The sequence below is a fragment of the Kitasatospora sp. NPDC089913 genome (assembly GCF_044748625.1).
Taxonomy (GTDB): Bacteria; Actinomycetota; Actinomycetes; order Streptomycetales; family Streptomycetaceae; genus Kitasatospora.
In genome coordinates, this window is sequence record NZ_JBIVGI010000022.1 from 112,236 (window position 1) to 167,663 (window position 55,428).

Here is a 55,428-nt window from a genome sequence, read left to right on the forward strand (position 1 = left end):
CTCCGCCATGCTGGCCACCGCCCAGCTCGGCATCACCGTCTCCTCGCTGGTGCTCGGCATGGTCGCCGAACCGGCGATCGCCCACCTGCTGGAGCCGCCGTTCCACAGCCTGGGCGTGCCGGAGGGCCTGATCCACCCGGTCGCCTTCGTCATCGCGCTGGGAACGGCGACCTATCTGCACATGCTGCTCGGCGAGATGATCCCGAAGAACCTCGCGCTCGCCGCGCCCGAGCGGGCCGCCCTGCTGCTGGTGCCGCCGCTGGTGGCCACCTGCCGGGCGGTGCGACCGGTCGTCTTCTCGATCAACGGCTTCGCCAACCGGATCCTGCGCCTGCTCAGGGTCGAGCCCAAGGACGAGGTGGCCTCGGTGTTCACCGAGGACGAGCTCGCCCGGATGGTCAAGGACTCCTCGGACGCGGAACTGCTCAGCGCCCGGGACACCGAGCTGCTGCGCGACGCCCTGGAGCTGGGCTCCCGGCCCGTCTCCGAGGTCGTCACGCCGCGCGAGCGGATCGTCTTCGCCGGCCCCGGCACCACCCCGGCGCAACTGGAGCAGCTCGCCGCTCGCACCGGCTTCTCGCGCTTCCCGGTGCTCGGCCCGGACCAGCGGGTGGACGGCTACCTGCACATCAAGGACGCCCTCGAGCACGACGGCACCCGCGACCGGCCGTTCCCGCCCGGCACGCTCCGTCCGATCGCCCGCGTCCCGGCGGCGATGCCCCTCGACGACGTCCTGACCGCGATGCGCCGCTCCGGCACCCACCTCGCGGCGGCGGTCACGGCCGACGGGACCCCGCTCGGCCTGGTCACCATGGAGGACGTCCTCAAGGAACTGGTCGGTCCGGCCCCGGCCGCCGGAGCGCGCTGACGCTCCGCCCCTGAGGCCCGTGCCGCCCCCGCACCGCGCGGGCGGCACGGGCCCCGGTCTGCCCGGCCCGGACCGGGAGACCTCGGCCCGGCGACCGCGGTCACTGCTCCGGGATCCGGCCGCACATCGCGTTGCCGGGGTCGGACGGGTCGGCGCTGATCCAGAACTGCTCCCACAGGAGGGCGAACTCCGGTCGGCTGAGGTAGCCGTCGCCGTCCAGGTCCAGCAGGTCGAAGACGTCGTCGGTCGGCACCGTCCGGCCGTGCCAGATGTCGACGAGCCGGCCGTGTTCGGCGCGGGAGATCCGGCCGTCGCCGTTCTCGTCCACCGCGTCGAAGACGGTGTCGGCGGTCGCGGTGACCACGTCCCGCAGGGCGGGGAGCCGGTCGACGAGGGTCAGGAACTCCTCCATGTCGACCTTGCCGTCGTGGTCGGCGTCCGCGACCGTGAGCAGGTGGTCCCACCAGCCCAGCATGAGCGCGTCGACCCGCGCACCCAGCGCCGGGTCCCGCCGGACGGCCGGCAGCCGCCCCCAGCGCTCCGCCAGGGCCACGAAGTCGTGCTGCCGGAGGCAGCCGTCCCCGTCGGTGTCGAACGCGGCGAAGACATTGCGGAGCTTGCGCCGCTGGAACTCGTCGGCCATGGACGGGCCTCCCTGTGCCGAGCCGTCGCGCCACCACCTGTGGCGACAGGCTGGCGACTGTAGACGCGCGGCGCACGGCCCCGTCGGGCTTCGGCGGAAGAGCCGGGGATTCCCGGCACAACCGCCCCGGGACGGCCCCCACTGTGCTAAGGGGTGGGGTGGGCACGGGAAATTCGGTTGCCCCCGGCCGCCGTCCCGATCATCATCTCCCGCATGGACTTTTGCTGACCGCCACGTAGTACGTACCTGTCGCGCGATCGACCTCGGAGCCTGACGATCCGGCCCCGGGGCGATGGGGCGCGCCCCTCGTGAGCATCCGTCGCAGAGCGGGAGCCGCCGAGTGAGTTCGGCACGCCCTCCTGCTGAGTCCTGAAAGCACCCAACACTCATGAATACCGACCGCAAGGCCCTGTGGGCCGTGCGTCAGTCCGCCCTGCCCGCAGTCGTCCGGCCCTGTCCGGACTGCCCCGGCACGCGGCACCGCGCCTCGGGGAAGATCCGCGTCAACGCGAGCGGCAAGATGCTCGACGTGTGGCTGCTGCTGAGCTGCGCCACGTGCGACCGGACCTCGAAGGTGCCCGTCCACGAGCGTGCCCACGTCTCGTCGCTGGAGCCGGACCGGCTGGTGGCGTACGAGATCAACGACCCTTCAGTGGTGCGGGAGTTGGTGACCAGCGCGTCGCTCGCGGCGAAGAACCGGTACCGGCTCGACTGGACCGGGACGTGGCGGCTGGAGACCCGCATGCCGCTGTACGCGCTGGACGACCCGAACCCGCTCCCGGTGCGGGTGCGCTTCGAACTGCCCGCACCGGTCCGGGTGGAGCGGCTGCTCCAGCTCGGCCTCGGCCTGAGCCGGGCCGAGGTGCGCCGGCTGGTCGCGGACGGGCGGATCCGCCTGCCGTTCGCGCCGGACGCCAAGGCGCACCAGGACTTCGAACTCACCATCCACGGACCGGGTTCCGTCGATGCGGCCAAACACGCGAAGTCCCCCGGCACGCCCGACGCCGGACGCACCGGACCGACCCCGACCGGCCCGACCCCGAGCGGGCCGGCGCCGGCGCCGGGCCCGGGGGCCCCGCGCCGGGCGACGGCGGTCGGCCGACCGGTCGTTCCGGTACGGAGCCGGACGACACGGGCGGCCGGGGTGAGGGTTCCGAAGCAGGCGTAGCCCTCACGGACCGAGGCCGGCGGGCCCGTCCCGGAGGAGGGACGGGCCCGCCGGCCTCCGCCGTGCCGCAGCCGTCGCGTCGAGTCGAGTCGCGTCGCGTCAGTGGCGTCGGTCGTCCCGGTCGGTCGTCCCGGTCGCGTCAGCGGCGGGTCACCCTGATCACGCCGGTCTCGGTACCCTGGTAGAGCGTTCCGTCCGGTCCGGTGGTGCCGGTCATCTGCAGCGGGTTGTAGAGCAGCCCGAGACCGATCCAGGAGCTGGAGAGCTGGGCGCCGGTCCCGGGATCGACGGTGGCGTAGGAGTAGGAGGCGAAGGTCTGCGCCCCCACCGTGCCGGTCGGGCCGCTGACCGTGAAGGTGCAGATCTTCCCGTCACCCAGTGAGAGCCGCGGCAGCGCGGCCGACTTGACCTTGCTGTTCCACACCGGGTGGCAGCCGTTGCCGTCGGCATCGAGGTCGACGCGGGTCATTCCGCCGTCGAACCCGGCCGAGGCCGGAACACTGGCGGGCGCCCCGGCCGGGAGGGCGGGGTACGGGTAGCCGTAGGTGTTGGTGACGAAGACGCTGCGGCCGGAGGCGATGACGGCGTCCTCGGTCCCGCTCGCGGGGAACTGGGTGAGCACGGGCGTGCTGCAGACCGGAGTCGGGCCGCCGGCGACCCGGTAGACGAGCAGGTTCTCGTGCGGCGCGGCATTGTCGGTGACGGTGACGTACTCGGTGCCGGTCCCGGGGCCGAAGAAGCTGGGCGTCGCGCCCGTCCCCCAGCTCAGCTGGCCGGGCTTGCGGCCGGGGCCCCGGTCGTAGGGGGCGCGCCACTCGACGGTCGGGGTGCCGTCGGCGGACTCGGTCAGCAGGTAGAGCGCGTGGTCGGTGGCGACGGCGGTGTGGCCGGGGACGGTGGAGATGCTGTTCTGCACGCCCTCACCGGTGCTGAGGGTCCGGACCGCGCCGGTGGTGGTGTCGACCGTGCCGACGGTTCCGCCGCCGGTGGCGAACCACACCCGGCCGTCCCAGCCGGGGCTGAGACCGACGATGTTGTCCCCGGCCGGGACGGCCGCCCCGAGCGGGGTCCGCTCGTCCACCGTCAGCTCCCATCCGCCGGCGGTGGGGTGATGGCCTATCCGCAGCAGGTCGTTGCCGCCGTCCACGAGGACCAGGGCGTCCGCGTGGTCGAGGTAGGCGTAGACCCCGCCGAACAGGCTGCCCTTGGGCAGTGCCAGGGAGGCGAGGTCGGCGCCGCTCCCGGGGTCGAGCAGGTGCACGGTCGGGGTCTGCCCGAAGATCGTGGTGCAGAGGACCACCGGGCGTCGGTCGCTGCCGATCACCACAGTCGGGCAGGCCGAGGCGAGCGCCGTGCGGCTCCAGTCGACGGCGCCGCTGCCGGGCCCTGGGTAGGGCGTGGTGTCGCTGGAAGCGCTGTCGCCGTGCATCGTCGCGGTGCCGTTCGCGGCGGTGGCGGGGTTCGGCGGCGGCAGCGGCCCGAAGGTGCCGCCGGCTCCCTGGGCGGCGGTGGTGGGCGTGCAGAGCACAGCCGCGGCGGCGAGGGTCAGTGCGGTACGGACGGCGCGTCGGGTGCGCGGGCACATGGAGGAATCCCGTTCCTGGGGTCGAGGGGGAAAGGGGGAACCGTGGCCGTGCCGTCCCGCTCGTGCGCGGCACGCGGACGCACCGCACGCGTACTCAGGTACGTGCGCGGGGGTGCGGGTATGTGCGTGCGTGCGGACAGGAACGGGGCCGATCGGCTCGGGTTCCGGGGCGGCCGGTCTCGTGCGGCGGCCGAGGCGTCGGCGAAGTACGGGCCGCGTCAGGCGACGTGGCGACAGCTCGTGGTGGTGGCACGACCATGGTCGACATGGCGACGGCTCACGAGCAGGGTCATGCCAGGGACTCTAACCGAGGCCGCGACCGGGGACGAGTACCCGGCCACTGTGCGAGACGGCTCCCCGCGTTCCGGACTGCAGGTTCGGGTTCGGCTTCCGGTTTCCGGAGCAATCCGCCCGCCCGGCAGCCGCGAATGACGACGGAGTGCTTTCCCACTGGACCCAGGAGGTCTTCATGCGCAGCTGCCGACCCGGCGGCAGGCCCCGGCAGTCGATCGCGGCCAGGGGTGCCGCCGGTCGCGGGGGGACGGGCCGGTGAACGCCGTCGTGTACCTCTCGGGCCCTCGGTACCGGGGCCCGGACCTGAAGGAACTGGTCGCCAGGACGGCGCTCGGCGACCAGGAGGCGTTCTCCCGGCTGTACGACGCGGTGGCCGCACCGATGCTGGGTCTGGTCCGGCGGGTGCTGAGGGATCCGGCGCAGTCGGAGGAGGTCGCCCAGGAGGTGATGTTCGAGCTGTGGCGCACCGCCGCCAGGTACGAACCGCAACGCGGCGAGGTGATGGCGTGGGTGCTGACGATGGCCCACCGGCGGGCGGTGGACCGGGTGCGGACGGCGCAGGCGGCCGCCGACCGGGAGCAGAAGGTGGCCGCCCGCTCGCACACACCCGCGTTCGACGAGGTCGCCGAGCAGGTCGAGGGCCGGCTCGAGCGCGAGCAGGTCCGCCGGTGCCTGGATTCGCTGACCCGGCTCCAGCGCGAATCGGTCACCCTGGCGTACTACCGGGGGTACACCTACCCCGAGGTCGCCGAGATGCTGGGCGCCCCGCTCGGCACCGTCAAGACCCGGATGCGGGACGGTCTGATCCGCCTGCGCGACTGCCTGGGGGTCGGTTCATGAACGCGGCACCCGACCTGCACGCCCTCACCGGCGCGTACGCCGTGCACGCCCTGCCCGAGGAGGAGCGGGCCGCGTTCGAGCGGCACCTCGCCCGGTGCCCGGCCTGTGCGCTGGAGGTCGCCGAGTTCGAGGTGACGGCGGCCCGGCTCGGGGCCGCCGAGTCGGTGGAGCCGCCTCCCGCGCTCAAAGCACGGGTGCTGGCCGGCCTCGGGGAGATCCGCCAGCTCCCGCCGCGGACCGCGCCCGCCGCCCGGCTCCGGCGCGCGTCGCGGCCGGGGCCACGCCTCTCCCGCACCGCGGTGGCCGCGTGCCTGGCCCTGGCGGCGGCGCTCGGCGCCCTCGCCGTGCAGCAGCACGACCGGGCCGACCGGGCCGAGGCGCGGGCGCGCGTCCGGGGGGAGCAGCAGGCGGCCGTCAACGGCCTCCTGACCGCCCCGGACGCGCGCACCTCCACCGCGGTCTCCGGCCCGGCCGTCGGCACGGTGGTGTGGTCGGCCGGTCGGGAGCAGGCGGCGTTCCTCGTCACCGGCATGCCCGTGCTGCCGCCGGGGCGGACCTACCAGCTCTGGTTCAGCGACGGCGGCACGATGCGTCCGGCCGGCCTGCTGCCCGCGGGCGACGGGCAGGTGCTGCTCACCGGCCGCGTCGGCGGCGCCGTCGGGGTCGGGGTGACCGAGGAGCCCTCCGGCGGCTCGGCCCGTCCCACCGGCGCGCCCCTGATGCTGCTGCCGCTGGCCTGACCGGCCGGTTTACGCCGGCGGGGCGCGGCGGCGAGGTCCGCCGGCGGCCGGTCCTCGTTCGCCGTCGGCCCGTCCCTCCTCCGCCGTCCACGACCCGGTGGGCGGTACCGCCCACGACGCGCGGACGGGGACGTCATAGTCTGCGGCCATGACCGACACACAGTCCCTGACGCCCCGGGAAGCCCTCGAGACGCTGCTGGCCGGGAACCACCGGTTCGTCACCGGGATACCCGAGCACCCGAACCAGGACGCCGCCCGGCGGACCGAGACCGCGCCCGCCCAGGCACCGTTCGCGGTGCTGTTCGGCTGCTCCGACTCCCGACTCGCCGCCGAGATCATCTTCGACCAGGGGCTCGGTGACATGTTCGTGGTGCGCACCGCGGGCCACGTCACGGGGCCGGAGGTGCTCGGCAGCATCGAGTACGGCGTCAGTGTGCTCGGCGCCCCCCTGGTGGTGGTGCTGGGCCACGACTCCTGCGGGGCCGTCGCCGCCACCCGGGCCGCCGTGGCGGCCGGCACCACGGCGCCCGGCTACGTGCGGGACGTCGTCGAACGGGTGACCCCGAGCGTGCTGGCCGCCAACGCCGCCGGGCACACCGAGGACGCGGACTTCATCGCGGAGCACGTCCGGCACACCGTCGACCTGCTGCTGGAGCGTTCCCGCTCCCTCTCCGAGGCGGTCGCCGCGGGCACCACCGCCGTGGTCGGGCTGTCCTACCGCCTGGCCGACGGCACCGCCCACCTGGTCGCGGGCCGCGACGCGGCGGGCGTCGACGTGGCGGCCGGCGACCTCGGCTGAGGCCCGCCGCCCGCCCGGTCCCTGGCGGGTCGTGGCGGTCCGGTGCCCCTCGTCGCGGTCCCGTGCGCGTCGTCGCGGTCCCGTGCGCGTCGTCGCGGCTCGTCGCGGGGCGTCGCGGTCCCGCGAGACCCGTCGCTGCCCGCCGCGCCCCGCCGCGGCCGGGGGCGGGCGGAGGTGCGGGCCCGGGCGCGAGGGACTCGACATCCCGCGCCCGGGCCCGCACCGGTCTTCGGGCCGCTCCGCTCAGACGGTGAGCAGGCCGGGACCGGCGGCCCGGTCGACGGGCAGGAAGTCGTCGGGGACGGGGTACTGCCCCAGCACGTAGTTCAGGATCGCGGCGTGCATCGCCTCGACGGGGGCGATGGTGGCGGCGGTGGCGATCCCGCCGGGGCTGGTGACGTTGTAGGTCGCGAACAGGTAGGTCTGGGCGGCCTGGTCCTCCAGCGACAGGGCGAGCTTCGCGACGGTGGCGACGTCGGTGGCCGCGCCCAGGGCCTGGAGGGTGGCCGGCTGGTTGGACAGCGGCACATCGGTGATGGCGGGCTTCCCGGCACCGGTCAGGACGGAGTTCCAGACCTTGGCGTGGTCGGCGTGCTGGCCCATCGCGGTGGTGATGAAGCTCGCGACCGCCGGGGGGACGGTGCCGAGTCGGCCGGCCTTCGCGGCGTCCAGGGCGGCCTGGTAGGCCCCCACGGCCTGGTTCTCCAGCGCGGTGGCCAGCGCGACGACCTTGAGGTCGCCGGTGTACTGCCCGGAGGGCGGGCCGGACGGCGAGCCGGGTGCCGCGCCGGACGGCGAGCTCGGGGCCGCCGCCGGCGAGCTGCCGGACCCGCTGCTGGAGCAGGCGGCCAGGGTCAGCGCGGCGGCCGCGCCACCGGCGCCGAGCAGGAACCGGCGCCGGCCCGGGTCGCGCGGCCCGCCGGCCGCGCGCGCCCGGACCTCCTCCGCCAGGTCCAGGGCCCCGGCCCGCATGGCCGGCAGCGTCTCCTGGTGCGCCTCGTGCATCTCGCGGGTCAGGCCCGCGAGTTCGCCCTCGCTGATGGGGAGTGCCCAGCCGCCCTCGGTGGTCGTCACTTCACGGCCCCTTCGCTGATCGGGGAAGCGTTGTCGGTGTGGTGGAAGGCGTCGGGGAAGCCGACGCTGCCGGCCGCCGCGGGCAGCTTGGACGGGTCCACCGGGATGGTGACCAGGTCGGCGGCGTTGCCCGCCAGCAGCGCCTGCACCGCCAGCAGGGTGGCCCGGTGCTGGGCCTCCACCGGGGCCACCGAGGCGAAGAGCTTGCGCAGGTCGGCGTTGCTCACCTGGGACACGTTCTTGGTGTAGGTCTGCGCCGCCACGTCCTCCAGGGTGATGGCCAGCTTCACCACGTCCGCCGGGCCCTTGATGCCCGGCAGAGCCTGGTCCACCACGGCCTTGTACTTGGGGTCCGGGCCGTTCTGGGCCTGGCCGCCCGCCTGGGTGGCGGCGGCGTTGAACGCCTGGGCGTGCGCCTCGTGCTGCTGGGTGGTCTTCGCGATGAACGCGGCCACCGTCCTGTTGCCGTCCTTGACGAACGGCAGTCCGGCGGCGGTCCGGTAGACGCTCACCGCCAGGTTCTCGATCGAGGCGGCGGTCTGCAGCGCCATGATGTCGTCGGCCATGGACCCCGACGGCGAGGGGCCGGCGGCGAAGGCCCTGCGCCCGCCGAGGAGCGCGACCGTCCCGACCGCGGCGGCGAGCGTCCCGCCGCGCTCCCACCACCTGCGCCGAACCGGCTCGACCGCCTGCCCGAAGTCGGCCAGCGCGCTCCGCGTGATCCGCGAGGCGTCACTGTTCAGGTCCTGCGACTGCTCGGTGAGTTCCACCAGCAGCCGGGTGTCGATGTGCTCTGGAGACATCGTGCTCCTGTCCCGGCCGGGAGCCCGCCGCTCGCGGGCTCGTACGTGGGGCCTTCGGCCTCGTCGACGGCCCGGCTTGCCCCCCGCCCCGGCGTTCATCCGAACGGGTGACGGGGCCGGAATCACGGGGCCGGACTCGCGAGTCCGGGCGGCAGGGTGCGGTCGGCGGTGTTCTGCGGTCTCCTGGAGACGAGGCGCCTCCGGGTCGCCGGGGGCGCGCGCGACGAGAGCGGGTGTTCGCCATGGCCGAGGTCCTGTCGATGCGGTGGACCGGGGTCACACCCGAGCAGTACGACGCCACCCGGGTGGCGGTGGGCTGGGAGGAGCGCGCCCCGGAGGGCGCCCTGATGCACGTGGCCTGGTTCGAGCCGGACGCGCTGCGCGTGGTCGACGTGTGGACGTCACGCGCCGCCTTCGAGCGGTTCTTCGCCGAACGGCTCGCGGCCGCGGTCGCCGAGGCGGGCATCACCGGCGAACCGGAGATGGACTTCCGCCCGCTCCACCGGCGCTACATCGCCCCGGGCGTGACCGGCGCCGCCTGACCGCGACCGCCGCGGGCCGGGTCGTCGCCGCGCGCTCAGTACCGCTGGGCCTGGGCGACCCTGGGCACCAGTGCCTTGTCACGGTCGATCGAGCTGAAGGCCGTGGCCGTGGCCGTCGCTCCCGGGGCGACGTCCTTGATCCCCAGGATCGTGGTGTCCACCACCTGGTCGCCGTCCAGGAACTCCACCTTGATCGCGTAGGAGGCCTTCGAGGACGTACTGTTCACCACCGTCACCAGCGCGGCGTTGAGGCCCGCGGTCTGCGCCTTGGGCAGACCGGTCAGCGTGATGTCCGACAGGGCGTTGCCGGCACCCGCCGTCCCGGACAGCACCGACTGCGCCTCGGCCCGGCCGGCGGCCAGCTGTGCCGAGACGGACGCTTCGAACGAGGCGGCCGCCGCCGACCGCGAGGCCTCGGCCTGGGAGGCCGCGGCGGACGCCGCGGACGCGGCCGCCGAGGCCGATTCCAGCAGCGAGGACTTGGCGGAGGCCACCGAGGAGGGCAGTTCTCCGGAGAACGAGCCGGCGTCCGGGGAGAACGGGCGCGAGGACGCGGTCGAGGGGGCGGTGGACGACGACGAGGAGCACCCGGCGGCGACCAGCACCGAACCGGCGAGCGCGATCGCGGCGAGGCCGGCCCGGCGGTTCGGCCCGCCGCCGGACGCCCGCTCCCGCACCTGGAGGAAACGCTGCATGGGAGATCCGCCTCAGCCTCACGGTCGGACCGCCACCGGCCCGATCCTGCACCCCATCAGCCTCGGCCGGGCGGCCCGCGACCGCCAGCCGGCTTGGTACGCGCAGGTGGCCGGGCCCCGGCCGGGCCGGGGTGCGGCGGGCGCGGCCACCGCGCCACCGCGGCCGCCGCACCCCGGGCTGCGGGGCGGCCACGGGGCGCGGGGCGGCTGCCGGGCGCGGGGCGGGGCGGCGCGGGTCTCGCCGCCCCGGGCAGCAGCCGTCCGAGCGGACGATCGCGACTACTCCGCGTACGGCTGGTCGGCGCCCGGGGCGCTGTAGCCGAGGCTCCAGATGTAGCCGTCCAGGTCGGCGAAGCTGCCGCCGTACCCGCCCCACGGCAGGGCGCCGGCGGGCTTGAGTATCGTCGCGCCGGCCTCCGCCGCCTCCGCGATGATCTCGTCCACCCGCGCCTCGCTGCGGACGACGTAGGTCAGGACCACGCCGCTGAAGCCACTGCCCCCGGCGTCCGTGCCCACCTGGTCGGCCAGACCCTTGCGGTCGTAGAAGCCGACCGGCGAGGCGCCGTCCGACTCGAAGAACACCGAGACACCGAAGTCGTTCTTGATCTTCCAGCCGAGGCCCTCGGTGTAGAACCGCTTGGCGCGGTCCAGGTCCTGGACGCCGAGGAGGATCGAGCTGACGTGCGCTTTCATGCCATGCTCCTTGCTTTCCGGAAGTGGGCGTGCCGAAGGGCCGGGCCGGAACCCGGGCTTCCGTTCGGCGCGCGATCGGCACTCTAGACGTATACGAGCCGCACAACCAGGCCAAGGTCCCTCAACCCGAGCGTGCTTGATCGTCGGTCAGCACTCAAGCGGGGCAGGACCGGAGAAATGTGACAGCCGGTCCGAACTGGTCGACAGACCCTCCGCCGATGGGTGGTGACGGACAGTCATTCCACGGCCGGCGCCTTGGCCAGGGCACGGTCGGCCGCGGCCTGGAGGCTGTCGAGGTCCTCGGCGATCTCCGCGCCGGCCACGGCGTCCGGCAGCTCGTCCTCCATGTACCGCAGGGGGCGGTAGGACAGTCCCAGGAGGGCCCAGACGATCAGCAGCGCCCCGCAGGTGACGAGGAGCAGGCCGGTGCCGCGGCCGGGCCCGGTCCCGAGGACCCGGCCCACGCTGCCCGCCAGTGCCCCTCCCCGGTTCAGCAGCCCGGAGAAGCTCTCCGCGAGGGGCGGAGCGGACAGGAAGGCCAGCGGGGTCATGGCGACGGCGAGCATCTGGTTGGTGGCGAGCACCCGGCCCTGGAGGTCCGGGCCGACCTTGAGCTGGATGATCGCCAGCCAGTGCGCGTTGAGAACGCTCATCGACGCCCACCAGACGAGTGCGCCCACGGCCGCCAGGGTCACCGACGGCCGCAGGCCGACCAGGACGACGCCCAGCCCGACGCCGCCCACGAACCCCACCATGCCGGTCGCCCGCCGCGCGGTGCCGCCCCAGAGCGCCACCACCAGGCTGCCCGCCACGGCACCCGCGCCGCCGACCGCGGTGACCACGCCCACCGCGGTGGTGCCGCTGAAGGAGAGCACGCTCGGGACCGTCAGCGTCACCGCGAGCGTGCCCAGGTAGTTCTCCACCATGAAGAACCCGATCATGACCAGCAGCGGACGGCGCCGGGCCAGGAACCGCCAGCCGCCCACGACGGTCCGGGCGAAGGACTCCTCCTGCCGACGGAAGAGCCGGTCCGGGAAGCGCACCCGCAGCAGCGCGGCCAGGCCGACCAGGAACGACGCCACGTCGACGGCCACCACCCAGGGCAGGCCGACCAGTCCGATCAGCGCGCCACCGGCCAGCGGGGCGATCAGCGTCCCCAGGCCGGCACCGAGGTTGGCCAGCCCGTTGGCCTGCACCAGGTACGGCTTGGGCACCAGCTGGGCGACGGCCGCCAGATAGGCCGGCCGCCGGAACGCGGTCACCAGCGACATGACGCCCACGATCAGACCGACCTGGGAGAGCCCCAGGCTGCCGCTCCACAGTGCGACCACCAGGGACACCGTGGCGGCCGCGGAGACGGCGTCGCAGGCGAGCATCACCCGGCGCCGGTCGATCCGGTCCGCCACCGCGCCGCCCAGCGGCCCCGCGACGATCGCCGGCAGCATGGCGAGCATGCTGATCAACGCGTAGTCGAGGACCCGCCCGCTGCGCTGGTAGGCCCAGACGCCGAGGGCGAACGAGGTCAGCGCGCTGCCGATCAGGGAGACCGTCTGTCCCGCGGCGACGAGGTAGAAGTCCCTGAGGTCGCGCCGTGCCCTCCCGCCGACGACCGTGACGTCCGCGACCGGCTCCGGCAGCAGGCCGTCGGCCCAGGCACCGAGCCGGTCGCCGACCAGCGCGGCGAGCTGAGCGGCCTGGTGCTTGAGGAAGTAGTGGCCCGCACGGGGGAGGGTCACCAGCTCCACCCGGTCGGCGAACGCTCCCCACTCCGCGAACCGCTCCTGGTAGAGCTCCGTGGACCGGTCGCGTTCACCGATCAGGCAGAGCACCGGGGCCCGCAGCCGACGGGCGTCCGGCCGGGTCAGTTCGCCGGTGAACCAGCCCTGTGCCTGGTCCACGTCGTGGCGCAGCGCCCGGAGCATGGTCCGCTGTGCCGCGTCGGCCGCCTCGCCGGTGCCGTTGCCGGTCCCCGCGCCGCTGCCGGTCCCGTCGCCGTCGCCGGTCCCCGCGCCGTCGTCGTCGATGCCGCCGAGGGTGCGCAGGAAGTCCCGGTAGGCCCGGTCCGACGTCCAGCGGGTGGCCGGGAACCTGGCACGCAGCCAGGTCGAGAGCCGGCCCGGCAGCCGCGCGCCGGGGAAGCTGCCGCCGACCAGCAGGCCGGTCACCGGGACGCCCCCGGCCTCCAGGCGCAGCGCGAGTTCGGTGGCCGCGGCCGAGCCGACGCAGTGGCCGTACACCACCACCGGGCCGGGGCCGGTTCCAGGAGCCGGTCCGGCCGGCCCGGCCCGCTCGGCCAGTTCGGCGACGACCCGGTCGACCAGCTCGGCCAGCGGGAGCAGCGGCTCGTCCGGGCGGGCCGGATCGTGTCCCGGCAGTTCCACCGCCAGCACGGCCGCACCGGGCATCGCCGTCGCCAGTTCCGCGGCGAGCGGGCCGTAGGCGGCCGCCGAACCTCCGCCGTAGGGGAGGCAGACCACGGTGACGGTCGGCGTCCGGCCGGGCGGCGGACCCGCCAGGCGGTGCAGCAGGCGGCGCTCGCCGTCGGCCCCGCCCGCCTCGGTCGCGTCGAGGAACGCGGCCAGCTCACGGACGGTCGGCCGGGTGAACAGGTCGATCACCCGGAGCGTCGGATCGATGGCCCGGACCGCGCGCACCGCCCGGAAGGAGTCGCCGCCGAGGGCGAAGAAGTCGTCGTCGATCCCGATGCCCACATCGGGACCGGCACCGGCATCGGTGCCGGTGCCGGTGCCCGTGGCGGTGCCCGTGGCGGTGCCGGTGCCGTCGGCCGGGCCCGGTCCGAGGACCAGTGCCCAGGCCCTGGCGACGCGCAGCTCGGTGGGCGTGCTCGGGGCGATGCGCGCGGTGCCCGGCGTCTGCTCCGGTGCGGGCAGGGCCGACCGGTCCACCTTCCCGTTGGGGTTGAGCGGCAGCGCGGGGAGCACGACGACCGCCGAGGGCACCATGTAGTCGGGCAGCCGCCCGCGCAGGGCCGTCCGCACTCGGGCCACGTCCACGGCGGCCCCGGGAACCGCGGGAGTGACCCAGGCGGCGAGCCGTCCGGCGTGGGCCTCGCCCACCGGCAGCACCACCGCCTCGGCGAGCTCCGGCAGCTCCCGCAGTGCCGTGGCCACCTCGCCCGGCTCCACCCGGAAGCCGCGGATCTTGACCTGGTCGTCGACCCGCCCGAGGAACTCGAACAGTCCGGCCCCGGTGAGCCGGACCCGGTCCCCGGAGCGGTAGCACCGTGCTCCGCCGGTCACCGGGTCGGGGACGAAACGCTCGTCGGTCAGATCGGGGCGGCCGAAGTAGCCGCGCGCCACGCTCGGCCCGCCGATCCACAGCTCGCCGGGCACCCCGGCCGGGAGCGGCCTGCCGTCGGGGTCGACCACCCAGCAGTCCACGCCGGCCAGCGGCCGGCCGATCGGCACCGTCCCCGAACGCCGCTCCGGCGGCGTCTCCTCCACGGCGCAGCCGAGCACCGACACGGTGGTCTCGGTGGGGCCGTAATGCACCTGCACGGCCAGCTCGGGCCGCGCGGTCCGGACCCTGGCCACCAGGTCCCACGAGCAGGCCTCGCCCGCGAGGACGAGCAGCTTGCGCGGCAGCACCCGGCCGAGGTCCCCGTGGGCGGCGAGCAGTTCCAGGTGGCTCGGCACCATTTTGACCGCGTCGACGGGGTGCGTCTCCAGGTACTCCCCGTAGGCCTCCGGGTCGGTCGCCACCTCACGGTCCACCAGGTGCACCGTGCCACCGGTGGCCAGTGCCCCGAACAGGTTGGTCAGGCCGAGGTCCGCCGCGTGGGTCGACACCAGGGCGAACGAGCCTCCCGCGACGTCGTGGTCGGCCAGTCGCTCCGACACCGCGTGCAGATAGTGGGTGATCTGCCGGTGCTCGACCGTGACGCCCTTGGGGCGGCCGGTCGAGCCCGAGGTGAAGATCAGATAGGCCGGCGCGGCCGGGTCGACGGGCACGCCGGGTGCTCCGTCGGACGGTTCCGCCGCCCCCTCCGGTGCGGACGGATCGTCGATCACGAGCAGTTCCGGGGCGGTGCCGGCCGGGTCCGGGCCGCCGCGCCCCGGGAGGCGCTCGGCGAACTCCCGTTCCGCGAGGACGACTCGCGCGCCGGCCGTGGTCAGGATGTCGGCCAGGCGGTCGTCCGGGTACGCCGGGTCGAGCGGCAGGTAGATCGCGCCGGCCTTGAGGACGGCGAGCAGGGCGACCACGAGTGGTGTCCGTCGGTCGGCCAGCACGGCGACCGGGGCCGGCTCCGGCGATCCGTCCCCGGCCGTGGGCAGTCGGTCCGCGAGCAGCTGGTGCGCGAGCAGCCGGCGCGCGAGCCGGTTCGCCCGCCGGTCCAGCTGCCCGTAGGTCAGTTCACCGTCGGGGCCCACGACCGCCGTCGCGTCGGGCCGTTCGGCCGCCCAGCGCTCGACCAGGCTGTGCAGCGGCCGGGTGAGGTCGAACTCCCGGCGAGGCCCGGACAGCAGCGGTCCGTCCACCGGTTCCAGCGGCACTTCGCGCACGGGGCGGTCGAGATCGGACAGCACGCCGTCCAGCAGCGCCGCGTACCACTCGGTGATCCGCCGCGCGGTGTGCCGCTCGAAGAGGTCGGTCCGGTAGATCAGCGACCCCTCGTAGGTGTCGCCCGTATCGTGGGCCTCTACTGCGGTGCGGGCCTCGCCTGCGGTGCGGGCGTCATGTGCGGCCCGGGCGTCGCCCCGGCCGCTCGGCGTGGTGGCCGTGAACGCCAGGTTCAGGTCGAACTTGGCCGATGTCGCCGGCGGCGCGAACACCCTCGCGGCCAGGCCCGGGAAGCGCGGCGCCGCCGAGGGGGTGTCGATGACGTTGAGAAGGACCTGGAAGATCGGCGTGGTGGAGAGGTCGCGGACCGGGCGCAGCCGGTCGACGATCCGCTCGAACGGGACCTCGGTGCGGGCGAAGGCCTCCAGCGCCACGTCGCGCACGCGCTTCAGCAGCTCCCGGCCGCTCGGCCCGCCCGACAGATCGGTCCGCACGGTGAGTGTGTTGACGAAGAGGCCGATCGTGCGCTCGGTGTCGGGATGCCGTCGCCCCGCCTCGGGCACACCGACCGGTACGTCGTCGACGCCCGACAGCCGGGCCAGCAGCTCCTGCCAGACCGCGAGCAGCACCATGAACGGCGTGCAGCCTGCCTCGGCGGCCCGCCCGCGCACCTTGGCGGTCAGGGCGGGAGGCAGGACCACCGGCAGCTCCGCGCCCGCCCGGTCCGCGACGGGCGGGCGGGGCCGGTCGGTGGGCAGGTCGAGGACCGGCTCCAGGCCGGACAGCGCGCGGACCCACCAGCTCAGGTCGGCCTCGGCGCGGTCCCCTTCCTCCGGCCGCCGGGAGAGCCAGTGCGCGTAGTCCGCGTACTGGACCGACGGCGGCGCGGGAGGCTCTGCCGAACCGGTCCGGGCCGCGTAGAGCGCCGCCAGTTCCGTCACCGCCACCGTTCTCGACCAGGCGTCGAAGGCGATGTGATGGACCATCAGCGCCAGCACGTGCTCCTCGGTGCCGAGTCGGAGCAAGGTCGCCCGCAGGGGCGGTTCCACGGCCAGGTCGAACGGTCTGCGCAGGTCCTCGCGCAGGAGGCGGTCGAGCGACTCCCGCCCGCCCGGCCCGGTGAGATCGGTCTCGGTCAGTGGCACCGTGTCCGCCGGGACGGCCACGGTCGCCGGTTCGCCGTCGGCCTCGACGATCAGGCTCCGCAGGACCAGGTGCCGTTCGGCGAGGTCCCGCACCGCGCCCAGGAGCGCGGCGCGGTCCAGCGGTCCGCGCAGGTGCAGCGCGACCGGGATCTGGTAGGCGGTGCTCTCCGGATCCAGCTGGGTGAGGAACCACAGCCGTGCCTGTGCGGCCGACAGCGGGGCCGGGGCGTCCCCGTCCGGCCGGGCGGGTATCGCCGGGGTGCCGGCGGCGGCGGTGCGGCGGGCCGCGGCCAGCCGGGCACGCAGGGCGTCGGCGAGCCGGGGGTCCCGCCGGCCGGCGGACAGCTCGGTCATGCGGCACCGCCGGCGGGGCGGGAAGCGGGGGTGACGGGAGTGACGGGGGCGGCGAGGTCTGGCGAACCGGCGGGGCCTCGCGAATCGGCGGGGCCGGGCGCCGCGACGAGGTCGGCCAGCAGCAGCGCCTCCAGCCCGGCCGCGAAGTCGGCCAGGACCGGGTGCTCGAACAGCAGCCGCACCGGCACCGCGAGGTCCAGCGCCGCCATCAGCCGGCCCGCGACCCGGGTGGCCGCCAGCGAGTGCCCGCCGAGCGCGAAGAAGTCGTCGTGGGCACCGACTCCGGCGACACCGAGCACCGTCTCCCACACCTCGGCCGCCAGCAGTTCGGCATCGGTCCGCGGGGCGATCCGGTCGCGCGCGGAGTCGTCGGCGGAGTCACCGGCCGAGTCGTGGCCGGATCCGCGGGCGGGCGCGGGGAGGGCGCCCCGGTTCACCTTGCCCGAGGCCGTCAGGGGCAGGGCGTCCAGCACGACCCAGCGCCGGGGCACCATGTGGTCCGGCAGGCGGGTGTGCAGGCGCTCCTCGACCTCGGACGTGCTGACGGCGCTCGCGGCCGGTCCCACCGCGAGATAGCCGACCAGGTGGGCGTCCGCTCCGCCGCCGCGGAGCACGACGGCGGCGTCCGCCACCGCCGGTTCGGTGCGCAGGGCGGTCTCGATCTCGCCGAGTTCGATCCGGTGGCCGCGCAGCTTCACCTGCTGGTCCCGGCGGCCCCGGAAGTCGAGGGTGCGTTCCCCCGCGGACCCCCGTGGTCGCCAGCGGGCCAGGTCACCGGTCCGGTAGCGCCGCCCGGCGGGTGCGACCGGATCCGTGGCGGACGGTTCCGCGACGAACCGACCCGCGACGAACCGGTCCGTGACGAACGCCGCCGCGGTCGCGTCCGGCCGGTTGCGGTAGCCCCTGGCGACGCCCGCACCACCGATCCACAGCTCCCCGGTCACGCCCGGCGGCACCAACCGGCCCATGGCGTCCAGCACATAGGCCGTCTCCCCGGGCAGCGGGCGGCCGATCGGCACCGCCTCCCCCACCGGCGTCACCACCCGAGCCGCGGTCGAGTAGACCGTACTCTCGGTGGGCCCGTACGCGTTCCACAACTCCCCTGTCCGGGATATGAGTTCGTCGGCCAGGTCGGGGTCCATCGGCTCGCCGATGCTGACCACGCGCACCCCCGGCGCCGACCATCCGGCGGCGACCAGCATCCGGAGCGTCGTCGGTGTGGCGGTCATCAGGGTCACCCCGGACCGCTCGACGAACCGTGCGACGGCGTAGCCGTCCACCGCGGCCTCGCGGTCCAGTACCGCCAGCCGGAGCCCGCAGGCCAGCGCGACCCAGAGCTCGAACCCGAACACGTCGAAGGCCGGGGACGTGAGCCCCAGCATCACGTCGTCGGACCGGACCCCCGGCGTGATCCGCATCGCGGCCACGAAGGCCGCCAGGTTCGCGTGGGTGACCTCCACCCCCTTGGGCAGGCCGGTCGAACCGGAGGTGTACAGCACATAGGCCAGCCCCTCGGGGGGCGGCTCGGGCAACGCCCCGGGCCGTGCCTCGGGCAGTGCCACCGGCCCCGCGGGTGGACTTTGCAAAGTCCCCGAACACTTTGCAAAGTGCGCAGCGCACTTTGCAAAGTGCACCCACACGGGCCCGGGGCTGCCCGGGACGCCCAGATCGAGGAGACCTGCGCCGACCGCCTCGGCCAGTTCACCGGCGAGCGCAAGGGTGTCCCCGGCGGCGACGACGACGGTCGCCCCGGAGTCCGCGAGTTGGGCGCGCAGCCGTTCGACGGGCTGGTCCGGCTCCAGGGGGAGGTAGGCCGCACCGGCCCGCAGGACGCCGAGCAGGGCCGCGGGGAGGTAGCGGTCGCGGGGAAGGCAGACCCCGACGGTGAACGACCCCGCCGGTTCCGCCCCGGGCTCGAACGCCGTTGCCGTTGTTTCGGTCGCCGTTGCCGCCGTCGCGCTCGCCGCCGCCGTTGTGCTCGCCGTTGCCGTCGCCGCCGACCCCGCGAGCAGGGCCTCGGCCACCCGCCGGGACCGTTCGGCCAGTTCCGCGTAACCGAGTTCGCCGGCCGCGTCGGAGACGGCCACCGCGGCAGGCCGCCGGGCGGCCTGTTCGAGCACGGCCGCCACCACGGTCGCCGGCCGGTCGGCCGGCAGCGGGGCTCCGGTGCCGGCGGCGAGCAGTTCGGCCCGCTCGGCCGCGCTCACCAGCTCCAGGGCCGCCAGCGGAAGGTCCGGATCGGCCGCCGCGGCGCACAGGATCCGGAGCAGCCGGTCGGCGAACGCCTCCGCGTCGGCCTGGCCGAACCGCTCCGCGTCGTACGCGATCCGCAGCTCGAGCCCCAGCACCGTCTCGTTGACGAACACGGTCAGCGGTGCCTGCGTGCCGCCACCGGTCGCCTCACCGAGCAGTTCCAGCCGGACTCCGTCGTGCTCCACCGCCACCGGAAGGCCGGCCGGCTGGAACGAGAGCACGACCGGGGTGCCCATCGTTCCCCGGGGGTGCTCGACGCCGGCCGCTTCGAAGGCCTGCTGCACCGTGAACCCCGGATGGTCCATGACGCGGGCCGTGGTGGCGGCGGCACGGCCGACGGCACTCCGGAAGGACTCTCCCTCCGCCAGCCCCAGCCTGATCGGGCTGATCCCGACCAGCGGCCCGACGACCGCCTCCAGCTCGGGGTGCGCCCGGTGCGCCACGGCCGCGCCGAGGACGACGTCGGAACGGCCGGTGAGGCCGGCGACCAGCACACCGAGCGCGGTCAGGAAGGTCGCGAACGGGGTGGATCCGCAGTCCGCCGCGAGTTCGCGCAGCGCGGCCGCCGTCCCGGCGTCGAGGGGACGGGCCAGCCGTTCGCCGCCCGGTCCACCGGGGGCCGCGGACGGGTCGGGCAGCAGGTCGTGCGGCGGGACGGCGTCCGCGAGCTCCCGGGCCCAGAAGGCCCGCAGCTCCTCGACCCGATCCGGCCCGGCGACCGACGCGCGCTCGTACAGCGCGAGGTCACCGACCTGGACGGACGGCGGCGCGAGGTCCGAACCGCCGGCCCGGCCCGCCAGGCCGGCGGCCAGCTCCGACATCAGTACCCCGATGGACCAGCCGTCGAACGCCACGTGGTCGGTCACGACGACCAGTTCGGCGTCCACCTCGTCGAGCCGCAGCAGCGTGGCCCGCAGCAGCGGGGTCTCGGCGGCGAGGTCGAACACGTGGCTCGCGGCCGCGCGCGTCAGCTCGGCCGCCTGCTTCCCCCGCTCCGGCCCGGGCAGGCCCCTGAGGTCGTGCTCCTCGAACGGCACCGGGCTCGGCGCGCGGACCGAGGCGACCGGTTCCCCGTCGACCGCCCGGCCGGTGGCATCCCCCGCGGCACCGGCCGACACAGCACCGGCCGACACCGCACCGGTGGGCACAGTACCGGCCGTCGGGCCGCCGACGAGTCCACCGTCGGCCAGTACCACGCTGCGCAGCACCTCGTGCCGCTCGACCACCCCGTCCAACGCGGCCCGCAGCCGCGCCGTGCCCGGCAGTCCGCGCAGGCGCAGCCGGAAGGCGATGGTGGTGGCGCCCTCGCCGGAACCGATCTGCCGCAGCAGCCACATCCCCTGCTGCGCGGCCGTCAGCGGGTAACTGTCCCGCCCGGTGTGACGGACCAACGCGGGTCCGGGCGCGCTGCCCGGGCGGTCGGCCGGCCCGGTCCGCAGCAGTGCGGCGAGCCCGGCGACCGTGGGTGCGGCGAGGAACTCGGTCAGCGACACGGCCGTGCCGAAGTCCCGGCCCAGGACGGCGCAGAGGCGGGCGGCCGCCAGCGAGTGCCCGCCGAGCGCCCCGAAGTCGTCGTGCACACCGACCTCCGTCGGGGCGAGCCCGAGGACATCGGCGACGGTCCCCGCGATCCGCCGTTCGGTGCCGGTGCGCGGGGCGGCGTACTCGGTGTCGACCGCCCGGCCGAACTCCACCGCGGCCAGCGCGGCGCGATCGGTCTTGCCGGTCGGTCCGACCGGCAGCCGGTCGAGGACGGCGATCCGGGAGGGGACCAGGTGCTCCGGCAGCCGGTCCCGCAGCCAGGAGCGGAGCCGCACCCCGGTGAGGGTCCGGTCGGCCGACTCCGCGCAGGCCAGCAGGATCCGGGTGCCGTCCTCGTCGGCCGGTGCCAGTGCCACGGCGTGCTGGACGGCCGGGTGCCCCGCGAGCACCGCCTCGACCTCGCCCAGCTCGATCCGGAAGCCGCGGACCTTCACCTGGTCGTCGATCCGCCCGGCGAAGTGGTGCAGCCCGTCGATCCGCCGGACCAGGTCGCCGGTCCGGTAGTGCCGCACCCCGGCGGCGTCCGTGACGAACCGTTCGGCCGTCAGCCCGGGCCTGCCCAGGTAGCCCCGGCCGACCAGCGGACCGGACACCCAGAGCTCGCCGGTCCCGCCGTCGTCCAGCGGGTTCCCGGCGCCGTCGCGCACCGAGAGCCCGCTCCCCGCGTAGGCCGACCCGATCGGCGGCTCCTCGCGTCCGACCGCGGGCACCTCGTACGTCAGACAGCTCACGGTGCACTCGGTCGGACCGTAGCTCTGGACGACCCGCCCTACGCCGGGGTTGGCGTGGATCCGGTCCGCCAGGGCCCGGGTGAGCGGTTCGCCGCCCGCCCGGACGGTGCGCACGCCCGGCGGCAGCGGCTCGCGTACCAGCGCGGCCAGCGCGGACGGCGTGCCGTAGACCGTCGTGACCCGGTCCCGCGCGGGGAGGGCGGACAGCGCGAGCAGGTTCTCGGCCAGGATCACCGTGCCGCCGCGGAGCAGCGGGAGGAACAGCTGTGTCACGGAGGGGTCGAAGCAGACGGAGGTCGCGGCCAGCATTCCGCGGAGTTCGGCGGCCGAGTACACGGACGACTCCCACTCCAGCAGGGCCGCCACGTTGCGGTGCTCGACCACCACCCCCTTGGGCCGTCCGGTCGATCCCGAGGTGTACATCACGTAGGCGGCGTCCGTCGGCTCGCCGTCGTCGGCGGCACCGGGGCCGGCCGGGTCGTCGGCGCCCGTGACCACCGTCCCGACCTCCAGCAGGTCGACGCCGGTCGCCCGGAGGGCCTCGCCGCAGCGCCGTAGGACGGCCGCCGACGAGACCAGGTGCGACATCCCGGAGTCGGCGACGACGAACGCCGTCCGGTCCGCCGGGTACGCGGGATCCAGCGGCACGTAGGCCGCACCGGCCTTCCAGATCCCCAGCAGCGCGGGGACCAGCCATGTGTCGCGCTCCAGGCACACGCCCACCGAAGCACCCCGCCCGACCCCCAGCCGGCGCAGCTCGCGGGCCACCGCCCCGGCCCGCCGGTCGAGTTCCGCGTACGTGATCCCGACCGTCCCCACCAGTACGGCGATCTCGTCCGGAACCCGTACCGCCGTCTCCTCGAACGCCCGATGAACCAGGCCCGTCCCGAACGTGCCGGCCGACGCCATTGTCGATCCCCCCTCGTGAACCTGCCATGACACCACAACGGGCCCCGCCGAGCGTCCCGGTGCGATCGAACGTCGAGCGCCGGTCGGCTCTCGACGCAGCTGTGCGCACACGGTCGAGCAGCCCACGGAGGCTCGGCCCGGAGCCGTTCGGGGGCGGGCTCCCAGCGGCGCGCCCACCGTACTGGCCCGCCTCCGGCGGGGTCCAGGGTTGTGATCGTCAGGAACATGCCGCGAGCACGACGACGCACGGGAGGAGCGGTCTCCCACCCGAACGACCGGCCACCGGACACGTCTGACGCCCCATCGGAACCGGACGCGGCCCGGTGGCCGGAACCGGGCGGCCGGAACCGGGCGGCCGAGCGGCCCCCGGTCCGGCGCGGGCGGGTTCGGCCGCTCAGGCCCCGGCGGCGGTGCGGACGGCAGCCTCGAGGGAGAGCGCCGCGCCCTCCTCGAATGCGGCGTCGAAGCCTTCCGCGCCGAGGGCTGCGCGGACCGCCGAAGTGATCCGGTCCACGTCCGCGCGCTCACCGGACGGAAGCGGGCCGCCGGCGCTGCGGCGGGCGGCGTCGGCGGCACCGAGGAGCAGCGCCGCCCGGGCGAACCCCTCGGTGCCGCCGGCGGCCGCGGCCGCGCCGGCGGTGCCCTCCAGGGAGAGGGCGAGAGCGCGCGGCTCGGCCGACTGCCGGGCGTGCGCCAGACCGCGCGCCTGGTGGGCCGCGGCCTCGGCGGGCAGGCCGCGCAGTTCGGCGACGAAACCGAGCTCCACCTCGATCAGGTGCCGTCCCGCGGTCGACGACGGGTAGTCGTCCCGCATCGCCCCGAGGTGGCGCTCCGCGTCGTCGAGGTCGCCGGCGCGGCGCGCGCCGAGTGCGAGTCCCATGATCGCGAAGACCTCGCCGAAGACGTGCCCCTGCTCGGCCGCCGCACGGCGGGCCCGCTCGTGGAGCAGCCGGGCCCGTTCCCAGTCACCCGCGAGGAGTGCGAGGCGGCCCAGGCCGGCGAGACAGTCGGAGGCTTCCACGGCCAGGCCGAGTTCCTCCGCGAGCCGCAGCCCGACGGTGTGGCGGGCCTCGGCGCCGGCGTAATCGCCCTCGATCTCCGCGAGTGCGGCGAGCGGTGGAACGGTCTGCAACTCTCCCCAGGCGTCGCCGAGTTCACGGAACTCTCCGGCGGCGGCACGGCCGTGACGACGGGCCGCCCCGAGGTCCCCGACGGCCAGTGCGGTGCGGGCCAGCAGGGCGCGCACGGCGGCGGTGCCCCAGCGGTCGCCGCCGGCGGCGCAGTGCTCCAGGGCGCGGGTGCCGGTCGCTTCCGCCGCGACCGGGTCACCCGCGTGGTGCAGGCCGTAGGCGAACAGCCAGAGCGCCCGGCCGCGTCGCACCGGGTCGCCGATGTCCGCCTCGGGGCAGTCCCGATCGGGCGGACGGTCGCCGGTGAGCATGGCGAACGCGCTGTACAGGAGCCGGAGTTCGGCGAGGGTCGCGGCGGGGACAGCAGGCGGAGCGGGAGCGGCGGGCGTCACCGGGGCGGCGGGAGCGGCCGGGGCCTCCAGGACGGCGGCGGGAGCGGCCGGGGCCTCCAGGACGGCGGCGAGCGCACGCCGGGCCTCGTGGAGGCGGCCGCGCAGCAGCCACCACGGGCACAGTGCGACGGCGGTGCGGGCGGCGCCGTCCCGGTCACCGACCCGCAGCAGGTGGTCGAGAGCGGCCCGGGTGTTGGCGGACTCCGCGTCCAGCCGCACGAGTTGGAGCCGCTGTCCCGGTCCGCGCAACCCCGCCCCGGCCTGAACGGCCAGCTCCTGGAAGTACCCGGCGTGGCGAGCGGCGGTGTCCGCGAACTCTCCCGCCTCGTGGAGCCGGTCGCGGGCGTAGGCGGCGACGGATTCGAGCAGGTCGTAGCGCGGGCCTCCACCGGTGTGCACCGCCTCGACGAGCGAGCGGTCGACCAGTCGGCCGACCAGGTCGAGGACGTCGTCGCGGTCGATGCCGGACGCCGCGCACACCGCCTCGGCCGCCGGCAGGGAGCACCCGCCCACGGGAAGGGCCAGCCGTTGCAGCACGGTCCGCTCGGGCGGGGTGAGGAGGTCCCAGCTCCAGTCGATCACCGCGCGCAGGGTCTGCTGCCGGGCCGGGAGCCCGCGCTGCCCGGAACCGAGAATCCGGAACCGGTCGCCGATCCGGGCCGCCAGCTCCCGCACACCCATGGCCCGGACCCGGGTGGCCGCGAGTTCCAGGGCGAGCGGGATGCCGTCCAGACGGTGGCAGATCTCGGCCACGGCGGCCCGGGTCCCGTCGCCGTCCTGCTCTCCGTCCTGCGGCGCGGTAACGGCCCCCTCCGTACGCCCGGCGATCCCGGCGCTCCCGGTGGTTCCGGCGGGCGGGACGAACCCGGGCGCGGCCGCGCTGGCCCGTTCGACGAACAGCCGGGCGGCGGCGACCGGGTCGAGCGGGGGCACCGGGAACACCGCCTCGCCGGGAAGCCGCAGCGACTCCCGGCTGGTGGCCAGGACGGTCAGCCCCGGTGCGTCGTCCAGCAGGTTCGCGACGAGGTCCGCGGCCGGCTCGATCACGTGCTCGCAGTTGTCCAGGACGAGCAGGAGCCGGCGCCCGCGCAGGACGGCGGACAAGGCCGGGACGGGGCCGGCCCGGTGCGCGGCCGGCCCGGCGACCTGACGGAGACCGAGCGCCGTGGCCACCGCCTGGGCGAGGTCGGCGGCATCGGCGGGAAGGGCCGCGAGTTCGACGAACCGGACCCCGTCGGGTGCGTCGGCCTCCGTACCGTCCGCGAGCCGGCGGGCGAGGGCCAGCGCGAGCCGCGTCTTGCCCACTCCCCCGGGGCCGGTCAGTGTGACCAGCCGCTCGGTGCGGACGAGACGGGCGAGGGCCTCCAGCGCGGGGCCGCGCCCGACCAGTGCGGTCCGCGGGGCAGGCAGGTCCGCACGGTGGACGGCGTCCGGCTCCGCCTCCCGGCCGGCGGCGCTGCGGGCAGAACCGTCGGCTCCGGGTCCGGTTCCAGCACCGGGGCCGACTCCGGCACCGGCACCGAGGCCGAGGCCAGGGCCGGGGCCGGGGCCGGGGGACTCGACAAGTGGGCCGGCCGGGGCGGGCCGGAGCCGCGCCGCGGCCCCCGCGGGCCGCAGGAAGGCGTCCTGCCGCAGGATCGCCTCGTACAGCGCCGACACCTCGGGGCTCGGGTCGAGCCCCAGCTCGTCGGCCAGCAGGCTCCGCAGCGCGCCGTAGGCGGCGACCGCCTCGCTCTGGCGGCCGGCCCGGTAGAGGGCCCGCATCTGCACGGCTCGCAGCCGCTCGCGCAAGGGATGACGGTCCACCAGCTCGGCCACCTCGCCGAGCAGCCGCGGATCGTCGGAGTCCAACCGGGCCTCCGCCAGCTCCTCGACGACGGCGAGCCGCTCCTCGGCCAGGCGCTGAGCGGCCGGGCGGACGAAGTCCTCGTCGGCGAAGTCGGCGTACGGGTCTCCGCGCCACAGGGCGAGCGCCCGGGTGAGCACCGCCGCCCGGGCGGGTGCGTCGGTCTCCTCGCGGGCCCGCCCGGCCAGCCACCGGAAGTCGGCGGCGTCGAGCTCGGCGGCACCGCCGTCGAGCCGGAGCCGGTACCCGGCCGGCTGGTGGGTCACCCGGTCGCGGCCGATCGCCCGGCGCAGCTGGGAGACCTTGGCCTGGAGCGCGTTGGCCGGGTTGGCGGGGACGGCCTCACCCCAGATGTCGTCGACCAGGAGGTCCGCCGACACCGGCCGTCCCTCGTGCAGCAACAGGTCGGCGAGCAGGGCGCGCACCTTGGTCTCGGGCACCCGGACGGGCGCACCGTCGTCGTCCCACACGGCCAACGGACCGAGCACCCCGAACCTCATGACAGCACCCTACACAGAGTTGATCATCAGCCGGTCGGCCCGGTCGGCCGCCGGTCGCTGCGGGACCGGCACCGGGTCGCCGCCCGACCGTCGGCGGACCCTCAGCGAACCGTCAGTGGACCCGAAGCGGCCCGGGGGATCGTTCGACCAGTCGGCGGGAGGAACCGGTCGGCAGCACCACGGAGCACGAAGGAGCACCCTCATGAGCACGGACACCGCAGCCCGCCCGTCCCGGTCCACGAAGGCCACCGAGGCCACCGGGGCCACCGCTTCCGGCGGCACGGACTCCCCGCTGTTCCGGCCCGCCCGCCTCGGCACCCTGCGGCTGGCCAACCGCCTGGTGATGGCGCCGATGACCCGCAACCGCGCGGGCGCCGACGGCGTACCGGATCCGATCATGGCCACGTACTACGCCCAGCGCGCCTCGGCCGGACTGATCGTCGCGGAGGCCACCACCCCGAACGCCGTGGGCGCCACCTACCCCAACATCCCGGCGATCCACGACGAGGCGCAGGTGGCCGGGTGGCGCCGCGTGACCGACGCCGTCCGGTCGGCGGGCGGACAGATGTTCCTCCAACTGCAGCACGGCGGCCGGGTCGGCCACCCCGAGACCAGCGGCCACCACCCGGTCGCCCCGTCGCCGGTGCCGATGCCCGGCACCATCGTCACCCCGTCCGGCCACCGCGAGAACGTCGTGCCGCGCGAGATGACCGAGCAGGAGATCCGGGACACCGTGGCCGACTTCGCCGCCGCGGCGCGCCGGGCGGTGACGGCCGGCTTCGCCGGTGTCGAGGTCCACGCCGCGAACGGGTACCTGCTGCACCAGTTCCTCTCCCGGGGCACCAACCACCGCACCGACGGCTACGGCGGGTCGGTCGCCAACCGGATCCGGCTCACCGTCGAGGTGGTGCGCGCGGTCGTCGAGGCGATCGGCGCCGACCGGGTGGGGGTGCGGATCGCCCCCGGCGTCACCGCCAACGCCATGACGGAGGACGACGTCGACGAGGTCTACCCGGCGCTCCTCCACGCCCTCGACGGCCTCCGCCCGGCCTACCTGCACGTCGTCTTCGCCGACCCGGACCAGCCGCTCTTCCGCACCCTGCGCAACGCCTGGTCCGGCTCGCTGATCGCGAACCCGGCCCTCCCCTGGCCCGGCCCCCTGCCGGCCGACGGCGGCCGCGCCGCCGCCGAGCGTCTGCTCGAGGCGGGTGCCGACCTGGTCTCCCTCGGCCGGGCCTTCCTGGCCAACCCCGACCTGGTCGCCCGCCTGAGGACCGGCGCGCCGCTCAACCCGATCCGGGACTCCCACCTGATGTACGTCGGCGGCGAGACCGGCTACACCGACTACCCGGCCCTCGGCCGCGGCCCGTCGGCTGCCGACCACTGACCGGCCGCCGACCACGAACCGGCCGATGCCGCCCACTGACGCCTGCCGACCGTCTGCCGTCGGCGGGGCCTCCGACCGCGGGGGGCCGGGTCACGCCCCCGTGGCCCGGCCGCGCCCCGCCCCCGGCCGACCCGTTCAGCGGCAGAGGGCCTCGTCCACCGCGGCCGCCACGCGCGGTTTGACGTCGGGCGACACCACCGTGGTCATGGCGATGCTCACGGCGCGGCCGCCCTCCGTGACACCGCCCCGGGTGATGTACCCGGGGATGCTCCCGCCGTGCCCCCAGGACGCCCCGCCGCACGACAGCGGAGTGCTCGCGAGGCCGAGCCCGTACCGGGCACCCGGGCCCAGGTACTCGGCCGGCACGGTGGTCCGCATCTGGGCCAGCTGGGCCGCCGGCATCAACTCGCCGGCCAGCAGCGCCGAGAAGAACCGGTTCAGATCCGTGTTGGTGGAGACGATCGCCCCCGCCGCCCAGGCCCAGGACGGGTCCATCTCCGTGACGTCCACCGGCGGACCACCGGGGGTCGCCACGAAGTAGCCGTGCGGGTGGCGCTCGCGGACCCCGGTCTCCCCCGGTGCCGGGAAGTACGTGTGCCTCAGCCCGATCCGGTCGATGACGCGCGTGGTGACCACCTCCCCCAGCGGCCGTCCGGTGATCCTCTGGACGATCAGCCCGGCCAGCACGTAGCCCGTGTTGCTGTACTTCCACCCCGTTCCCGGCGCGAAGTCGGCCTTGTGCGCGAGTGCCGCGTCGAGCAGTTCGCGCGGCTCGAAGTACTGGGTGGCGCTGGAGAGTTCCAGGAAGTCCGTGTAGTCCGGAAGCCCGCTGGTGTGCTGGAGGACCTGCCGGACGGTGATCCGCCGTCCGTCGATGCCCTCGCCCCGGACCAGACCGGGCAGATAGGTGTCGAGGGAGGCGTCGAGCTCCACCTTTCGCTCCGCCACCAGCTGCAGGACGACGACGGCGACGAAGCTCTTGGTGTTGCTGCCGATCCTGACCTGTCCGTCGACCGGCACCTCGGCACCCGTCCTCAGGTCCGCGACCCCGGAGGTGTAGGTGCGGGTACGGCCGTCGGCACCGCGGACGGCCGCCAGAGCCCCGGGCCCGCCGCCGTCGGCGACGAGGCCGTCGAGCCGCCGCTGGAACGGGTCGGCCTTCGCGACGGCGGCCGGAGCAGCGCCCCCGGCCCCGACCACGGCGACGGCGGGCGAAGCGAGCGAGCCGAGACCGAGGGCCCCGGCCGTCACGACCGCGGCCGCACCCACCGCAGTACGGCGCAGGGCACGGGAACGGTACGGGGAAGAGGAGTTCACAGGGCGCCTCCAACAGCGGGACGTACACGGCGGGCCGGTGTCCCGGCCCGCCCAGGACATCACATCGACACCCCGGCAGCCGTCACCGACAGGGACGAACAAACCTCCACGGCAGTCCTCCTGACGATGCATCGGAACCCTGACTCCGGGAGCCGCCGGACCCGGTCCCGCCACCTCCGCACCGGACCCCGCTCCGGCCCCGGCTCCTGCTCGGGCCGGCACGGAGGTGTTCGCCGGTGACGGGGACGGCCGCACCGCGAGCGTCGAACAGCCGCCCTCGCCCTGCCCCGGTCGGGCGGGTGGCTGACCGCCACCCGCCCGACCGGGCCGCGCCTACCGGCCGGTCCAGCGGGGCGGCCGCTTCTCCACGAAGGCGAGCGGCCCCTCCTGCGCGTCCGCGCTGTGCATCCGCCTCTCCTCCCACACGAAGCGGGTGCGGAACGCCTCCTGGAGCGGCATCGTCCGGGCCGCCGCGGCGGCCTCCTTGATCGCCCTGACGGACAGCGGCGCGCAGCGCAGCACGTCCTCGACCCAGCCGTCGACACAGCTGTCCAGGTCCTCCGCCGGTACCACCTCGTTGACCAGGCCGAGCTCGTAGGCCCGGGCGGCGGTCATGGGGCGGCCGGTCAGCAGGTGACCGAGCGCCGCCCGGTAGGGGGCCTGGGCGGTCAGCCGGAAGACCCCGCCCGCGCCGGCCATCAGGCCGAGCCTGGCCTCGGGCAGCGCGAAGGTGGCGTGTTCCGCGGCGACGACGATGTCGCAGGCCAGGGCCAGCTCGAAGCCGCCGCCGAACGCGTAGCCGTTGACGCGCGCGACCACGGGCTTGGCCAGGTCGAACCGCTCGGTCAGCCGTGGCCAGCCCGGCTTGCCGCGACTGCCGAAGGTGCTCGGTTCCGCCGTCCCGCCACGGACCCGCTCGGCGAGTTCCTTGAGGTCCTGCCCGGCCGAGAACGCCCGGTCGCCCGCACCGGTGAGCACGGCGACCCAGAGATCGTCGTCCTGCTCGAAGTCGTCCCAGACCAGCGCCAGTTCTTCGTGCGTGCGCAGATCAAGGGCGTTCAGCCGCTCGGGCCGGTTCAGCGTGATCCGGGCCACCCGGCCGTCCTTCACGTAGTCGACCCCGGTCGGACCGTCCGGCCGGGGCCCTTCGACCGCCACCGGCTCAGCCGATTCGCGCTTGCAGGCGCTTCGGACGCGGATCGGTCCGCTGTTCCGCCACAGGGTCCGTGCGATCGGCCATGTCTTTCCTCCGGAAGGGCGATCGTGGAAGGAACAGCGGTCGCCGCACGGTGTGCTCGGACGGGTGGCCGCCGGGCGGTGCGGTCCCCGGCCCGGCGAGGACGCAGCCGCGCAGCTCGTCGTGCGGGTCCGGGGAGAGCGGCCGCGTCAGGTGCCCGGCGAACGACCCGGTCATGTCCTGGCGCCGAACTTCGTGGTCTTCTCCATGACGTCCTTCGCGTAGAGCCGCAGGCCCTGCTGGAGGGCGAACTCCGCCATGTAGGCGCGGAAGACCTCCGGCGGCTCCTCGGCGAGGTTGAGCATGGCGCGGTTGGCGACCACCGCGGGTGCCGCGAGTTCCGCGACGGCCGCGCCGACGGCCGCGTCCATGTCCGCGGGGTCGACGACCTCGTCGCAGATCAGCCGCGCGTCCGGATCGGTGGCCCTGATCCGCCGGCCGGAGAGGATGACCTGCCGGGCCACCCGGTTCCCGGCGATGCGCGGCAGGCGCAGATTGCCCGCCCCGGGGATGATGCCCTCCTGCGCGGCCGGCAGACTGAAGAAGGAGTCCGAGGCGGCGATGACCCGGTCGAAGACGAGCAGCAGTTGCATGCCGCCGCCGATGGCGAAGGTGTCGACCGCCGCGATCCACGGCTTCTGCACCGTCCGGGCGGGCCGGCCGGGCTCCCCCGGCAGCAGCAGACCGCGCTGGATCTTGCTGATGCAGCCCAGTTCGCGCCGGAGCAGGAAGTCCACGTAGGAGATCCGCCCCTGACTCAGGTGGACGAGGTTGATGCCCGCGCTGAAGACCCGGCGTCCCCGGTACTTCGGGTGCGTCATCTCGCCGCCCCGCAGGACGCCGACCTTCACCCCGTCGTCGAGCAGCACCAGGTCCACGGCCACGTCCATGGCCGCGATCAGTTCGTCGTCCTCGGCGTTGAGGCTGCCGGGGTTGGTGACCGTCACGAACGCGGCCTCGCCGACCCGCTCGACCGTGAGCGACCCCAGGTCCACCGCGCCCCGGGCGGTGAACTCCGCCAGCAGGTCGAACGCCTGCGGCCTGGGGCGCAGCTGGGACTCCAGTAGGTGGGCACCGGCCCGCGGCTGCCGCAGCACCGCGGAGAAGAAGATCGCCTGGTCGATCTCCCGTCCCTCCTTCTCCTCCTGCGCGAGTGCCCGCTCGCTGCTCATCTGGGCGTCGGTGGGCACCAGTCCGGGGAACATCCCGGCCGCGGCCCGCACCAGCTCGTCCAGCCACAGGTGCACCTTCGAACCGTCGGTCAGCGCGTCGTAGACGGCCCCGGCGTGCTCGGCGAGGAAGCCGCTGCGGGCCAGCCGCGCCTCCTCCACGGCCGCGTCGAGCCGGGCCCGCTGCTCGGACGAGCGCTCGCGCGCGGGCGGCAGCCCGGCCAGGACCTCCTCGGCGTACGCGGCCCGCGCCGCAGGCTCCTGCCAGGCCGCGGCCAGGGCGCCGGGCGGTACGTCGGTCCGTCGGTTCATCGACATACCGGCCCTCCCGCCCCGGGCAGTTCCCGGGTCGGCTCCGTGGTTCCCGCCGTCGGCCCCGGCCGGAGCCGGTCGCCCTCGGCAGGCGATGTCGCCGGCACTCTCATCGTTCCTCGCATTCCTCCGCCTGGTGTCCACGGTCGCTCGGCCAATGGTGACGAGCCATCAAATCATGGACAGGAAAAGGAGGAAGTCCGAAGAATTCGCACGATGTACGACCTGCGACCGGACCTTTCGGGGCGTGCGGAATTGCCGCCCCCACCCGGTCCGCTCGTTCCTCCGGTCATTCCGCCGGTCATTCCGCCGGCGGTCGACGGCGGGACTTCGCAGGGCGCGGCCGCTGCTCGTCGGGGTGCTGGGGCAGGAAGTCGTCCGTGAACTCCGTGCCGCTGAGGGCGGCGTCGACCCGGGCGCGGATGTAGGCGCCGGTCATCGGGCAGTCCAGCGGGCGGTCGGTACGGCAGTCCAGCATGTGTTCCAGGACGGCGGCGGCCCGGGTGAGCCGGCGGATCCGTGCCAGCATCTCGTCCCGCTGCTCGGTGATCAGGGCGCGCCGGTCCTCGACGCGCTCGCTCTCCAGTACGGCGGCGGTGTCGGCGATCGGCATCAGGCCGTCGTCGTGCCACAGCTGGGCGTACGCGAGCCGCTGCAGACCGGCGTGGTCGTAGTAGCGCACCCGCCCGCGCCGGGCGGCGGGGCCGACCAGACCGCGCTCCTCGTAGTAGCGCAGCGCGGGCACGGACAGGCCGAACGCCTCGGCCACCGCGGTGATCGAGAACAGTTGCTGCTCCATCGTGCCTCCGGGGCGGCTTCGGGGCTTGCGCTCAAGCGCACTTGAGCGTGAAAGGTAAGGGCATCCTAACTCCACGTCGAAGGGCAGGACAGTCCCGTGCCGGTCTCCTCCTCCGCCGGAACACCCGCCGGACCAGCCGTCGGACCACCCGCCGGACCAGCCACCGGGCCCGCCGCCGGAACCACCACCGCAAAGCCCGCACCTCCCGCCCCCACCGGCACCGGCCGCCCCGCGCCCGCGGCGGGCGTGCTGCTCGTCGTCGGCTTCGTGCTGTTGAGCCTGAACACCCGGGTCGCGTTCGGGCAGATCGGACCACTGGCCCCGGTCGCCCACTTCGGCTCCGCCACGGTGACCGTGCTGGGCCTGCTTCCCCCTCTGTGCATGGGCCTGTTCGCACCGCTCGCCCCGCTGGTGCGGCGCCGGCTCGGCGAGGAGCGCGGCCTGCTGTGGGCCGGCGTCGTCCTGGTCGCCGGTGCGGTCCTGCGCATGCTCGGGATGCCGGGCCTGTACGCCGGAACCGTCGTCGTCAGCCTCGCCACGGCGATCGTCAACGTCCTCGTGCCGGTCTTCGTCCGGACCCGCTTCTCCCACCGGCACGTCGGCACCATGATGGGCGTCTACGCGCTGTCCATGGGCGTCGGCTCGGCGATCGTCGCGGCCCTGGTCGCGCCCGTCGCCCAAGCCTCCGGAGGCTCCTGGCAGCTCGCGGTCGGCATCGCCGTCGTACCGGCCGTGCTCGCGGTGGTGGGAATCGCCCCGCAGGTCCGCGTCCACCGGCCCGGACCCCGGCCCGCGATCCCGGCGGACCCAACGACCGCAGCACGCCCGCATGTGGCGCGCACCGGGCTGGCGTGGAGCCTGACGGCCTTCTTCGGCATCCAGACCCTCGCCTTCTACACGGCGCTCGCCTGGCTGCCCTCCGTCCTCATCGCCTCCGGCACCGGCCGGACGGCCGCCGGAACCTGCCAGGCCGTCCTCATCCTCGGCGTGGCCGTGGGCGGATTCCTCGCCCCCGTGCTGGCCGCCCCCCGCGCCGACCAGCGCCCCCACATCCTGGGCACCGTCCTGGTCTGTGCCACCGGGTTCACCGGACTGATGCTCGCGCCGACGGGGCTCCCGGCCCTGTGGGCGGCCGTCCTCGGCATCGGCCTGGGCGCCGGACAGGCCCTCCCGGGTGTGCTCTACGCCCGCCGGGGCACCGACCACGACCACGTCGCCGCCCTGTCGACCATGGCCCAGACGTGCGGCTACCTCATCGCCGCCACCGGCCCGGCCGTCGCCGCCGGCCTCCACGGCGCGACCGGCTCCTGGACCGTCCCGCTCGCGGCGGTCACCGCGACCCTGCTCCTCGGCGGCGCCCTGAGCAGCCGGGCAGGTCACGACCCCGGCTGACACCGGTGACCACCGGTGACCGCCCCGACGGGGCCGGACCGGCCTTCCGCGACCGGCCCGGAACCCGTGGCGAGGAGCCGCAGTTCCCGGACTGCGGCTCCTCGTGGTCTCACGGCTTCAGCAACCCTCGCCGACAGGCGTTGACGAGGTTGCGCGGCACCAGTTGCGCGCGCCCGTCGACGGTGATCGGGACGAGCTGCGGGGCCGCGGCCTTCCACCGCGACCGGCGGTGGCGGGTGTTGCTGCGGGACGTCCTGCGCTTGGGTACGGCCATGTCGGGCTCCTGTCGGGTGGGCGAGGTGTGGGGCGGGAGGGAGATCTCGCGGCCGGAGTCGCTTCTCCGCCGGTCAGGGGGCGGGTTCGAGCAGGTCCTCGAAGGCGTCGGGCAGGTTCTTCCAGCCGGCCTCCCCCACCGCCAGTTCGGCATCGGTGAGCAGGCAGGACTCGAGCAGTCCGGTGATCCCGTCGACGTCCAGTCCCTCGGCCGTGAAGGCGAGTTGCTGGATCCGGTCACCGTGTGCCGGATGCCAGTCGAGGGCCGCGGCGGCCCGCCGGGCGGGCGGGCAGCGCTCCCAGGCGGCGTCCGGAAGTCCGGCCAGCCACGGGCCGCAGTCCTCGACGGCGAGGTTCGCACCGGCGCAGTCCCAGCCGAGCATCAGCTCGGGCCGGCTGGCCAGCCAGAAACGGCCGCGGCTGCGCTGGGCGGCCGGGACGAGCAGTTCCAGTGCCTCGTACAGCCGACCCGGGTGCAACGGACGCCGCCGTTCCCACACCAGAGTGGTCACGCCCGCCTCGTCGGCCTGCTGCGGCAGCAGCGCGAGGGCGGGATCCACCCGGTCGCGGGCAGCGGCCACGTCGAAGCCGCCCAGAGCCGCGCGCACCAGCTCACCGGTCCCGAGCAGGACCCGCCGCGCGGTGGGGTGCAGTTGGCGCAGCATCGCGAGGCCGGTCCCGCTGCCACGGGCGACCGCGAGGGTCGTGGCGTACTCGATCTGGTGGGCCAGGGCCCCGGCGCGGGTGCGGGTGTCGTCCGGCGACGTGTGCTCGCCGTGCTCGGCCAGCTCGTCCGGGACGGAGAGCTCGCCCAGCAGCCGGTCCGGGTCCACCGCGACCACCACACCGGCGAGTTCGACGACGTCCGCCGTCGGGCGACCGTTCACCTCGCCGTTCGCGATCACCTCGACCGCCGGCTGCGGGTCGCTGCCGCCCCACAACTCCACCACCGCCAGCCCGTGCCGGCCACTCTCGGCCAGGCGCAGCAGCTCCGGCAGCAGGTCCTCGCGCAGGGCGCAGCAGGAGCAGCCGTTGCTCAGTGGCACGTCAGCCACCGCGACGGTCCCGTCGGCGTCGCGGAGTTCGCGGTGGACCGTTCGGCGCGAGGCGTCGCGCAGGTCGTGGTGGAGGACCACGCCGTCGACGGCGTGTTCCATCAACTCCCTGACGGCGCGCCGCCGTTCGGCGCGATGCAGGCCGGCCACCACCACGACGGGGAGCCTGAGGTGTTCGGGCGTCGCGCTCACCGGCCGGACCTCCGTACGCCGGGCAGCCGTCCGGCGTGGGCCATGGTGCGCAGATTGATCCGGGAGGGACCGATCGCACCCCGGCGGTCGCGCGGCCGACGGGCGCGTTCGGCCCTCACGGCGGCGCGCCCGGCGGGACCGGCGGGACCGGCGCCGGGCCGGGCGACGACCGTACGCCGCCGCCCGCTCCTGACGATCTTGCCCAGCTCGGCCATCAGACCTTCTCCCCCCTGGCCCGGATCCGGGCGACGGCGGCCTCGACGCCGATCACGTCGACGGTCTTGATCCCCTTGGCACTGAGCGCGAGCCGGACGTACCGGCCCTCACTGGGCAGCCAGTAGCGCCTGCGCTGGATGTTGGGGTCGAAACGGCGCGCGGTGCGGCGGTTCGAGTGCGAGATCGTGTTGCCGAACCCCGGCTTCCGGCCGGTCAGTTGGCAGTGTGCGGACATGGGCTGCTCCATTGGGCGGGTGCGAGGACAGAACGGCGGCCCCATCGGGCACGTCGACCCCGGGTGCTCGCTCACACTAGCCTAGATGAAAATGGATTTCATTTGCTACAGTCGCTCCCACCCGACCGAGGAGGAGGGCCCCGTGGCCCGCAACGAACTGCGCCCGATCATCAAGCTCCGCTCCACCGCCGGTACCGGCTGCATGTACGTGACCCGCAAGAACCGCCGCAACGACCCCGACCGGCTGGTCCTGCGCAAGTACGACCCCGTCGCCCGCCGGCATGTCGACTTCCGAGAGGAACGCTGACCCCCGAACCGTCCCGCGGACCTTCCCGCAAGGGCGGTCCACCCGGGTTCACCCGTTCGTCCCCCGTGCTTTCCCCCTGCTCCTCGGGGCCTTCCCGCGCCGGGCGCGGAAATCCTCCGCCGCAGGTGGGAAGCGTCGGGGGACTTTGACATTTCTCTTATCGTCCTACAGTGTTCTCGGCATGTCCGACCGCCACCCCACCGAGCGCGCCGCCATCGAGCTGGCGCTGATCGGCGTGGCCGCGCACTGCGTTTCCGACAATCTCTGTCGCTGAATCCGCCTGTCCCGACGCGTTGCGATGATCGCCGCCTCGGGGCGTCGCCCCTTCCTGCGGGCGCGGTGCCGCTCTCTCCCGTCAAAGCCTCACTGTCGCCCGCCTTCCTCCGTTCACCACCGGTAGCGAAAGGCCCCCTTTCCGATGTCTCGAACCACCCTTCCCCTCCGCCACCTCGCCGCGGCGACCGTCACCGTCGCACTCGTCGTCGGACTGGCGGCGTGCGGCCCGAAGGCCGACGGCGACGGTGGCACCGGCAAGGACGCCGCTCCCCAGCGGGGCGGCACCCTCACCGTCCTCAACCAGAACCCGCAGGAGCAGTTCGACCCCGCGCGGCTCTACACCTCCGGCGGCGGCAACGTCCCGTCCCTGGTCTTCCGCACCCTCACCACCCGCAACCGGGCCGACGGTCCGGCCGGCGCCAAGGTCGTCCCCGACCTCGCCACCGACACCGGCACCCCCTCCGAAGGTGCCACCGTGTGGACGTACCGCCTCAAGGACGGCCTGAAGTTCGAGGACGGTTCGCCGATCACCACCGCCGATATCAAGTACGGCATCGAAAGGTCATTCGCCCCCGAACTCTCCGGTGGAGCACCGTTCCTGAGGGACTGGCTGATCGGTGCGGCCGACTACCAGGGCCCGTACAAGGACGGCCGCACCCTGGACGCCATCGAGACACCGGACGAGAGGACGATCGTCTTCCGCCTCAACAAGCCCGAGGGCGACTTCCCCTACCTGGCGACCCAGACGCAGTTCGCGCCCGTCCCCAAGGCCAAGGACACCGGGGCGAAGTACCAGGAGCACCCCGTCTCCTCCGGCCCCTACCGGGTGGTCAAGAACGAGAACGACGGCGCGCACCTCGTCCTCGAGCGCAACCCCAACTGGTCCTCGGCGACCGACGACCAGCGCAAGGCGTACCCGGAGACCGTCGACGTGCAGTCCGGTCTCGACGCCGCGGTGATCAACCAGCGGCTGACCGCCGGCACCGGGGCCGACGCGGCCGCCGTCACCACCGACACCAACCTCGGCCCCTCCGAACTCGCCCAGGTGAAGGACGACAAGGCCCTCGCCGCGCGGGTCGGCACCGGCCACTTCGGCTTCATCAACTACCTGGCGTTCAACCCCAAGGTGAAGCCCTTCGACAACCCCAAGGTGCGCCAGGCCGTGGCCTACGCGATCAACCGCACCTCGGTCGTCAACGCGGCCGGCGGCTCCTCGCTCGCCGAGGCCGCCACCACCTACCTGCCGACCCAGGAGACCTTCGGCCACACGCCGTACGACCCGTTCCCGGCCGGTGCCACCGGCAACCCGGAGAAGGCCAAGGAGGCGCTGAGGGAAGCCGGTTACCCGGACGGCCTGACCATCACGCTCACCCACTCCAGCGTCACGGGCAAGGGCAACGGCCCGGACCTCGCCACCGCCGTCCAGGACGGTCTGAAGGCGGCCGGGATCACCGTCCAGCTGGAGTCCCTGGACTCCACCCGGTACTCCAAGACCGTCCACACCGTCAGCACCGAACCCGGCCTCTTCCTCGCCACCTGGGGCGCCGACTGGCCGTCCGGCGGCCCGTTCCTCGCACCGATCTTCGACGGCCGGCAGATCGTCACCGACGGCTACAACTTCAACTCCGCGCAGCTGGACGACCCTTCGGTGAACGACGAGATCGACCGGATCAACGCGATCACCGACCACGCCGAGGCCGCCAAGCGGTGGGGCGCCCTGGACAAGCGGATCGGCGAGCAGGCCCTCACCGTCCCGCTGTACCACCCCGTCTACAAGCGGCTCGCCGGCAAGGACGTCCGCAACATCGTGATCAGCGACTGGACCGGCGTGCTGGACATCTCCCAGGTCGCGGTCAAGTAGCGGACGGCTCGGACGGATCGGTCTGACAACCATGACTCCACAGAAGCCCGGCGCCGGGGAGGTCCTCACGGCCTCCCCGGCCCCCGGGGGACGGCAGGTGTGGCGGCGGCTGCTCGCGCGGCGCGCCGCCGTCGCCGCCGGCCTCGTCATCCTCCTGCTCGCCCTGGTCGCGGTGGCGGCGCCGCTGCTCAGCGCACTCGAGGGCCAGGACCCCACCGGCTACCACAACGACCTGCTCGACTCGGCGGCCGGCGGGGTGCCCACCGGTTCCTTCGGCGGAGTCGGCGCCGAGCACTGGCTGGGCGTCGAGCCCGGTACGGGGCGGGACGTCTTCGCCCGGCTCGTCCACGGTGCCCGGATCTCGCTGCTCGTCGCCGTCGGCGCCACCTTCGTCCAGGTCACGCTCGGCGTCCTGCTCGGCCTCGCCGCCGGTCTCGGCAGCCGGGTGCTCGACCAACTGATCGGCAACACCACCGAGGTGATGCTCGCGCTGCCCTCGCTCGTCTTCGCCATCTCGCTGATGGCGGTGGTGCCCTCCGGCTTCCCGCGACCGCTCCTGCTGACCCTCGTCATCGGGCTGCTCGGCTGGGCCGGCACCTCCCGGCTGGTCCGGGCGCAGACGCTCAGCCTCCGGCAGCTCGACTACGTGGCCGCGGCCCGACTGGCCGGCGCGAGCCGCTGGCGGATCGCCCGCCGGGAGCTGCTGCCCTCGCTCGCCGCGCCGGTCATCACCTACGCGGCGGTGCTGCTGCCGTCCAACGTGATCGCCGAGGCCGGGCTGTCGTTCCTCGGTGTGGGCGTCAAGCCGCCGACCTCGTCCTGGGGGCAGATGCTCTCCGGCGCGACCACCTGGTTCCGCGCCGACCCGATGTACGTGCTGCTGCCGTCCGCGCTGCTGTTCGTCACGGTGCTCTCCTTCACCGTGCTCGGCGACGCCGTCCGGACCGAGCTCGACCCCCGCGCGGCCTCCCGGCTGCGGGTCGGCACGGCACGCGGCAGCGCCGGTCCGACGACGGACGGGCCCGCACCGGAGCCCGGCCCGTCGTCGGCCGACCGCCCGGGGCCGTCGGACGCGTCCCGCCCGGGTCCGCCGAACGCGGCCCGCCCCGGCCCGCCGTCCGCCCCCGAGGAGGCCACCGCATGACCCGCTTCCTGCTCCGCAAGGCCATCGGCATGCTCGGTGTCCTGCTGGCCCTCTCCCTGCTCGTCTACGCGGTCTTCTACATCGCCCCCGGCGACCCCGCCCAGCTCGCCTGCGGCGAGAAGTGCAGCCCCGCCCAGGTCGCCCAGGTGCGCGAACGGCTGGGCCTCGACGCACCGCTCCACCTCCAGTACGCCCATTTCCTCCAGGGCATCGTCGCCGGGCGGGACTTCAGCGCCGGCACCGGCCTGCTGCACTGCCCCGCTCCCTGCCTGGGCGTCTCCTACCGGAGCGGTGAGCAGGTCACCGACATGATCACTGCCCGGCTCCCGGTGACGGCCTCGCTCGCACTCGGCGCGATGGTGCTCTGGCTGGTCCTCGGCGTCGGCACCGGCCTGGTCTCGGCCCTGCGCCGCGGCCGGCTCAGCGAGCGCCTGCTGACCGGGCTGACGCTGGCCGGCAGCTCCGTGCCGGTCTTCGTCATCGGCCTGGTGCTGCTCATCGTCCTCTGCGCCCAGCTCCAGTGGCTGCCGTTCCCGAGCTACGTCCCGCTCACCGAGGATCCCCAGCAGTGGTTCTGGGGCCTGCTGCTGCCCTGGGTCTCGCTCGCACTCATCGAGTGCGCCAAGTACGCCCGGCTCACCCGCTCCTCCATGCTGGAGGCGCTCGCCGACGACCACATCCGGACCTTCCGGGCGTACGGCGTCAGTGAGCGGCGCCTGGTGACCCGGCACGCGCTGCGCGGCGCGCTCGCTCCGGTGATCGCGCTCACCGCCATCGACCTGGGGACCATGTTCGGGTCCGCCGTGCTGACCGAGTCGCTCTTCGGTCTCGCGGGGCTCGGCAAACTGCTGGTCACCTCGGTCGGCCTGATCGACCTGCCGACCGTCGTCGGCCTGACCCTCGTCACCGGGTTCTGCGTGGTCCTCGCCAACGTCGTCGCGGACGTGCTCTACGCGGTGACCGACCGAAGGGTGGTCCTGACATGAGCCCCGAACCCCTGGTGGACGTCCGGGACCTGGTCGTCGACTTCCCGGTCGGCGACGGCCACGTACGGGCCGTCGACGGCGTCGGCTTCACGCTGGAGGCCGGGCAGGCCCTCGGCATCGTCGGCGAGTCCGGCTCCGGAAAGAGCACCGTCGCCTACGGCCTGCTCGGCCTCCACCGCGGCACCGGCGCCCGGATCGGCGGTTCCGTCCGTGTCGCCGGCGTCGATGCCGTCACCGCCGGGAGTACCGAACTCCGGTGCCTGCGCGGCGGACTGGCCGCCATGGTGTTCCAGGACCCGCTCTCCGCGCTCGACCCGTACTACGCGGTGGGCGACCAGATCGCCGAGGTCGTGCAGGTCCACCGGGACGTCTCCCGCCGGGCCGCGCGGACGCGGGCCGTCGAGGTGCTCGACCGGGTCGGCATCCCCGACGCGGCGCGGCGCTCGCGCTCACGGCCGCACGAGTTCAGCGGCGGCATGCGCCAGCGGGTGCTGATCGCGATGGCCCTGGCCTGCGAGCCGCGACTGCTGGTCGCCGACGAGCCGACCACCGCGCTGGACGTCACCGTGCAGGCCCAGGTGCTGGACCTGCTGCACGAGTTGCGGGCCGAGACCGGGGCCGGACTGGTCCTGGTGACCCACGACCTGGGCGTGGTCGCCGGGAGCGTCGACCGGGTGCTGGTGATGAAGGACGGCCGGGCGGTCGAGCACGGCGCGGTCGCCGAGGTGCTGGGCACCCCGCGCGAGCCGTACACCCGGACGCTGCTGTCGGCGGTGCCGCGGGTCGACGCGGCGCGTGCGCCGCGCACCCCGCAACCACTGGTCGAACCGACCGGGCCGACCGGGCCGACCGGGCTCTCCAAGCCGATCGGGCCGACCGGGACCGGCGACCTGCTGCTCGAAGCCACCGACCTGCGCAAGGAGTTCGCCGGCCGCGGCAGCCTCGGCCGGCGCGCCGCCCCCGTCACCGCCGTGGACGGCGTCTCACTCACCGTGCGGGCCGGCGAGACGCTGGGCGTCGTCGGCGAGTCCGGCTCGGGCAAGACCACACTCGGACGGATGCTGGTCCGCCTGCTGGAACCGACCGGCGGCCGGCTCCACTACCGCGGCCGGGACATCGGGGCGCTCGGGGAGAAGGAACTCCGCCCGATCCGGCAGGAGTTGCAGATGGTCTTCCAGGACCCGGTCTCCTCGCTCAACCCGCGCCGCAGCATCGGGGAGTCCGTCGCCGACCCGCTGCGCATCGCCGGCGGAACCGACGAGCGCCGGATCCGCACCCGGGTCGGCGAGCTCCTCGAACGCGTGGGCCTGGACCCCGACTGGTACCACCGCTACCCGCACGAGTTCTCCGGCGGACAGCGGCAACGGGTCGGCATCGCCCGGGCCCTGGCTCCGGAGCCCCGGCTGATCGTCTGCGACGAACCGGTCTCCGCCCTGGACGTCACCACCCAGGCCCAAGTGGTCGAGTTGCTCGGCACGTTGCAGCGCGACCTCGGCCTCGCACTGATCTTCGTCGCCCACGACCTCGCCGTGGTCCGACAGGTGAGCGACCGGGTCGCCGTGATGCAGTCCGGACGGATCGTGGAGCAGGGCGACGCCGACACGGTCTACGACTCCCCCCAGCACCCTTACACCAAGGGCCTGCTGGCCGCCGTACCGGTCCTGGACCCGGTCGAGGCGGCCGCCCGCCGCCACCTCCGACTGGCCACCGCCGGAGCCTGACCGGCACCCGTAACGGCCGGGTGCGGGCCTCGGCCCGCACCCGGTGCCGCTCAGCACGGACCGGACCGTCCGGACCTGGTCGGACCACGGGGTTCATCCGCGGTCATCGCACTTCGCCGCCATTGACGGAAACGGACGTAACGCCCGCCCGTCCTCCGTCGATTGACTTGACGGTTCACCGTCATTTGCGAGCCCCTCCTCGCTCCGGACGGTGGCGCTCAGCGTCCGCACCATCGTCTCCCCGCCCCCGGAGACCGCCCCCACGAAAGGACGACCATGCTCCACTCGAAGTGGTTCGCCGCAGCCGGGACCGCCGCGGCCGTCACCCTGCTCCTGGCCCCCACCGCGCAGGCCGTACCCACCCTCGCGCCGACAGCCGCTGCCGCCGTGACCACACTGCGCTACGACGCCACCCGGGCCCCCGGCTGGGAGGCCGCCGTCACGGCCGGGGTCGCCTCCTGGAACTCCAACGCCCGCAACGTCAAGCTGGTCCCGGCCCAGCCCGGCACCCGGGCCGAGATCCAGATCGTCGCCACCAGCGGCTGGCCGCAGGCCACCTTGGGCCCGGTCCGCCCGGGCGGCCAGGCCAGGGTGGAACTCGGCAGTCAGGCCGTCACCGAGGGCCACGACAAGACCCGCATCGCGGCCCACGAGATCGGCCACACCCTCGGGCTCCCGGACACCAAGCCCGGCCCCTGCTCCCAGCTGATGTCGGGCTCCAGCGCCGGCACCAGCTGCAGGAACGCCGTGCCCGACGCCACCGAACGGGCCCGGGTCGACTCCGCCTACGCCGGCCGCACCGCCACCCTCACGCCGACGGACGGCCGGCTCCTCGTCGACGCCTCCTGACCCCGAGGGCGGCCCGGGGGGCCGGGAACCGGCGCATCCCGCCGCACGACCGCCCGACCCGCCGTACCCCCGTCCCGCTGCTCCTCCGTCCCGCTGTCCGTCCGGCTGCCCGGCTGCCCGGCTGCCCGGCCGAAGGCACGGGACACCTCGCCTCACCAGCCACGACAGCGGCCGGCGCCGACCGAACCCGGCGCCGGCCGCCTCGCGCAACGGCATTCCCGGATCGGCCGGACTCCCCGCAAGCCGAAGCAGGGCCGACACCCCCGGCCACTCGTGGGGCTACCGGCCCTCGTCGCCCTGTTCGAGGCCGGGCAGTGTCTCGCCGAACCGCTCCCGCGCCTCCTCCGGCCCGCAGCCGAAGGCGCGGCCGATGTACTCCCAGGTCATCAGGTTGCCGCGGGCCCTGCGACCGGCAAGCAGCGCGGTGGATCCCGCGGCCCGCTCGAACCGGGCGGCGGCGCGGGCGGCGGCGTACGGCCTGCTCTCCGTCAGGTCGCAGATCCGGTCCACCAACGTCGCGACCAGCTGCTCGACCTCGTGCGGCACCACCCCCTCGGCCAGGTCGACGTGCCACTCCCAGTCGGCGAACGGCCCGGTCTCCTCGCCCACCGCCTCGGTCGCCGCGTCGTCCCCGAAGTCCAACCGGTGCAACCGCTCACCCCGCCAGCCGCAGCCGCAAGCACCACGTACCGCGGTGGCCCGAGGACCGTCCGCACCGTTGTAGAGCCACCAGGTGGTGCGCCCGTCCGGCAACGGCGCCGGCTCGCCACCGTCCGCCAGGACCGCCGCCGGGAAACCCTGGTGGCGCCCGCTCTCGTCAACCCATGGCATGCCGTGCCCCTCACGTCCCTGGAGTACAGCACCCAGCGTTTCCCTCCAGTGACGGACTGTCAAGGCTTCGCGACAACCGGTGCGGTACGCGGCCCGGGGCGACGGCGCGACGCGGCGCGACGCGGCCGCCGGTTCGGGCGGGGTGGGCCCGTGCCGACCGGTCAGTACCGGGGCGGGGGTCGGCGGGCGGCCGAGCCTGCGCCACCGTCGTCGTCATGGAGCCGTCCCTCTCGCGGTGCGCTTCGACGGCGCCCGACCCGGTCCCGGGTCCCCGGTCGGTCACGGTGGTGAGGTCGGCACGGACTGTTCCGGGGTGACGATGGCCGAGGTTCGTCGAACTCCGGCCAGGTCACGGTCCGGACGGAACACTCCCGCTCCCACGGAATGCGGGTCAGGTGGTCCGGCGGTTTGTCAGTCCTCGATGACGGGCCGGTCGTGGCGCTGCCCGTTCGGCTCCCCGGTCACCCACCGGATCCCGGACGGCCAATCGCCGGTCCTGGCCGTTCGGGACTCCCCGACGGCGGCCACCAGGCGGTCGAACGGGACGGCACTGGAAGGGTCGTGGCGCAACACTTCCTTCTTCCACTCATCGGGTGAGGGCCGGCCAGATCTTCCGTCCGGCCCCCGGCGGACAGCCACCGGCGTCAGGCCACCGAAGAGCACGAGGGGAACACGCTATCGGACGCCGGGCCTTGCAGGATCCGGCGCCGGACCGACCTGTCGGCCCCGCGCGCTCGGGGCGGCGGCCGGGTCGTCGTGGGCGTGGGCCTCGCCGGCGGGCTCGCCGGTCCGGCGGGCCGCGGCGACCGCCGACCGGGCCGCCTCCGTCCAGTCCGCCAGGTCCGGGCCGGCCCGGAAGTGGCGCCAGAACGCCACGGGCAGCCGCCAGGCGCGGCCGTCGAAGCCGTGCTCGGCGGCGTGCCGGACGGTCTCCGAGAGATGCGCGTACTCCCTCTCGCACCACTGCCGCGCCTGGGCGGGCGTGGTGAAGCCCGGTGGCTCGTACCAGGGGCCGGGGGCACTGAGCGGGAGGCGTGGGCGCCGCGGGGCGAGCAGTCGGGCCGCCGCCTCCGTGCGGTGCAGGTACCACGAACAGAGGCGTGCCCGGGCGGCCGCGCGGTGGGCGGGACCGGTTTCGGCGCCGGCGCGTTCGGCGGCGTAGCAGCGCACCAGGTCGGGCAGGCGGTAGTGGTCCGGTCCGGCGGGGTTGAGCAGATGGGCGGCGACGAGCTCTTCGAGCACCGGTCTGGTCGCGGCGGGGGCCGAACCGGAGAGCGCGGCGGCCGCGGCCGCGCTGATGGTGGCGCCGGGGGCCAGGCCGAGCAGTCGGAAGAGCCGTTGGGCGGTGGGTCGCAGGGCGCGGTAGGAGAGGTCGAAGGCGAGCCGGACGGCGGAGGTGGTGTCGCCGTCGATCTGGAGCGCGGTGAGGCGGTCCTCCGCGTCGCGCAGTTCGGCGGCGTGCTCCACCAGGGTGCGGTGGGGCCGTTCCGCGAGGCGGCCCGCGGCGATGCCGAGGGCGAGCGGCAGGTGACCGCAGGCAGCGGCGAGTTCGGCGGCGGCGTGGGGTTCGGCGCGGGTGCGGTCGGCGCCCGTGATCCGGGCGAGCAGTTCGACGGCCTCGGGCGGGGGCAGGACGTCGAGCACCAGCCGCCGGGCGCCGTCGCGGGCGGTGAGCCCGGCCAGCCCGTCCCGACCGGTCACCAGGGTCAGCGAGCCCACCGAGCCGGGCAGCAGCGGGCGGACCTGCTCGGCGTTGCGGGCGTTGTCGAGCAGCACCAGTACCCGGCGGTCGGCGAGCAGCGACCGGTACAGGGCGGCGCTCTCGTCGATGGTGCCGGGTATCCGGTCGCGGTCGGTGCCGAGGGCCCGCAGGAAGCGGGCCAGCGCCTCGTACGGGGCCAGCGGCGGGCCGAGCGCATATCCGCGCAGGTCGATGTGGAGCTGGCCGTCGGGGAAGCGCTCGCGGACACGGTGGGCCCAGTGCACGGCGAGCGCGGTCTTGCCCGTCCCGGCGCCGCCGGTCAGCACACCGATGCCGACGGCGGTGGCCGGGCGGGCCGGGCCTGCCGGGCCTGCCGGACCTGCCGGACCTGCCGGGCCGGAGGATCCGGTCGGCCCGGCAGGCCCGACGAGGCTGTCCAGGGCACCGAGTTCGGCCCTCCGGCCGACGAAGGTGGCCAGCGCGGGGGGCAGTTGGGCGGGCCTGGGTACGGGGTGCGACTGCCGCGGCGGCTGCCGGGTGCGGGGCGGGTGGGCAGCCGGGGCGGGTCCGTCCTTCAGCAACTCCTGGTGCAGGAGCCGGAGTTCCGGTCCTGGGTCGAGTCCGAGTTCATCGGCCAGCTGTCGCGCGAAGCGGCGGTAGGCGGCGAGTCCGTCGGCCTGTCGTCCCGCCCGGTGCAGGGCCCGCACGAGCTGCGTCACGAAGCGGTCCCGGAGCGGGTGTTCGGCGACCAGCGCGGTCAGCTCCGGGACGGTCTGCCGGTGCCGGCCGAGCTCGGCCTCCAGGTCCAGGCAGTTCTCCCAGGCGGTGAGCCGCAGTTCGTTCAGCGCCACCGAACCGGCGGCCGGCAGACCGCCGGACAGCCCGTCCAGCACCGGGCCGCGCCACAGGCCCAGCGCCGCCCGGAACTCCGCCACGGCCGCCGCGGGTTCGTCGCACTCGGCCAGTCGTCGCGCCACCGACACCCGGTGGGCGAAGGTCAGGGCGTCCACCCGGTGGCCGTTCGGTGCGATCCGGTAGCCCGGGCCGTCGGTCAGCAGCACCGGCGGCCCGTCCTGGGCGGCGGCGAGCTTGCGCCGCAGCAGCCCGGCGAGGTTCCGGACCTGGCGGCGGGCCGTGGCGGGCGGTTCGTCGCCCCAGACCGCGTCGACCAGGCGGGTCACCGGAACCACGGCCCCGGCGTTGAGCAGCAGGGTGCCGAGCATCCGCTCCTGCTTGGCCCCTTCCGTCCTGGCCCGCCTGCCGTCGTCGGTCCAGACTTCCAGCGGCCCGAGAATCCTGAACTCCACGTTCCCCTCCAGTGACTGGCCGGGTCGGACCGACCGGCCGGCTTCGAAGCTCGTGACCGTTCCATGACGGGGCCGTGCCGGCTCTGTGCGTCCGGTTGGAAGTCTTCTCCCACCGGCCCCGCACCGGGGCCCACTCCCCCACTTCCAAGGAGCAGTCGGATGAAGCGCATCAAGCAGGCCGCCGCCCTGGCCGTCGCGGTCGGCCTGGCCCTCGTGCCCCTCTCGGCGAGCACCGCGCAGGCCGCCGCCGGGCCGGCCACCCACAAGGGCATGACCTGGCAGGTGCTCGCGAGCGGCCCCGAGGGGACCGTCCAGGTCGGCGGTCCGGCGCACTCGACGCCGAGCGACCCGTACAACGGCGACACCCTTCCGTCCGTGTCACTGCCGGTCCTCTGCATCAACGTGGACGGCAGCCCGGCACCGGACGGCATCAGCATCGGCTTCTACAACGGCTGGGCCGGCGGCACCGTCGCGCTCAGCCAGCCGGTGAAGGGCTCGCGCCTGAACAGCCAGGCCGCCGCGAACAGCGTCTGCCAGGCATCCTTCGGCATCGGCTGGCGCCAGGCCGAGTTCCACGACGGCCGCTACGGCCCGAACCTGGAGTACGTCGGCGGCTGGAGCTTCTGGGCGTACGGCAACATCGCCCCCAACGCCCGGTTCTGGACCGCCATCAACGACCAGCAGGCCAACCCCTGGAACTGATGTCGACCGGTGGCCGCCGGTCGACGCCGGACGGCCGGGCGCTCCGGCGTCCGGGGCTGCTCGGCAGGACGCGAGGCAGGACGCGAGGCGGGGCGGGAGTCCCGCCGGTCGGCGGTGACTCCGGGGTGAGGTCCGCTTGGCACGGGACAGGGACTCCTCTGCCGGGAAGGTGTCATGACCGCGGTGCGGCCCCCGTCGCGGGGGCCGCACCGGGAGAGACCTTCCCATCCGGCGGCGACCGGGGGCATCCCAGGTTTGCGGGGGGCTCGACGTCCTCCCCCGTGTGATAGGGAGACGGCCTCGCGGCCGGGTCCGCAGCGGAGTCCCAGGTCGGTGACCTGGGACTCCGCCTGCCGCCCCGGGGCCGCGCCGCACCCCTGGGCGGGAGGTCGGGGGCGGGACGCGTCCCCTGGGGCGGGAGGTCGGGGGCGCGGCGCGCACGATCGGGCGGGGCCGGCCGGGCCGAGGCGTCAGACCGGGGGGCGACCGAGTCCGGCGGTGTACGGGGCAGCGAGGAGCGCGACGAGTTCGCGGCGGCTCCGTACGCCGGTCTTGGTGAAGGCCGACTTCAGGTGGTCCTGGACGGTGGCCGGGCTCAGGAAGAGCCGGCGGGCTATGTCCCTGGTGCTCAGGCCCCGTACCGCCTGGAGGACCACCTCCTGCTCCCGGGGGGAGAAGCGGTGTGCCAGCAGGGACAGCGGAATGACGTCGACCGGGCTCGCGGGCTGCGCGACCAGGGCGACGCTGCCCCGCGGGCCCTGGTCGAGCAGGGAGGCGTGGACGGCGACCCACTGGCCGTTGGGGCGGCGCAGCCGGGTCCAGGCGTGGGCGGCGGAGGCCGCGTGGGTGCGGGCCCGCTCGGAGAGGTAGACCAGCGCGGTCGGCACTCCGGCGGGACGGTACTGCCCCTCGGCGAGCTCCTCGAACAGCTGTCGCGCCCCGGCGTCCGCGGAGGTGAGCTGCCCGGTGGGACCGATGACGGCGACCGCGAGCCAGTACGGTCCGTCCTGCGGATCCGCTCGGCCGTCCTGCCCGTCAGGGGTGCCCGCGGCGGGCAGCGCGTAGTCGCGCAGGGCGACGGCCACGGCCCGGGCGGCCCGTTCGGCCAGTCGCTGCTCGCTCGCCCCGAAGGGCGCCGATCCGGCCGCGCGCATCAGCGCGGCGGCTCCCCACCGCCCGCCGCCGACGTCGAAGTTCATCCGCAGCTCGTCGCCCAGTCCGTACTCGGAGAGCAACTCCCGGTAGCGCACGCTGCGTTCGGGGCGGCCACCGGTGGCGCGGTGGACGGTCTCGACGACCCGGCCGGCGGCCCGGATGTCGACGAACCGGGTCGTGTCGTCGGACCACATCTCCAGCCTTATGGCGTGCTCGAAGGCGGTCGGCTGCAGGCCCTCGGCAACCGTGGAGGTCAGGAAGCCGGTGACCGGATCGGCCCCGTGCAGGCAGCCCGCTTCGGAGCCGAGAGCGGGCCCGAGGACGGTGAGGAGCTGCCGGAAGAACTGCTCCAGCGGGAGCTTCGCTGCCGCCAGATCGTCGATCTCTCCCATCATGCGGCGTTCCCTGGCGCGGAAGGAGGTCATCTCCTCACCAGGGCAAGGAGGCCGGCGCGGACCCCGCAGCGATCCCGGGACGTCGCCGGTCGCCACCAACCGGGACGGTCCGTCCTGCCGGCGGCCGGCGAACAGGTTGTTTGATGGATCATCATTCTTCACTACCCCCAAGGGGGTTGATGAACACCGGACAGCCCGAGGTCCCCGAGCGGGCGCCCGGGCGTCGACCCAGGGCCGTTCGGCGGGTCGTCCCCGTGCGCCTCAGGCGGCGCCCTGCGGTGCCGGTTCCGCTTCGGCGGGTCGGCGTTCGGGGGCCGTGGGCTCGGGCAGGGTGCGGAAGAGCAGCCAGCTCAGCGCGGGCATGGCGATCAAGGGTGTCAGGGCGGTCTGCAGGGACGTGGAGTCGGCCAGGCGTCCCAGGAGGGGGCTGATCAGGCCGCCGACACTGACGGTGAGTCCGAGGGTGACGCCGCTGGCGGTGCCGATGCGGGAGGGCAGGTAGTCCTGGCCGAGGGTGACCTGCAGCGAGAAGGGGACGTACAGGCCGGCGGAGGTGAGGGCCACGAACAGGAACAGGGCCGGCCCGGGCGCGCAGACCACTCCGGCGACGGCGACGACCGAGACGAGGTAGGACCAGCGGGAGACCCGGACCCGGTCGTAGCGGTTGGCCAGGGAGCCGCCCAGGACCGAGCCGACGGCACCGCCGAGGAACAGCAGGAACAGGGCCGCGGTCCCCGCGGTCGCACTTCCGTGGGTGCGCTCCCGGGCGTAGAGGGAGACGAAGGTGCTCAGGCCGGTGAAAACGATCGAACGGAAGACCACGGCCAGGGACAGCCTCACGAAGGAGGCCACGTCGTCGGGCCCGACGGCCGGCGTCCCGGCGGACACACCGGCCCGGCGCCGGCCCAGGGTCCGGAGCACCGGGACGCACAGCGCGGTGCCGACCAGGGCGGGCAGGACCAGGACCGGCGTCCAGCGCAGTGAGCCGTGTCCGACCGCGGCCGACACCATGAGCGGGGCGAGCGCGAAGCCGATGTTGCCGCCCAGCGAGAACCAGCTCATCGCGCTGTGACTGCCCCGGCCGACCAGCCGGGCCGTGCGGGCGGACTCGGGATGGTAGGCGGCGACCCCGATGCCGGAGATCGCGACGAAGAGCAGCGTGAGCGCGTACGAGCCGCTCAGACCGCTCAGGCCGATGCCCGCCCCGCTGAGCAGGGTGCTGACCGGCAGCAGCCACGGCATCGCCCACCGGTCGGTGAGCGCGCCGAACAGCGGCTGGGCCACCGACGACAACAGGGACGCGGCCAGCACGATGCCGGAGGCGACGGCGTAGCCGTAGTGGCGGTCGGCCACGAAGTAGGGGATCAGCGCCGCGACGGCGCCCTGGTAGACGTCGACGCAGGCGTGCCCCACGGACAGCAGGGAGATCGTTGTGTTCCTTCGCACCCGCCCATGCTGCGAGAGGCGGCAGCTGTCCCGCTTTCGATAGATTGCCAGATGATGAAGGAAATCCGCCACGAGTCCGTCGCGCCGACCCGGACCCAGCGTCTCGCGTCCGGCGGCGAGATCGACGCGCACCGCCACGACGACCACCAGATCGTCTACGCCGGCCGGGGCGCCGTCGCCGTCACCACCGACGCCGGCTCATGGGTCGCCCCCGCCACCCGGGCGCTCTGGATCCCGGCGGGCACCGCCCACCGGCACCGGGCCCACGGTCAGCTCGACCTCCACCTCGTCGGCCTGCCCGTGACCGAGAACCCGCTCGGCCTCGACACTCCGGCGGTCCTGACCGTCAGCCCTCTCCTCCGCGAACTGATCGTCGCCTGCACGCGCTCCCCCGACGACCACAGCCCGCCCCGGCTGCGCCTGCGCGCCGTCATGCTCGATCAGCTCAGGGTCTCCCCCGAACAGCCACTGCACCTGCCGACCCCCACCGACCCGCTGCTCCGGGAACTGCACGACATCCTGAGCGCCGACCCGGCGGACAACCGCTCCCTCGGCGAGCTCGGCCGACAGATCGGCGCCGGCGCCCGCACCCTCTCCCGCCGTCTCCACGACGATCTCGGCCTCACCTACCCGCAATGGCGCACCCAGGTCAGACTCCACCACGCGCTGGTCCTCCTCGCCGACCGGACCCCCGTCACCACCGTCGCCCTCCGCTGCGGCTGGTCGTCGGCGAGCACCTTCATCGACGTGTTCCGCCGCGCCTTCGGCCACACCCCCGGGTCCCGCCCGACGGCCTGACGCGACGGGACCTCGGCCGCGGCCCGTCCACAGGTGCGGCCCACCGTTCCTGGACCCGCCCGTCGCCGACCTGCGCCCGGCGGGCGTCCAGGGCGGCGTCCGGGGCGGCGTCCGGGCACGCACGGCCCGCGACCGGGCGGGCGGGCCCCGTCAACCCGCGACGCGGGCCATCCACGCCTCGACCTCGTCCGACGAGCGCGGCAGGCCCGCCGACAGGTTCTCGGCCCCGTCGGCGGTCACCAGCAGGTCGTCCTCGATCCGGACCCCGATGCCGCGCCACTCCTCGGGGACGGTGAGGTCGTCCGGCTGGAAGTACAGGCCCGGCTCCACCGTGAGGACCATGCCCGGCTCCAGCACGCCGTCGACGTACTCCTCGTTGCGGGCCTCGGCGCAGTCGTGGACGTCCAGGCCGAGCATGTGGCCGGTGCCGGCCATGGTGAAGCGGCGCTGGAGGCCGAGCTCGTACGCACGCTCCGCCGGGCCCTCCAGGAAGCCCCACTCGACCAGCTTCTCCGCCAGGTGGCGCTGCGCCGCCACGTGGAAGTCGCGGTAGGCGGCGCCCGGCTTCACGGCGGCGATGCCCGCCTCCTGGGCCTCGTACACCGCGTCGTACACCTTGCGCTGCACGGGGGTGAACGAGCCGCTGATCGGCAGCGTCCGGGTGACGTCGGCGGTGTAGAGCGTGCGCGTCTCCACACCCGCGTCGAGGAGCAGCAGGTCGCCGACGCGCACCGGGCCGTCGTTGTCGGTCCAGTGCATGATCGTGGCGTGCTCGCCGGCGGCGCAGATCGAGCCGTAGCCGACGGCATTGCCCTCCAGGCGGGCACGGCGGAAGAAGGTGCCCTCGATCCACCGCTCCGAGGAGGCGACGGCCCGGGAGAGCTCGCCCACGCAGTCGGTGAAGCCGCGCACGGTGGAGTCCACCGCCTTGCGCAGTTCGTCGATCTCCCAGGCGTCCTTGACGAGACGGAGTCCGCTCAGCGCTTCCTCCAGTCCGGCGTCGCGTTCCGGGTCGGTGGTGACCGCCGCCTCGAGGGCCGGGTCGATGCCGCGCACGATGCGGGTGGGGACGTCGGGAGCGGCTGCCAGGTCGCTCGCCGCCGTACGGACGTCGCGGCAAGCCAGCCCGAGCACGCGCTCCGACTCCGCGAGCGAGCGGCGGCGACCCATCCACAGCTCGGCGGTGTAACCGAGCCAGAACTCGTCGGTGTCCCGGCCGTCCCGCGGCAGTTGGTAGCAGTACGCGTCGTGGCCGCCGTCCCGGCGGGGTTCGAGCACGAGGGCGCAGTCGCGGGCCTGGTCGCCGGTCATGTGGACGTAGCCGGAGTACGGGCGGAACGGGTAGGTGTCGTCGTTCGAGCGGGTCCTGAGGCCGCCGGAGGGGACGACCAGCCGCTCGCCCGGGAACAGCGCGGACAGAGCGGCGCGACGGTGGGCCGTGTACGGGGCCTGCTCGTCCTGCGCGAGGTCGTGCTGTTCGGTGTCGGCCCAGCCCGTCCGCATCAGGGCCGACAGCTCGGCGGAGACTCCCGGGTAGAGACCGTTCTTGCGCGCCTTCGCCACGTCGTTCTCCTCTGCCTTCACTACCGGACCGCGTTCACCCGCCGAGGAGCCCCGGCAGCCCCCGGACCGTACTGCGGGGCGGCGTTTCCGGGAGTGCCACCGGTGCCAGTGGCACTGATCGGCCACCCGGCCCGGTGGTCCTCGATAATGCGGTGCATGGCGAATGCGAAACTGGGCGAGGCCCTGCGGATGCTGGGGATCGGCTCCGCAGCCGGCCGCGTGTACCTGTCGCTCCTCGAGCTGGCCCCCGCCCCGCTCACCGAGATCGGCGAAGCGACCGGGCTCGCCGGTGCCGAGTTCGCCGCGGCGTACGGGGAGCTGGTCGACGCCGGGCTGGCCGACGCCGCCACCGAGGGCACGGACGTGGTGGCGCCGGTGCCTCCCGCCGCGGGGCTCGAGATCCTCGCCCGGCACCGGGCGGCCGAACTCGAAGGGTCGCGCATCGCCGTGGGCGGGGCGTTCGAGTCGTTCCGCCGCCGGCGGCTCACGGTGCACAACGACAACCTCGTCGAAGTGGTGACCGGCGACGCCGTCGGCCCGCGACTGCGCCAGGCGTGGGCCAGCGCCCGCGAGCAGATCCGTCAGCTCGAATCCCCGCCCTACTTCCCCCAGGGCGAAGCCGTCGAGGACGCGCTGGCGACCCTCGCCCGCGGTGTGACGCAGCGGGTCGTCTACTCGAAGGCGTCACTGGAGATGCCCGGGCGGCTGGAGTCGGCCATCGAACCGTGCGTCGAGGCCGGCGAGCTGGCCCGGGTGGCGCCGACGGTACCGGTCAAGCTGGTGATCATCGATGAGGCGTACGCACTGGTGTCCCTGTCGATCAGGGAGACGGACGTGCACAACACCATGCTGGTGGTGCAGCCGTGCGGCCTGCTCTCCGCACTCCTCGCACTCTTCGAGCAGACCTGGCAGCAGGCGCTCCCCTTCCACGGCCGCGCCACCCGCCCGGCCGGCCTGCTGCCGGCCGACCGCCGCCTGCTCCGCCTCCTCGCCGGCGGTGCGAGCGACGAGGTCATCGCCCGCGAACTGGGCATCAGCCGCCGCACCTTCTTCCGCCGGCTCCAGACCCTGATGGCCCGTCTGGGCGCCGAGAACCGCTTCCAGATGGCCCTCCAGGCGCAGCGCTCCGGCTGGCTGTAGCTCCCGCCCGCCGGCGCACCCGCCCCCACCGACCGCGGACCGACGGCAGACCGGCCTCGGACCGGCCGCAGACCGGCCTCGGACCCGCCGCGAGGTCGGACGCGGGTCGGACGCAAGGTCGGACGCGGGTCGACAGCGCCCTGACCAAGCCTGATACCTTTCGATCGCCGTGGTGTTCGGGAAACCGGTCGAAGTCCGGTGCGGCCCTCGCCACTGTTGCCGCGGAGTACCGCGGCCCTCGCTGACCGGCTTCCCCCGCGGTCAGGACCACTGGGCGGCCGGACGAGCCACCCGGGAAGGTCGGCCGCGGCACGTCGATGCGGAAGCCAGGAGACCGGCCACGGCACGACATGTTCCACGAGGGTCTTGGAGAACACGTGCCCAGCGGTCTGCTGCATCCGTTCCGTTCCATATGTTCCGTTCGTCCTACTCTTCCCGCACGCATCGCACGCCCGCCACGTGCCGGGCGAGCGGCCGCCGCCGTCCTGCTCGTCGGTGTGCTCGGAGGGTGCGCCGGCGCCCCCGCTCCCGCCGCGTCCGGCGGCTCGACCGTGAGTGCCGCGCCGGTCGACCTGGACAACTGCGGGACCACCGTGTCGGTCGGTACGCCGCCCGAACGGCTGGTGACGCTCAACCAGGGTGCCACCCAGGTGGCCCTGGCCCTCGGCCTGGAGTCCCGGATGGCCGGTACCGCCTACCTCGACGACGCCGTCCCGGAGAAGTGGAAGGCGGCCTACGACTCCGTCCCGGTGCTCTCCAAGGAGTACCCGACGAAGGAGAAGCTCCTCGCGTCCCGCCCCGACTTCCTGTACGCCTCCTACGCCAGCGCCTTCACCGACAAGGCCGTGGGCTCCCGGGAGGAACTGCGCGGCCAGGGCATCCCGTCGTACGTGTCCCCGTTCGGCTGCTCGGACAAGAGCAAGGTCGCGCCGACGACCTGGCAGGCGATGTGGGGCGAACTGAACGACGTCGCCAAGGTCTTCGGCGTCACGGAGCGGGCCACCGCGATCCAGCGGGGGCAGGAGCAGCAGCTGGCACAGCTCGGGGCGACGGCCGCCGGCAAGGGCCTGAAGGTCCTGTGGTTCGACTCGGACACCAAGACGCCGTTCGTCGGCGCCGGTCACGGCGGGCCCCAGCTGGTACTCGACGCCGTGGGCGCCGCCAACGTCTTCGGGGACCTGCCCGGCGGCTGGCAGAACGTGAGCTGGGAGAAGGTCGTCGCCGCGGACCCGGACGCCGTCGTGGTAGCGGACGCCGACTGGGACACCGCTCAGTCAAAGATCGACTACTTGCAGGGCGACCCGGTGCTGAGCAAGCTCACCGCCGTGCAGCGCAAGGCCTTCGTGGTGGTGCCGTTCTCCGAGTCGACCCCCGGTGTGCTGCTCGCCGACGGCGCCGCCCGGGTGTCCGCGGGACTGAGCCGGCTGCACCAGGGTTCATGAGCACCGCGCCCCACCCCGTCGCGCGGCCCGCCGGCCGGGGGGGGGGGGGGGGGGGCCCCGCGCCCGGGGCGGCCGCGGGGGGCCCCACCGCGGGGCGACGGGGCGGGGCGGGCGGGCGCCGCGCCCCCCCCCCGAGCCACCACGACAGCGGC

At 74.6% G+C, this 55,428-nt stretch carries 41 protein-coding genes and 1 riboswitch (1 of these 42 cut by a window edge); of the genes, 19 read left to right on the forward strand and 22 right to left on the reverse strand.

Annotated features, from left to right (window positions below):
• Positions 1 to 868, forward strand: partial view of a hemolysin family protein gene (locus tag ACIPYS_RS28550; protein WP_093858690.1) — the 3' portion only. Its footprint begins 164 nt before the window's first position; 868 of the gene's 1,032 nt are visible here — the last part of the coding sequence; its start codon lies off the left edge, out of view; the stop codon is at positions 866 to 868.
• Between the two features lie 100 nt (positions 869 to 968).
• Here the strand turns inward: ACIPYS_RS28550 and ACIPYS_RS28555 are convergent, their stop codons facing one another.
• Positions 969 to 1,511, reverse strand: coding sequence for an EF-hand domain-containing protein (locus tag ACIPYS_RS28555; protein WP_093858691.1), 543 nt, complete (start codon positions 1,509 to 1,511; stop codon positions 969 to 971).
• A 388-nt stretch (positions 1,512 to 1,899) separates the two neighbouring features.
• Here ACIPYS_RS28555 and ACIPYS_RS28560 point away from each other — a divergent pair, with 388 nt between their 5' ends.
• Positions 1,900 to 2,679: a DUF1062 domain-containing protein gene (locus tag ACIPYS_RS28560; protein WP_400751237.1), complete on the forward strand. Its 780-nt coding sequence runs from the start codon at positions 1,900 to 1,902 to the stop codon at positions 2,677 to 2,679.
• Between the two features lie 139 nt (positions 2,680 to 2,818).
• On the opposite strand, the gene ACIPYS_RS28565 is transcribed toward ACIPYS_RS28560, so the two are convergent.
• Positions 2,819 to 4,264 (reverse strand): hypothetical protein, encoded by a 1,446-nt coding sequence (locus tag ACIPYS_RS28565; RefSeq protein WP_400751240.1) that lies wholly within the window; start codon positions 4,262 to 4,264, stop codon positions 2,819 to 2,821.
• A gap of 549 nt (positions 4,265 to 4,813) precedes the next feature.
• On the opposite strand from ACIPYS_RS28565, the gene ACIPYS_RS28570 reads away from it, so the two are divergent.
• From ACIPYS_RS28570 to ACIPYS_RS28580, 3 genes are all read left to right on the forward strand, one after another.
• Positions 4,814 to 5,398, forward strand: coding sequence for a sigma-70 family RNA polymerase sigma factor (locus ACIPYS_RS28570; RefSeq protein ID WP_400751242.1), 585 nt, complete (start codon positions 4,814 to 4,816; stop codon positions 5,396 to 5,398).
• Positions 5,395 to 6,138, forward strand: a complete 744-nt coding sequence (locus tag ACIPYS_RS28575) for an anti-sigma factor domain-containing protein (protein ID WP_400751245.1) — start codon at positions 5,395 to 5,397, stop codon at positions 6,136 to 6,138. The genes ACIPYS_RS28570 and ACIPYS_RS28575 overlap by 4 nt, the downstream gene beginning before the upstream one ends.
• Before the next feature lie 148 nt (positions 6,139 to 6,286).
• Entirely contained in the window at positions 6,287 to 6,937 is a 651-nt protein-coding gene (locus tag ACIPYS_RS28580) for a carbonic anhydrase (protein WP_093858695.1), read from the forward strand.
• Positions 6,938 to 7,180: 243 nt separating this feature from the next.
• Here ACIPYS_RS28580 and ACIPYS_RS28585 read toward each other — a convergent pair whose 3' ends face one another.
• On the reverse strand, positions 7,181 to 8,011 hold the full coding sequence (locus ACIPYS_RS28585; protein WP_400751249.1) for a ferritin-like domain-containing protein: 831 nt from the start codon (positions 8,009 to 8,011) through the stop codon (positions 7,181 to 7,183).
• Entirely contained in the window at positions 8,008 to 8,814 is an 807-nt protein-coding gene (locus tag ACIPYS_RS28590) for a ferritin-like domain-containing protein (RefSeq protein ID WP_400751252.1), read from the reverse strand. The genes ACIPYS_RS28585 and ACIPYS_RS28590 overlap by 4 nt, the downstream gene beginning before the upstream one ends.
• 242 nt (positions 8,815 to 9,056) lie before the next feature.
• On the opposite strand from ACIPYS_RS28590, the gene ACIPYS_RS28595 reads away from it, so the two are divergent.
• Entirely contained in the window at positions 9,057 to 9,356 is a 300-nt protein-coding gene (locus tag ACIPYS_RS28595; RefSeq protein ID WP_093864619.1) for a hypothetical protein, read from the forward strand.
• Positions 9,357 to 9,391: 35 nt separating this feature from the next.
• On the opposite strand, the gene ACIPYS_RS28600 is transcribed toward ACIPYS_RS28595, so the two are convergent.
• The 5 genes from ACIPYS_RS28600 to ACIPYS_RS28620 form a co-directional block, all read right to left on the reverse strand.
• On the reverse strand, positions 9,392 to 10,051 hold the full coding sequence (locus ACIPYS_RS28600) for a hypothetical protein (protein ID WP_400751255.1): 660 nt from the start codon (positions 10,049 to 10,051) through the stop codon (positions 9,392 to 9,394).
• Between the two features lie 279 nt (positions 10,052 to 10,330).
• Entirely contained in the window at positions 10,331 to 10,744 is a 414-nt protein-coding gene (locus ACIPYS_RS28605; RefSeq protein WP_093858698.1) for a VOC family protein, read from the reverse strand.
• A gap of 236 nt (positions 10,745 to 10,980) precedes the next feature.
• Positions 10,981 to 16,764, reverse strand: a complete 5,784-nt coding sequence (locus tag ACIPYS_RS28610) for an amino acid adenylation domain-containing protein (RefSeq protein WP_400751259.1) — start codon at positions 16,762 to 16,764, stop codon at positions 10,981 to 10,983.
• The gene (locus ACIPYS_RS28615) at positions 16,761 to 22,199 is read right to left on the reverse strand and encodes an amino acid adenylation domain-containing protein (protein WP_400751262.1); all 5,439 of its coding nucleotides are present in this window, start codon (positions 22,197 to 22,199) and stop codon (positions 16,761 to 16,763) included. The genes ACIPYS_RS28610 and ACIPYS_RS28615 overlap by 4 nt, the downstream gene beginning before the upstream one ends.
• A gap of 394 nt (positions 22,200 to 22,593) precedes the next feature.
• On the reverse strand, positions 22,594 to 26,067 hold the full coding sequence (locus tag ACIPYS_RS28620) for an AfsR/SARP family transcriptional regulator (RefSeq protein ID WP_400751265.1): 3,474 nt from the start codon (positions 26,065 to 26,067) through the stop codon (positions 22,594 to 22,596).
• Positions 26,068 to 26,269: 202 nt separating this feature from the next.
• On the opposite strand from ACIPYS_RS28620, the gene ACIPYS_RS28625 reads away from it, so the two are divergent.
• Positions 26,270 to 27,454 (forward strand): alkene reductase, encoded by a 1,185-nt coding sequence (locus ACIPYS_RS28625; RefSeq protein WP_400751268.1) that lies wholly within the window; start codon positions 26,270 to 26,272, stop codon positions 27,452 to 27,454.
• Positions 27,455 to 27,589: 135 nt separating this feature from the next.
• On the opposite strand, the gene ACIPYS_RS28630 is transcribed toward ACIPYS_RS28625, so the two are convergent.
• From ACIPYS_RS28630 to ACIPYS_RS28645, 4 genes are all read right to left on the reverse strand, one after another.
• Entirely contained in the window at positions 27,590 to 28,771 is a 1,182-nt protein-coding gene (locus tag ACIPYS_RS28630) for a serine hydrolase domain-containing protein (RefSeq protein ID WP_400751271.1), read from the reverse strand.
• A 333-nt stretch (positions 28,772 to 29,104) separates the two neighbouring features.
• A complete protein-coding gene (dpgD, locus tag ACIPYS_RS28635; protein ID WP_093858701.1) occupies positions 29,105 to 29,929 on the reverse strand; it encodes an enoyl-CoA-hydratase DpgD in 825 nt (274 codons plus the stop codon).
• Between the two features lie 252 nt (positions 29,930 to 30,181).
• Positions 30,182 to 31,495, reverse strand: a complete 1,314-nt coding sequence (dpgC, locus tag ACIPYS_RS28640; RefSeq protein ID WP_400751274.1) for a (3,5-dihydroxyphenyl)acetyl-CoA 1,2-dioxygenase DpgC — start codon at positions 31,493 to 31,495, stop codon at positions 30,182 to 30,184.
• A 295-nt stretch (positions 31,496 to 31,790) separates the two neighbouring features.
• A complete protein-coding gene (locus ACIPYS_RS28645; RefSeq protein WP_093858703.1) occupies positions 31,791 to 32,288 on the reverse strand; it encodes a MerR family transcriptional regulator in 498 nt (165 codons plus the stop codon).
• 96 nt (positions 32,289 to 32,384) lie between these two features.
• Between ACIPYS_RS28645 and ACIPYS_RS28650 the strand changes: the two genes are divergently transcribed.
• Positions 32,385 to 33,680 (forward strand): MFS transporter, encoded by a 1,296-nt coding sequence (locus tag ACIPYS_RS28650; protein ID WP_400751279.1) that lies wholly within the window; start codon positions 32,385 to 32,387, stop codon positions 33,678 to 33,680.
• A gap of 109 nt (positions 33,681 to 33,789) precedes the next feature.
• On the opposite strand, the gene rpmF is transcribed toward ACIPYS_RS28650, so the two are convergent.
• The 4 genes from rpmF to rpmB form a co-directional block, all read right to left on the reverse strand.
• Positions 33,790 to 33,954, reverse strand: a complete 165-nt coding sequence (gene rpmF, locus ACIPYS_RS28655) for a 50S ribosomal protein L32 (RefSeq protein WP_400751282.1) — start codon at positions 33,952 to 33,954, stop codon at positions 33,790 to 33,792.
• Positions 33,955 to 34,027: 73 nt separating this feature from the next.
• Positions 34,028 to 35,200, reverse strand: a complete 1,173-nt coding sequence (locus ACIPYS_RS28660; RefSeq protein WP_400751285.1) for a CobW family GTP-binding protein — start codon at positions 35,198 to 35,200, stop codon at positions 34,028 to 34,030.
• Positions 35,197 to 35,415 (reverse strand): hypothetical protein, encoded by a 219-nt coding sequence (locus tag ACIPYS_RS28665; protein ID WP_400751288.1) that lies wholly within the window; start codon positions 35,413 to 35,415, stop codon positions 35,197 to 35,199. Before ACIPYS_RS28665 ends, ACIPYS_RS28660 begins: the two co-directional genes overlap by 4 nt.
• Positions 35,415 to 35,651 (reverse strand): 50S ribosomal protein L28, encoded by a 237-nt coding sequence (gene rpmB, locus ACIPYS_RS28670; RefSeq protein ID WP_400751291.1) that lies wholly within the window; start codon positions 35,649 to 35,651, stop codon positions 35,415 to 35,417. The genes ACIPYS_RS28665 and rpmB overlap by 1 nt, the downstream gene beginning before the upstream one ends.
• 142 nt (positions 35,652 to 35,793) lie before the next feature.
• Here rpmB and rpmG point away from each other — a divergent pair, with 142 nt between their 5' ends.
• The 7 genes from rpmG to ACIPYS_RS28705 all read left to right on the forward strand — a co-directional run bounded on the left by rpmG (position 35,794) and on the right by ACIPYS_RS28705 (position 42,795).
• Complete coding sequence (gene rpmG / locus ACIPYS_RS28675) at positions 35,794 to 35,958, forward strand: 50S ribosomal protein L33 (protein WP_400751293.1); 165 nt, start codon at positions 35,794 to 35,796, stop codon at positions 35,956 to 35,958.
• Between the two features lie 181 nt (positions 35,959 to 36,139).
• Positions 36,140 to 36,232 carry an Ms4533A family Cys-rich leader peptide gene (locus tag ACIPYS_RS28680; protein ID WP_353653537.1) on the forward strand — a complete coding sequence of 31 codons (93 nt, stop codon included), beginning with the start codon at positions 36,140 to 36,142 and terminating at the stop codon, positions 36,230 to 36,232.
• Positions 36,233 to 36,376: 144 nt separating this feature from the next.
• On the forward strand, positions 36,377 to 38,095 hold the full coding sequence (locus ACIPYS_RS28685) for an ABC transporter substrate-binding protein (RefSeq protein WP_400751296.1): 1,719 nt from the start codon (positions 36,377 to 36,379) through the stop codon (positions 38,093 to 38,095).
• Positions 38,096 to 38,126: 31 nt separating this feature from the next.
• The gene (locus tag ACIPYS_RS28690) at positions 38,127 to 39,239 is read left to right on the forward strand and encodes an ABC transporter permease subunit (protein ID WP_400751300.1); all 1,113 of its coding nucleotides are present in this window, start codon (positions 38,127 to 38,129) and stop codon (positions 39,237 to 39,239) included.
• Positions 39,236 to 40,225: an ABC transporter permease gene (locus tag ACIPYS_RS28695; RefSeq protein ID WP_400751303.1), complete on the forward strand. Its 990-nt coding sequence runs from the start codon at positions 39,236 to 39,238 to the stop codon at positions 40,223 to 40,225. The genes ACIPYS_RS28690 and ACIPYS_RS28695 overlap by 4 nt, the downstream gene beginning before the upstream one ends.
• Positions 40,222 to 41,946 carry an ABC transporter ATP-binding protein gene (locus ACIPYS_RS28700; RefSeq protein ID WP_400751306.1) on the forward strand — a complete coding sequence of 575 codons (1,725 nt, stop codon included), beginning with the start codon at positions 40,222 to 40,224 and terminating at the stop codon, positions 41,944 to 41,946. Before ACIPYS_RS28695 ends, ACIPYS_RS28700 begins: the two co-directional genes overlap by 4 nt.
• Before the next feature lie 276 nt (positions 41,947 to 42,222).
• Positions 42,223 to 42,795: a snapalysin family zinc-dependent metalloprotease gene (locus tag ACIPYS_RS28705; RefSeq protein WP_093858712.1), complete on the forward strand. Its 573-nt coding sequence runs from the start codon at positions 42,223 to 42,225 to the stop codon at positions 42,793 to 42,795.
• A gap of 279 nt (positions 42,796 to 43,074) precedes the next feature.
• On the opposite strand, the gene ACIPYS_RS28710 is transcribed toward ACIPYS_RS28705, so the two are convergent.
• The gene (locus ACIPYS_RS28710) at positions 43,075 to 43,626 is read right to left on the reverse strand and encodes a hypothetical protein (protein ID WP_400751310.1); all 552 of its coding nucleotides are present in this window, start codon (positions 43,624 to 43,626) and stop codon (positions 43,075 to 43,077) included.
• A gap of 675 nt (positions 43,627 to 44,301) precedes the next feature.
• Positions 44,302 to 46,635: a BTAD domain-containing putative transcriptional regulator gene (locus ACIPYS_RS28715; protein ID WP_400751313.1), complete on the reverse strand. Its 2,334-nt coding sequence runs from the start codon at positions 46,633 to 46,635 to the stop codon at positions 44,302 to 44,304.
• 159 nt (positions 46,636 to 46,794) lie between these two features.
• Here ACIPYS_RS28715 and ACIPYS_RS28720 point away from each other — a divergent pair, with 159 nt between their 5' ends.
• Complete coding sequence (locus tag ACIPYS_RS28720) at positions 46,795 to 47,337, forward strand: flagellar hook-length control protein (RefSeq protein WP_159424761.1); 543 nt, start codon at positions 46,795 to 46,797, stop codon at positions 47,335 to 47,337.
• Between the two features lie 470 nt (positions 47,338 to 47,807).
• Here ACIPYS_RS28720 and ACIPYS_RS28725 read toward each other — a convergent pair whose 3' ends face one another.
• Both ACIPYS_RS28725 and ACIPYS_RS28730 read right to left on the reverse strand, forming a co-directional pair.
• Positions 47,808 to 48,917, reverse strand: coding sequence for a helix-turn-helix transcriptional regulator (locus ACIPYS_RS28725; protein ID WP_231978266.1), 1,110 nt, complete (start codon positions 48,915 to 48,917; stop codon positions 47,808 to 47,810).
• Positions 48,918 to 49,148: 231 nt separating this feature from the next.
• On the reverse strand, positions 49,149 to 50,333 hold the full coding sequence (locus ACIPYS_RS28730) for an MFS transporter (protein WP_400751318.1): 1,185 nt from the start codon (positions 50,331 to 50,333) through the stop codon (positions 49,149 to 49,151).
• 51 nt (positions 50,334 to 50,384) lie between these two features.
• On the opposite strand from ACIPYS_RS28730, the gene ACIPYS_RS28735 reads away from it, so the two are divergent.
• Entirely contained in the window at positions 50,385 to 51,131 is a 747-nt protein-coding gene (locus tag ACIPYS_RS28735) for an AraC family transcriptional regulator (protein ID WP_400751321.1), read from the forward strand.
• 150 nt (positions 51,132 to 51,281) lie between these two features.
• On the opposite strand, the gene ACIPYS_RS28740 is transcribed toward ACIPYS_RS28735, so the two are convergent.
• On the reverse strand, positions 51,282 to 52,694 hold the full coding sequence (locus ACIPYS_RS28740; RefSeq protein ID WP_093858718.1) for an aminopeptidase P family protein: 1,413 nt from the start codon (positions 52,692 to 52,694) through the stop codon (positions 51,282 to 51,284).
• A 156-nt stretch (positions 52,695 to 52,850) separates the two neighbouring features.
• Between ACIPYS_RS28740 and ACIPYS_RS28745 the strand changes: the two genes are divergently transcribed.
• Positions 52,851 to 53,834, forward strand: a complete 984-nt coding sequence (locus tag ACIPYS_RS28745) for a helix-turn-helix transcriptional regulator (RefSeq protein WP_173862002.1) — start codon at positions 52,851 to 52,853, stop codon at positions 53,832 to 53,834.
• Between the two features lie 153 nt (positions 53,835 to 53,987).
• Positions 53,988 to 54,192, forward strand: a riboswitch (cobalamin riboswitch).
• A 193-nt stretch (positions 54,193 to 54,385) separates the two neighbouring features.
• Entirely contained in the window at positions 54,386 to 55,276 is an 891-nt protein-coding gene (locus ACIPYS_RS28750) for an ABC transporter substrate-binding protein (protein ID WP_400751326.1), read from the forward strand.
• Positions 55,277 to 55,428: the final 152 nt, after the last annotated feature.

Coding starts and splice junctions, on each gene's coding strand:
- ACIPYS_RS28555 (WP_093858691.1), bottom strand. CDS start 1,511: ATGGCCGACGAGTTCCAGCGGCGCAAGCTCCGCAATGTCTTCGCCGCG.
- ACIPYS_RS28560 (WP_400751237.1), top strand. CDS start 1,900: ATGAATACCGACCGCAAGGCCCTGTGGGCCGTGCGTCAGTCCGCCCTG.
- ACIPYS_RS28565 (WP_400751240.1), bottom strand. CDS start 4,264: ATGTGCCCGCGCACCCGACGCGCCGTCCGTACCGCACTGACCCTCGCC.
- ACIPYS_RS28575 (WP_400751245.1), top strand. CDS start 5,395: ATGAACGCGGCACCCGACCTGCACGCCCTCACCGGCGCGTACGCCGTG.
- ACIPYS_RS28580 (WP_093858695.1), top strand. CDS start 6,287: ATGACCGACACACAGTCCCTGACGCCCCGGGAAGCCCTCGAGACGCTG.
- ACIPYS_RS28590 (WP_400751252.1), bottom strand. CDS start 8,814: ATGTCTCCAGAGCACATCGACACCCGGCTGCTGGTGGAACTCACCGAG.
- ACIPYS_RS28595 (WP_093864619.1), top strand. CDS start 9,057: ATGGCCGAGGTCCTGTCGATGCGGTGGACCGGGGTCACACCCGAGCAG.
- ACIPYS_RS28600 (WP_400751255.1), bottom strand. CDS start 10,051: ATGCAGCGTTTCCTCCAGGTGCGGGAGCGGGCGTCCGGCGGCGGGCCG.
- ACIPYS_RS28605 (WP_093858698.1), bottom strand. CDS start 10,744: ATGAAAGCGCACGTCAGCTCGATCCTCCTCGGCGTCCAGGACCTGGAC.
- ACIPYS_RS28610 (WP_400751259.1), bottom strand. CDS start 16,764: ATGACCGAGCTGTCCGCCGGCCGGCGGGACCCCCGGCTCGCCGACGCC.
- ACIPYS_RS28615 (WP_400751262.1), bottom strand. CDS start 22,199: ATGGCGTCGGCCGGCACGTTCGGGACGGGCCTGGTTCATCGGGCGTTC.
- ACIPYS_RS28620 (WP_400751265.1), bottom strand. CDS start 26,067: ATGAGGTTCGGGGTGCTCGGTCCGTTGGCCGTGTGGGACGACGACGGT.
- ACIPYS_RS28625 (WP_400751268.1), top strand. CDS start 26,270: ATGAGCACGGACACCGCAGCCCGCCCGTCCCGGTCCACGAAGGCCACC.
- dpgC (WP_400751274.1), bottom strand. CDS start 31,495: ATGTCGATGAACCGACGGACCGACGTACCGCCCGGCGCCCTGGCCGCG.
- ACIPYS_RS28645 (WP_093858703.1), bottom strand. CDS start 32,288: ATGGAGCAGCAACTGTTCTCGATCACCGCGGTGGCCGAGGCGTTCGGC.
- rpmF (WP_400751282.1), bottom strand. CDS start 33,954: ATGGCCGTACCCAAGCGCAGGACGTCCCGCAGCAACACCCGCCACCGC.
- ACIPYS_RS28665 (WP_400751288.1), bottom strand. CDS start 35,415: ATGGCCGAGCTGGGCAAGATCGTCAGGAGCGGGCGGCGGCGTACGGTC.
- rpmB (WP_400751291.1), bottom strand. CDS start 35,651: ATGTCCGCACACTGCCAACTGACCGGCCGGAAGCCGGGGTTCGGCAAC.
- ACIPYS_RS28680 (WP_353653537.1), top strand. CDS start 36,140: ATGTCCGACCGCCACCCCACCGAGCGCGCCGCCATCGAGCTGGCGCTG.
- ACIPYS_RS28685 (WP_400751296.1), top strand. CDS start 36,377: ATGTCTCGAACCACCCTTCCCCTCCGCCACCTCGCCGCGGCGACCGTC.
- ACIPYS_RS28690 (WP_400751300.1), top strand. CDS start 38,127: ATGACTCCACAGAAGCCCGGCGCCGGGGAGGTCCTCACGGCCTCCCCG.
- ACIPYS_RS28695 (WP_400751303.1), top strand. CDS start 39,236: ATGACCCGCTTCCTGCTCCGCAAGGCCATCGGCATGCTCGGTGTCCTG.
- ACIPYS_RS28700 (WP_400751306.1), top strand. CDS start 40,222: ATGAGCCCCGAACCCCTGGTGGACGTCCGGGACCTGGTCGTCGACTTC.
- ACIPYS_RS28705 (WP_093858712.1), top strand. CDS start 42,223: ATGCTCCACTCGAAGTGGTTCGCCGCAGCCGGGACCGCCGCGGCCGTC.
- ACIPYS_RS28710 (WP_400751310.1), bottom strand. CDS start 43,626: ATGCCATGGGTTGACGAGAGCGGGCGCCACCAGGGTTTCCCGGCGGCG.
- ACIPYS_RS28720 (WP_159424761.1), top strand. CDS start 46,795: ATGAAGCGCATCAAGCAGGCCGCCGCCCTGGCCGTCGCGGTCGGCCTG.
- ACIPYS_RS28725 (WP_231978266.1), bottom strand. CDS start 48,917: ATGACCTCCTTCCGCGCCAGGGAACGCCGCATGATGGGAGAGATCGAC.
- ACIPYS_RS28735 (WP_400751321.1), top strand. CDS start 50,385: ATGATGAAGGAAATCCGCCACGAGTCCGTCGCGCCGACCCGGACCCAG.
- ACIPYS_RS28745 (WP_173862002.1), top strand. CDS start 52,851: ATGGCGAATGCGAAACTGGGCGAGGCCCTGCGGATGCTGGGGATCGGC.